Raw genomic sequence first — 55,430 nt, forward strand, 5'->3', positions numbered from 1 at the left:
GACAGCAGAATGTTTTCACAGCTCTTATACGGAAAAGGATACTTCCCCTCAATGCTTGGTTATGCCGTCGGATTCAATATAGTAAAAAAATATTTAACCGATCATCAAAAAACAGTAAAAGAAGCATTGGCCATCCCTTCAAAAACCTTTCTGGAAGCAACGCTTTAAAAGATTAAAAGAATGGTAATTATTTAATGATATTACATTTATCCTAAAAAATTCTTGCTTTTGTAATAATGATGTAATAATATACAACTATAAAATTTTTGACTATTCTATATTTTGTGATAGCGAAACGTATGTTTCCCTCTGCTGCAGCGGAATGAGAAAGGGGCGTATCATGAGCACACTATTAGAAGTGAATAATTTAAAGACCTATTTTTTCAGAAAGAAACAGCCGATTCCCGCAGTCGACGGGGTGGATTTTCACATTAACAAGGGCGAAACCGTCGCCCTTGTAGGAGAATCCGGCTCGGGCAAAAGCATCACCTCGCTTTCTATTATGGGACTTGTCCAAGGCTCGGGCGGGAAAATTGTGGACGGCTCGATTAAGCTGGAAGGCAGGGACCTGGCCTCCTTCACCGAAAACGAATATTGCAAAATCCGCGGAAATGACGTCTCTATGATCTTTCAGGAACCTATGACTTCTCTAAACCCGGTGCTGACCATCGGCGAACAAATTACCGAAGTGCTTGAATACCATAAAAAAATGAGTAAAAAAGAAGCCGCGAATAAAGCCGTTGAGCTTCTCAAGCTCGTCGGATTCTCAAGAGCGGAACAAGTAATGAAAGAATATCCGCACCGCCTTTCCGGGGGGATGAGACAGCGGGTGATGATCGCCATTGCGCTCAGCTGCAACCCGAAGCTCCTGATAGCCGATGAACCGACGACAGCGCTTGATGTGACGATACAAGCCCAAGTATTGGAGCTGATGAAAGACCTCTGCAAAAAATTCGATACTTCCATTCTGCTGATCACTCACGATTTAGGCGTCGTTTCCGAAGCCGCCGACAGGGTGATCGTGATGTACTGCGGACAAGTCGTTGAGAGCGCGAGCGTGGAAGACTTATTTTTAAACCCCCTTCATCCGTACACGGAAGGGCTGTTAAACTCCATACCGGTGATAGACGGAGAGATTGATACATTAAAAGCGATCAAAGGCAGTGTCCCGACACCGGATCATCTTCCGGAAGGCTGCCGATTCGCTCCGAGGTGTGCAAAGGCGATGGACAAATGCAAAACGGGGCAGCCTGAGCTGATAACACATGAAAGCGGCCGTTCTGTAAGGTGTTTTTTATATGAGGAAGAGGGTGCCCAATCAAAATGACAGCTGTGAGCCAAGAAACGATATTAGAGCTGAAAGACGTAAAAAAATATTTCCCGATCCGTTCCGGTTTTTTTCAAAGAAAAGTCGGAGACATAAAGGCTGTCGACGGTGTTTCTTTTTCACTGAAGCGCGGCGAGACGCTCGGCATCGTCGGTGAATCAGGATGCGGCAAATCAACGGCGGGAAGGACGATGATCCGTTTATACAAACCGACAGACGGCCGGATTCTTTTTAAGGGTCAGGATATTTCCGGCTTATCAGAAGAAAAGCTGAGAAAAAGCGTCCGCAAAAACATCCAGATGGTCTTCCAGGACCCCTTCGCATCGCTTAATCCGAGAAAAACACTGCGCTCCATTATTAAAGAACCGTTCCAGACTCACCATATGTACAGCATTCGCGAGCGTAACGAGAGAGTAGAGGAGCTGCTGGCGAAAGTCGGTCTCCATCCGAGCTTTGCGAACCGCTATCCGCATGAATTTTCCGGAGGGCAGCGTCAGCGGATCGGGATTGCGCGGGCTTTAACATTGAATCCCGAGCTGATTATTGCGGATGAACCCGTATCCGCGCTTGATGTCTCCATTCAGGCTCAGGTCATCAATCTGATGGAAGAACTGCAGGAAGAATTCAACCTGACCTATTTGTTTATATCCCATGATTTAAGTGTTGTCCGCCATATCAGTGACAGAGTCGGCGTTATGTATCTGGGAAAAATGATGGAGCTGACCGATAAACATGAGCTGTACGACAATCCGCTTCACCCCTATACGCAAGCGCTGTTATCTTCAGTGCCCGTCACGAGAAAAAAAGACGCCGTCAAGCGGGAACGAATCATCCTGAAAGGAGAACTGCCGAGCCCGGCAAACCCGCCGAAAGGCTGCGTGTTCCACACGCGGTGCCCGATGGCCAAACCGATCTGTAAGGAACAAATCCCGGCATTTGAAGAAGCCGCTCCCGGCCATTACGTCGCCTGCCATTTATACACCTGAAATGACAAGCATCGAGAGGGGGTATGCCGGATTACATAACCTGTTTGCTGCATATATATCACAAAGGGGGAATTGATATGAAATTACGTAAAACCGCACTGATGATGCTAAGTGTTTTTATGGCGCTCGCCATCTTCCTGTCAGCCTGCTCCGGCTCAAAATCCACAAACACCGAATCCAAACCGGCCGGAAAACCGCAAAAAGGCGGAGATTTGGTTGTTGGGTCAATCGGGGAACCCACACTTTTTAACTCTCTGTATTCTACGGATGATGCAAGTACGGATATTGAAAATATGCTGTACAGCTATTTAACGAAAACTGATGAAAAACTGAATGTGAAATTATCACTCGCTGAAAATATTAAAGAATTAGACGGCGGCCTAGCATATGATGTGAAAATTAAAAAAGGCGTTAAGTTTCATGACGGAAAAGAACTGACTGCAGACGACGTCGTATTTACGTACAGTATTCCTTTAAGCAAAGATTACAAGGGAGAACGCGGCTCAACATATGAAATGCTGAAATCGGTAGAGAAAAAAGGCGATTACGAAGTATTGTTTAAGCTGAAATATAAAGACGGTAATTTTTACAACAATGCGTTAGACAGCACAGCCATTCTGCCGAAGCACATTCTCGGTAATGTTCCGATTGCTGATTTAGAAGAAAATGAGTTTAACAGAAAGAAACCAATCGGTTCAGGACCATTTAAGTTTAAAGAATGGAAGCAGGGCCAATATATTAAACTTGAAGCGAATAATGATTATTTTGAAGGAAGACCGTATTTAGATACTGTTACGTATAAAGTCATTCCCGACGCAAATGCTGCCGTTGCTCAGCTGCAGGCAGGCGATATTAATTTCTTTAATGTGCCCGCCACTGACTACAAAACGGCTGAAAAATTTAATAATCTGAAAATCGTTACTGATTTGGCATTAAGTTATGTGTACATCGGGTGGAATGAAAAAAATGAATTATTTAAAGATAAAAAGGTCCGTCAGGCGCTGACAACCGCTCTTGACCGCGAGTCAATCGTCAGCCAAGTATTAGACGGAGACGGAAAAGTAGCCTACATTCCGGAATCCCCTTTATCTTGGAACTATCCTAAAGATATAGAAGTTCCGAAATTTGCGTACAATGAGAAAAAAGCGAAGCAGATGCTTGCAGAAGCCGGCTGGAAAGATACGAACGGTGACGGCATTTTGGATAAAGACGGAAAGAAATTCTCGTTTACGCTTAAAACGAACCAAGGTAACAAAGTTCGTGAAGACATCGCTGTCGTCGTTCAAGAACAGCTGAAAAAAATCGGAATTGAAGTGAAGACCCAAATCGTTGAATGGAGTGCTCTCGTTGAACAAATGAACCCTCCGAATTGGGATTTTGATGCAATGGTCATGGGATGGAGTTTATCCACATTCCCGGATCAATATGACATCTTCCATTCAAACCAGATTAAAAAAGGATTAAACTATGTTTGGTATAAAAATGCCGAAGCTGATAAACTCATGAAAGATGCAAAATCAATCAGTGACAGAAAGCAATATTCAAAAGAATATGAGCAGATCTATCAAAAAATTGCGGAAGATCAACCGTATACGTTCTTGTATTATCCTAACAACCATATGGCAATGCCGGAAAATCTTGAAGGATACAAATACCATCCGAAACGTGATTTATATAATATCGAAAAATGGTGGCTTGCAAAATAATTTTCCCTTAAAGGGGAGGGAGAGCGTTTTCTCCCTCTTCTGTTTTTAATAAGGAAAGTAAAGGGGGACAAGTATATGGCTGCATATATTATCAGAAGAACCTTAATGTCTATTCCTATTTTATTGGGAATTACGATTCTATCATTTGTTATCATGAAAGCCGCGCCAGGAGACCCGATGACGTTAATGATGGACCCGAAAATCAGCCAGGCTGACAGAGAGCAGTTTATTGAGAAATACGGTCTGAATGATCCTCAGTACGTTCAATATTTAAAGTGGCTAGGCAACATGGTGCAGGGTGATTTCGGAACGTCTATTGTCAGAAAAGGAACGCCTGTTTCAGAACTGATTATGGCAAGGATGCCCAATACGCTCCTGCTGATGCTCGTTTCAACGATTTTAGCTCTTATGATTTCTATTCCATTCGGTGTTCTGTCGGCAAAGCGGCCGTATTCAAAGCTCGACTATGGCATTACATTTACCTCGTTTATAGGTCTGGCTATTCCAAACTTTTGGTTTGGATTAATTTTGATTATGGTGTTATCAGTAAATCTCGGCTGGTTTCCAACCGGTGGTGTCGAGACGCTGAATACCGAATTCAATATATTTGACCGGATTCATCATTTAATTCTGCCTGCATTCGTATTAGCTACAGCTGACATGGCCGGACTGACGAGATACACGAGATCCAATATGCTTGATGTATTAAATCAGGATTATATCCGTACGGCGAGAGCGAAAGGGTTTAAAGAGAACCGCGTGTTATTTAAACATGGATTGAGGAATGCATTATTACCCGTCATTACAATTTTCGGTTTGATGATTCCCTCATTTATCGGAGGATCTGTCGTTGTCGAACAAATTTTTACCTGGCCGGGGTTAGGGAAGCTGTTTGTTGATTCAGCGTTTCAGCGTGATTATCCCGTCATTATGGCGATGACCGTCATTTCAGCTGTCCTTGTGGTCATCGGCAACCTTGTCGCTGATATTTTATATGCAGTGGTTGATCCGAGAATTGAATATTAAAAGGGGGGACATCGATGGCTGAGCTGAACACATCTTCGGCACCGGAGATCGGGCTGAAAGAAAATATTGCTGAAAAACCGGAAACCATGACAAAAATCTTTTGGGAAAAGTTTTCGAAAAATAAACTGGCTGTTGCAGGTGCTGTTATTCTGTTTGTCATTATTATGTCAGCGATTTTTGCACCGGTGATTGCTCCTTATTCGCAAGAGCAGCAAAGCCTGCTTGATAAATTTAAAGCACCGGGTCTTGAACATTTGATGGGAACGGATAAATTCGGGCGTGACATCTTCAGCCGGGTTCTGTACGGCGCGCGAATCTCTTTACTAGTCGGATTTGCCTCTGTTGTCGGCTCTATTTTTATCGGGACGATTTTAGGAGCGATAGCGGGCTATTTTAAAGGTTTCGCAGATGCTGTTATTATGCGGCTAGTGGACATCGTCCTCTCCATTCCTGATATTTTCTTATTGATTACGCTTGTTACAATCTTTAAGCCAGGCGTGGATAAATTAATTTTAATTTTCTGTCTGACGGGCTGGACGACAACCGCTCGTTTGGTCAGGGGAGAATTTTTATCCTTGCGATCGAGAGAATATGTATTAGCCGCTAAAACAATCGGAACAAAAACACATAAAATTATTTTTTCACATATCCTGCCTAATGCGCTGGGACCGATTATTGTGTCAGCCACTTTAAAAGTCGGATCGGTTATTCTGGCCGAATCGGCACTGAGTTATCTCGGTTTCGGGATTCAGCCGCCGATCGCAAGCTGGGGCAATATGCTCCAGGATGCACAGAACTTTACGATAATGATTCAGGCTTGGTGGTACCCGTTATTCCCGGGTTTGTTGATTCTTCTTACTGTATTGTGCTTCAACTTTGTCGGAGACGGTCTGCGTGACGCGCTTGATCCGAAAAATGTGAAATGATCTCCCGGACGGAACGGGAGATTTTTTTGTTGCGATGCAGTCAGAAATCCAGCCCCCTATTGCGGAAATCTCATATCGAAATGGAATAATTTATCTATCCCTTGCCTATACTGTGGACAACAGTTTTTATAAAGTGAGGGGTCGAATATGTTATTTCTTCATGATGTGTGGGTCAATTGGTTTGAAGGGGAAGAGAATGGCTACAATGTATGCCATTTTCACGAATGGCGGAAGGAAGACACGGTTGAGCTTTTGGATCAGACGCCGCTGCTCAGAGTGCCGTCGGTATTATTTCATTACATAGAAAACGACTTATCAGAGCTTCCGAAAGAGCTGCTGGAACAAGTGCATCAAAAGTCATATGTGCGAAAAAATCATGAGCGGACGAAGCTTGAGTACTGTTTTGTCGTGACTGACGGAATCGGCATCATTGCCGTGGATACGATCGGGTATACCATTCCGGTCAGAAAGAGCCGCCTGATTCCGAGGCAGGAGCAGCTTGTTTATGAAATGGTAAAGGATGTAGAGCCGGAATCGTTTCAATTTGAGCCTGCACAATTGGAGTCTTCAAAGGAATATCACATTTTATCATTGGCGCCGGAGCATGTCAGAGGGCTGACGAGAAAAGAACGGCAGATCAAGCAGCTGATGTTTATGGCGCTTGACCAGCTTAAAGGGCTGAAAAACCGCGCGGAAATAGTGTATTGGTACACGGAATGGAATCCGCATATGTACGAGCAGATCAAACGGATGAGCTTCGAAGAGATTTGGGACATGCTTTATAATGAAACAATCGAAGGCTGGTCAGACAAGCATCTTGCATTCTGTGAAAATTTGATTAAAGGGCAGCCGTTTTTCGAAAAGCTTTGGGAAATGGAACAGGAATCAAAAGTGAACTAAAAAAGAGGCGGGGATTATCCCGCCTCTTTTCTTTATCTTCTTTTCCGTCCGAGACCCATGGCGTTTTCCATTTTTTTCACCATTTTGCCGGCGGTTTTGTTTGCGCGTGCTGCCCCTTCGTCGAGAATGCGGTCAAGCTCGTCGCTTTCAATTAATTCACGATAGCGCTCTTGGATCGGTGACAAAGCGCCGATAACAACTTCGGCTAAATCGCTTTTGAATTCACCGTAGCCTTTGCCTTCATATTTTGCCTCTAATTCTTCAATTGATGTGTTTCCTAAAATAGAATAGATCGTCAAAAGGTTAGAAACACCCGGTTTATTTTCTTTATCATACTTTACAATGCCTTCCGAATCAGTCACGGCGCTCTTGATTTTCTTTTCGAGCTGTTTCGGCTCATCAAGCAGCGTGATGTATGCCTTTTGGTTCGGGTCTGATTTGCTCATTTTTTTGAGCGGATCAGCCAGTGACATGATGCGCGCGCCCGTTTCAGGGATTTTCACCTCAGGAATCGTGAAGATGTCATTGTATTTCTTATTGAAGCGCTCCGCCAGATTGCGGGTCAGTTCAAGGTGCTGTTTTTGGTCTTCTCCGACCGGAACAAGGTCCGTGCCGTACAGTAAAATATCACCGGCCATCAGCGGCGGATATGTTAACAGCCCTGAGACGACGGCTTCTTTGCCTTTTGACTTATCTTTAAATTGCGTCATCCGCTCAAGCTCGCCGATATATGCGACACATTGGAGCATCCACCCCGCCTGGGCATGAGCGGGAACCTCTGACTGGATAAAGAGGGTCGCTTTCTCGGGGTCAAGTCCGACGGCCAGGTAAAGAGCCGCCAGATTGCGGATGTTCTTCCGCAGCTCAAGCCGATCCTGCGGAACCGTAATTGCATGCTGATCGACGATGCAGAAATATCCGTTGTAATCATACTGCAAATCGACAAATTGTTTCATGGCGCCGATGTAGTTGCCGAGGGTAACGGAGCCGCTCGGCTGAATGCCTGAAAAAATCGTTTTCTTCATAGTTCTTACCTCATTTCTTAAAACATAATAAAAAAAGCCCATTCTTCCCGTAGAAAAAAGGGACGAATGAACCGTGGTGCCACCCTGATTATTCCATTACAATGGAATCGCTCGAGACGTTGGTAACGGAGGCTGCTCCGGCTGGGCCTACTTTACGTTCGGTCAGCTGCTCAGAAGTCCATTCCACAGGGCCCATTACCTGCTCCCAGCACCGCAGGCTCTCTTCAAACGGGTTGATATGTGTACTACTCTTCATCATAGCAATCACAACAAAATGTTCTTTGATTGATCTATTATAAATCAATTATAGCCAAATGTCATCAGAAGAATACAAGCTTATTTCCAATTTGCTTAAAGGCTGAAAATCCGCAAAAAGAACTGAAAATGCCTAAAAGATAACGGATATCAACATTTCGTATAACGAATATTATATGTAAAAAGCAATATGAACTGGAAATTACAATAAAAATATTTAGTTAGGTCATGCTTTAAACTATAGAAGTGTATCACCTTTTTGGCAGAAAAACTGACCAAATTTAAATATTTTAAATTGAGAAAATAGTATTGCAATAAATTATTCATTTCATTATAATGAACTTGTTCACTCTATTGTTACAGCTTCTTTACATAAAATAATCAGAAAAGACGGAACACAATTAAAGTTTAGAAAAATATTACGTTATTTTGTCTGATATTTCTGAGTATTTAGTAGTAAAGGCTGAAAATTTGATTAGGGGGTTAGTGCATGAAAAAGCGTTGGTCTATTGTAGGTTTGATGCTTATCTTCTCGCTTGTGTTAAGTGCGTGCGGCGGATTCAGCGGCGGATCAGGCGACGGTAAAAAAGACACCAAAGGACAGACTACACTTAATATCAATATTAAAACTGAGCCGTTTTCAATGCATCCGGGATTAGCGAATGATTCCGTTTCAGGAGGCGTAATCCGCCAGATTTATGAAGGATTGACACGCGTAAACTCCAAAGGTGAGCCTGAAGAAGGAATGGCATCTAAAATTGAAACAAGCAAAGACGGAAAGACCTATACATTTACGATTCGTGACGGTGCGAAATGGTCTAACGGCGATCCCGTGACTGCGCAGGATTTTGAATATGCATGGAAATGGGTGCTTGACCCGAACAACGAATCACAATACGCTTATCAGCTCTACTACATCAAAGGCGCTGAAGCCGCCAATACAGGAAAAGGCAAGCTTGATGACGTAGGCGTAAAAGCCGTAAATGACAAAACATTAAAGGTAGAACTGAACAACCCGACACCTTACTTCCTGCAATTAACTTCATTCTATACGTATATGCCGATCAACAAGAAAATTGCTGAAAAACATAAAAACTGGAACACAAACGCAGGTGAAAATTACGTGTCAAACGGCCCGTTCAAAATGACAGCCTGGAAACACAGCGGTTCCATCACACTTGAAAAGAACGATCAATATTGGGATAAAGACGCTGTGAAATTGAAGAAAATCAACATGGTGATGATTAACAATGACAACACCGAACTGAAAAAATTCCAGGCGGGTGAGCTTGACTGGGCAGGAATGCCGCTCGGCCAGCTTCCGACCGAATCTCTGCCGACTTTGAAAAAGGATGGATCGCTCCATGTTGAACCGATCGCAGGTGTGTATTGGTACAAATTCAACACAGAAGCGAAACCGCTGAACAATGTGAACATCCGTAAAGCCCTTGCTTATGCGATCGACCGCTCATCTATCGTGAAAAATGTGACGCAGGGGGAACAAATCCCGGCCATGGCTGCAGTGCCGCCGTCAATGAAGGGATTCGAGGATAACAAAAAAGGCTATTTCAAAGACAATGACGTCAAAACAGCTAAAGAATACTTAAATAAAGGACTGAAAGAATTAGGTATCAAGAGCGTCTCTGACCTTCCGGCAATCAAATTGTCCTACAATACGAATGATGCGCATGCGAAAATAGCGCAGGCCGTACAGGAAATGTGGAAAAAGAACTTAGGTGTCAAGGCTGAGCTTGATAATTCCGAATGGAATGTGTACATCGATAAGCTGCACAGCCAAGATTATCAGGTCGGGCGTATGGCCTGGTTAGGCGACTTTAATGATGCAATTAACTTCCTTGAAGCATATCGCGATAAAGATGGGGGAAACAATGATACAGGATGGGAAGACCCTGAGTTTAAAAAGCTGCTGAACCAATCTCAGCTTGAAACGGATCCGGATAAACGTATCGAAGAGCTGAAAAAAGCAGAAAAAATCTTTATGGACGCAATGCCGGTCGCGCCAGTTTACTTCTATACAGATACTTGGGTGCAGGATAAAAACCTCAAAAATGTAATCTTGACCGGAACAGGTGACGTTTTCTTCAGAAACGCTTCTTTTGAATAACAGGCGGTTCTGAAAACAAAAGACCCAAGGTATATGGGGAGGATGTCCCCGTATACCTTTCTTGCTTATTAAGTTTAAAATGGTAAAAAATATGGAGGTGTTCACCTTGCTGAAATACATCGGTAAACGATTCATTTACATGATCATCACGCTGTTTGTGATTGTCACCGCCACTTTCTTCTTAATGCAGGCAGCCCCGGGCGGACCATTTTCCGGCGAAAGAAAGCTGACGCCTGAAATTGAAGCAAACTTAAACGAACACTATGGTCTGGACAAGCCTCTTTTCGTTCAATATGTCAGCTACTTAAAATCTGTAGCGATGTGGGACTTTGGGCCTTCTTTTAAATATAAAGGCCAAAGTGTTAATGATTTAATCAATTCCGGCTTCCCCGTCTCATTCACTCTCGGTGCAGAAGCCATTCTCCTCGCATTAGCGTTTGGTGTGCTTTTCGGGGTGCTGGCTGCCCTGTACCATAATAAATGGCAGGATTATACCATTGCGATTTTAACGATCTTTGGTATCTCAGTTCCGAGTTTTATATTGGCAACGATTTTGCAATATATTTTCTCCATTAAATTAGAACTGTTCCCGGTCGCGGGGTGGGAATCCTGGGCATACACCTTTCTGCCCTCCATTGCGCTCGCTTCCATGCCGATGGCATTTATCGCCAGACTCTCCCGTTCAAGCATGATTGAAGTGTTAAACAGCGATTACATACGGACTGCAAAAGCAAAAGGCCTTTCCCGGCCGTCAGTCACCGTGCGCCATGCGCTTCGAAACGCACTTTTGCCCGTCGTGACATATATGGGGCCGATGGCGGCATCCATTTTAACGGGAAGTTTCATCATTGAATCGATTTTCGGAATCCCCGGTTTAGGCGCGCATTTTGTAAACAGCATTACAAACCGTGATTATACGGTCATTATGGGAGTTACCGTGTTCTTCAGCGTGATCCTGCTTTTATGCGTATTGATTGTAGATGTGCTGTACGGATTGATCGATCCGAGAATCAAGCTTTCTAAAGCAAAGAAAGGAGCCTAGACCATGCAGAACATTCCTAAAAATATGTTTGAACCAGCTTCAGCTAATGCCGGCGATGCCGAAAAAATAAGTAAAAAAAGCCTTTCCCTCTGGAAAGACGCCATGCTCCGCTTCCGCAGCAATAAGCTTGCGATGGTCGGGTTGGTACTGATCGTTCTTATTATTCTTATGGCGATTTTTGCACCTATTTTTTCAAAATATGATTATGCGACTACCAATCTATTAAATGCTGATAAAGCCCCGTCGAAAGATCATTGGTTCGGCACCGATGACCTTGGAAGGGACATATTTGTCCGGACATGGGTGGGCGCGCGGATTTCGATCTTTATCGGAGTCGCAGCTGCCGTGCTGGATTTATTAATCGGCGTAATCTGGGGCAGTATTTCCGGATTCCGCGGCGGACGCACAGATGAAGTGATGATGCGCATCGCCGACATTCTGTGGGCTGTTCCTTCATTATTAATGGTGATTTTGCTGATGGTTGTTCTGCCGAAAGGGTTGCTGACCATTATCGTCGCCATGACGATCACGGGCTGGATCAATATGGCGAGAATCGTCCGCGGACAGGTGCTGCAATTAAAGAATCAGGAGTATGTGCTTGCTTCGCAGACACTCGGTGCCAAAACCGGCCGGCTTTTGTTTAAGCATATCGTCCCGAATGCGATGGGATCTATACTTGTAACGATGACGCTCACGGTTCCGACGGCAATTTTTACAGAAGCGTTTTTAAGTTATTTGGGGCTTGGCGTACCTGCGCCGCTTGCGAGCTGGGGGACGATGGCCTCAGACGGATTGCCTGCATTAACCTATTACCCTTGGCGTCTGTTCTTCCCTGCAGGATTTATCTGCCTGGCGATGTTCGGCTTTAATGTTGTCGGCGACGGGTTAAGAGACGCGCTGGATCCTAAGTTACGCAAATAAGGAGTGATATGAGTGACACGCTTGCTAGAAGTAAAAGACTTAGCCATTTCATTTAAAACATACGGCGGAGAGGTACAGGCAATCCGCGGCGTGAATTTCCATTTGAATAAAGGAGAGACGCTGGCGATCGTAGGGGAGTCAGGTTCCGGAAAAAGTGTGACATCTCAGGCGATTATGAAGCTGATTCCGATGCCTCCGGGCTATTTCAAAAGAGGACAGATTCTTTTTGACGGGCGCGATATCGTGCCGATGTCCGAAAAAGAAATGCAGGCCATCAGGGGAAAGGACATCGGAATGATTTTCCAAGATCCGATGACCTCTTTGAACCCGACGATGAAAGTCGGCAAACAAATTATGGAAGTGCTTTTCAAACATGAAAAAATCTCAAAAGAAGCTGCGAAAAAACGCGCCATAGAGCTGCTTGATCTCGTCGGAATCCCGATGCCTGAAAAACGGATCGGCCAATTCCCGCATGAATTTTCAGGCGGTATGAGACAGCGCGTCGTCATCGCGATGGCGCTCGCGGCAAATCCGAAGCTGTTAATTGCCGATGAACCGACAACAGCGCTTGATGTAACGATTCAGGCGCAAATCCTTGAGCTGATGAAAGATCTGCAAAAGAAAATTGATACGTCTATCATTTTCATCACGCACGATCTCGGCGTTGTCGCCAATGTCGCCGATCGGGTCGCCGTCATGTACGCGGGTCAGGTGGTTGAATCGGGCACGGTGGATGAAATCTTTTATGATCCGCGCCATCCGTATACGTGGGGGCTGCTTGCCTCAATGCCGAGTCTGGACAGCACAGATCAGGAAAAACTGACGGCCATTCCGGGCACGCCGCCTGATCTCACAAACCCTCCGATAGGGGACGCATTTGCGCTCCGCAGCTCGTATGCGATGAAAATTGACTTTGAACAGGAACCGCCGATGTATAAAGTGTCCGACACGCATTTTGTGAAATCATGGCTTCTGCATCCTGATGCGCCTAAGGTCGAGCCGCCAGAAGCGGTGAAGGCTAAAATCCGTCAGCTGCCGAATACGTATCAGCAGCCTGTTTTAATGAAGGAAGGTGAAAAAAATGACTGAGAAACTGCTTGAAATCAAACATTTACAACAGCATTTTTTTACGCCGAAAGGAACGGTAAAAGCCGTAGATGATTTATCATTTGATATTTATAAAGGCGAAACGCTCGGCCTTGTCGGAGAATCGGGCTGCGGTAAATCAACGACGGGCCGCAGTATTATCCGGCTGTATGAGGCAACCGGCGGGGAAGTTCTCTTTAACGGGGAAAATGTCCACGGGAAAAAATCCCGCAAGAAGCTGCTGGAGTTTAACCGGAAAATGCAGATGATTTTTCAGGATCCGTACGCTTCGTTAAATCCGAGAATGACAGTCGCCGACATTATTGCCGAGGGAATAGATATTCATCGCTTGGCCAAAACGAAAAAAGAGCGGATGCAGCGGGTTCACGAACTGCTGGAAACGGTCGGTTTAAATAAAGAGCATGCCAACCGCTATCCGCATGAATTTTCGGGCGGGCAGCGTCAGCGTATCGGAATCGCCAGAGCATTGGCGGTTGATCCGGAGTTTATCATTGCGGACGAACCGATTTCGGCGCTTGACGTTTCCATTCAGGCGCAGGTCGTCAATTTAATGAAAGAATTGCAGCAAGAAAAAGGGCTCACTTATCTGTTTATCGCCCATGATTTATCAATGGTCAAATACATCAGCGACCGCATCGGCGTCATGTATTTCGGGAAGCTGGTGGAGCTTGCGCCGGCGGATGAGCTTTACGAAAATCCGCTTCACCCTTACACGAAATCATTGCTGTCCGCTATCCCGCTTCCTGATCCGGACTATGAACGAAATCGCGTGCGAAAGAAATATGATCCGTCAATTCATCAGCTCCAAGACGGAGAAAAGATGGAATTTCGCGAAGTGAAACCGGGACATTTTGTCATGTGCACAGAAGCTGAATTTAAAACCTATCTATAAAAGCCGCATCCTTCAAGACTTAGTCTTGGAGGATTTTTTTTCGCGCACATCCAAGTTTATTCAGCCTGCTCCCGTTTTCCTATAATGGAAAAAAAGGGGGAGATCAGTATGAAAACCATTTTATGCGCCTTTGCGGCGGGACTGTTTTTCAGTGCAGCCGCTTATCCGGCACAGGCGGCTGTAAAAGAAGAGCAGCCGCTTGTAAAAATAGCGCTGACTGAAAAAGAGCTGCCAAAAGCAAATGAGAGGTTTGCTTATCCGTCCGGACTGCATTTTACACGTCCTGATAAGGTCCGGGGCATTTACGTCACAGGACATTCAGCGGGAGGGAGCAAATTCGGGGAGCTGACAGACTTTGTGGACAAATCGAAGCTCAACACAATGGTGATTGATGTGAAGGACGACAACGGAAATCTTACCTTTAAACCGGACGGTCATTCTGAGTATGACAAAATCGCCAAACCGTACATCAAAGATCCAAAAAAGATGATGAAAAAGCTGGAGGAAAAAAAGATCTATCCGATCGCGCGTATTGTCGTATTTAAAGACAGCGAACTCGCGAACGAAAAGCCGGAGTGGTCCTTTAAAGAAAAAAACGGAAGCGTCTGGAAAAACGGCCGCGGAGAATCGTTCGTCAATCCGTTTATGAAAGAAGTATGGGATTATAATGTAAAGATTGCAAAACAAGCTGCGAAGATGGGCTTTCAGGAAATTCAGTTTGATTATGTCCGTTTTCCTGAAGGATTTGAAAAACGTGATGGCGAACTGACATACGGACACGGCGATTACGGAAAAACAGCAGACAGCAATGTGCAAAAACGTGTTCATGCCGTCACCGATTTTGTAAGATATGCGAAGAGAAAACTCAAGCCGTATGGCGCAAATGTGTCGGTTGATATTTTCGGCTATTCTGCCACACTGCCGGAAGCGCCTGGGATCGGCCAGAATTTCAGCAAAATTTCAGAACAGGTCGATGTCATTTCATCTATGATTTATCCGAGCCATTGGACAAGCTATTTCGGCATTGATAAACCGGATCTTGAGCCTTACAATGTCGTCAAAGAATACGCGAAGGTAGAAAATAACAAACTGTCTAAACTGAAACACCCGCCTGTGTCGCGCCCGTGGCTTCAGGACTTCACGGCTTCTTATCTTGGCAGCGGAAATTATCAAAAGTACGGGAAAAGCCAGGTGGAAGACCAGATTAAAGCGCTGCATGATGAAGGAATTGACGAATTTTTATTATGGGATGCGGCAAACCGTTATACAAAAAATGTCGATTACACACCATTTAAAAAAAATTGAAACCATGTCAAAGGGTCACACGTCTTAATAGATGTAAGGTTGTTTAAACAATCGGAAATGGGGTATATCTAAAAGTGTGAAGACAACGAACCCATAAGGAGCAAATGAATGAACTGGTACGAAAAGCTGAGTGAATATTTTCCGATTGAAGAAATGAAATCAAAAGCGCATATGGAAGCTCTGTTAAAGGAGCGAAGCGATGTTTATCATAAAGAAGAAGGGCAGTACCACGTGCTGATGTATGAGGAATTTGACTCTTTCATCTTTATTGATTACCTGTTTGTGTCGAAGAAATCCAGAGGACAAGGTCTCGGAAGCAAGCTGATCGGCAGGCTGAAAAAGAAAAACAAACCGATTCTTCTTGAAGTGGAGCCTGTTGACGAGGATGATACGGACACACAGAAGCGCTTGCGTTTTTATCAAAGAGAGCATTTCAAGCACGCGCAGTCAATCGGGTATCGGCGCCGGTCATTGGCTACGAATGAAGTGAACAAAATGGAGATTCTGTACTGGTCGCCTAAGACGGAGTCAGAAGAAGAAATGTTTGAAGCGATGAAACAGACATATGAAAACATTCACACTTATAAAGATGAAAAATGGTACGGAGAATCATACGAAAAAACGGATGAAGTTCTCAAAGTCATTGAGGAGAACAAACGAAAAAACATTTTCGATCAGCTGAGCTAATTGAGAATGGGAAATAATCCGCAAAACGTAAATTTGCCGGATTGACACATTTTTTTCTCAGGAGACTGTTCATACTTACTTTTTTATAGTATAATACCTATAAAGATTCCTTTTTTAAAGTCATTTCAATTTGAGAATACAAACATGTTCATCCTACTAATTAGAGGAGTGAAGATTAATGGTTACATTATACACATCACCTAGCTGTACGTCATGCAGAAAAGCAAGAGCTTGGCTTGAGGAGCACGAGATTCCGTTTGAAGAAAGAAACATTTTCTCTGAGCCGTTATCAATTGATGAGATCAAGCAGATTCTGCGTATGACTGAAGACGGTACGGATGAAATTATCTCTACCCGTTCTAAAGTATTCCAGAAACTGAACGTAAATGTTGAATCAATGCCGCTTCAAGATTTGTACACTTTGATCAATGAGCATCCGGGACTGCTCCGCCGTCCGATCATCATTGATGAAAAACGTCTGCAAGTCGGCTATAACGAAGATGAAATCAGACGATTCCTACCTAGAAAAGTACGTTCTTTCCAATTAAGAGAAGCACAGCGTCTGGCTAACTGATATAAGCTTACGATAAGCATGGAAAAAGCCCAAAACCGTCGGCGGTTTGGGCTTTTTATTATTTTTCAGTCTGCTGATAAATCATACTGGCGAGGATGACAAAAGCGACGGTCAAAATCGGCAGCATCATCTGTAAAGTGCCGTGTTCTGCCATGAAGAAAGACAGCTTGCTGTCCCCGGCAATCATTTCACCGCCGGTAAATGCGAGAAGGCCGCTTCCGGCGTACATCAGTAAAGGCATTTTCTCCATAGCGGCATGAACGAGCTTGCTGCCCCAAATGATAATCGGCACCGAGATGAAAAGCCCTATCACTACAAGCGTCAGCTCACCGTGAGAAGCGCCGGCTACTGCGATGACATTGTCAAGAGACATAAAGATATCAGCCAAAACAATTGTGCGGATGGCTTTCCAAAGGGAAGAACTGCTTTTCACATGCTGCGCATCTTTCTTCTCAATCAGAAGCTGATAGCCGAGATACAATAAAAACACCCCGCCTGCGCATTGTAAAAATGGAACATTCAATAAATAGACCGCGGCGCTCGTCAGCACGATTCTCAAGACGACTGCGATAAACGTTCCGAAGAGGATCGCTTGCTGTCTTTGTTTATGCACCAGATTCCGGCTGGCCATCGCGATGACGACGGCATTGTCACCGCCGAGAATGAGATCAATTCCGATAATGAGCAGAAGGGACAGCAGGTAATCGTGCGGCATGGTAACACCTCGCTTATAGTTCGGTTGCTTGTACAGCTAATATATGAAGCAGTGTGCCATTTATGATGGGAACCGGGAGAAAGCCTGTTTTTCGGCGTGAAAATGCATTTTTATTTCTTTTATAACTGTTTTATCATAAAATAGAAATATACAGAATTTGTGCTGTCTTCTATAAGGTTAAGATGTGGACGGAATGGGTAAAGTGTAGTAAAGTACTATTCATCGGGAGCTTAGATGTCCCTTCAACATCTTATAAAGAAGGGAAGGTTGGCAAAATGGAAATAGAAAGAATTAACGAGCATACTGTAAAATTTTATATGTCTTATGGTGATATTGAAGATCGCGGTTTTGACAGAGAAGAAATCTGGTACAATCGCGAGCGCAGTGAAGAACTGTTCTGGGAAGTCATGGATGAAGTTCATGATGAAGAGGAATTCGCTGTCGAGGGTCCTCTTTGGATTCAGGTTCAGGCATTGGACAAAGGACTGGAAATAATCGTAACAAAAGCCCAGCTTTCCAAGGACGGACAAAAACTCGAACTGCCGATCCCGGAAGATAAAAAACAAGAGCCGGCAGATGAAAATCTCGATGCTTTACTTGATGATTTCCAGAAAGAAGAGCAGGCCGAGAGCCGGGAAGATAAGGAGCAAAAGCTTCAGTTCACTTTGCGGTTCGATGATTTTGAGGATCTCATCTCGCTTTCAAAATTGAATCTTAACGGAATTAAAACGACCCTGTATTCGTTTGAAAACCGATATTATTTATATGCAGATTTTTATGAGCAAACTGATGAAGAGGTTGAAAATCAGCTAAGCATCCTGTTGGAGTACGCGCACGAATCGTCAGTCAGCATTCACCGTCTTGAAGAATACGGTAAATTGGTGATCGCTGATCATGCGTTATATACGATAAAAAAACACTTTGCATCATAACAAACCGATTTCTCTCAGCAGAAATCGGTTTTTTTTGTTCTGAATGACATGATAAACGGCTGAAAACCCCATAACAGCGCTCACCCGCAAACAGGATTATGCCTTCTTTCTGCTGAATACAACAAGATTCAGGAAAGGAGAAGATGCAATATGTTCAGTGCTGTGAATGCCGACGGCCGGCTCATTCAGCTGGCTGGAAGCTATTCAAAGGAAAAGGCGGCGGAGCTGAGAAATAAGCGCTGGTTCTGCCCCGTGTGTAAAAGTGAGCTTGATATTAAACTTGGACGGGAGAAACTGCCGCACTTCGCCCATAAAAAAAGCAGGCTGTGTCCGGGAGAATCCGAGCCTGAAAGTGAATACCATCTGGAAGGAAAAAGACAGCTTTTTCTCTGGCTTAAGGCACAAGGGTGCACCGTCAGTCTGGAGCCGTATCTGACTTCCGCAGGTCAGCGGCCTGACTTGACGGCTGAAAACGGAAAAGAGAGGCTGGCTATTGAATTTCAATGTGCGAACCTTTCGGCAGACTCTTTAAAGAGCCGGACGGCAGGCCTGAAAAACGCCGGATACCGGCCGGTCTGGATCATCGGGGCAAAACGCCTGAAACGGCTGGCTGCGCATTTTTTCCGGCTTTCTGCATATCACTGGCAGTTCTTTGAAGCGAATTCATTTTCATCCTTGATGTTTTACTGCCCCGACGCCCGCTCCTTTTACAAACTGCATTCCATCACCCCGTTTTACACCGGCTATTCTTATGCCGGCTTAACCACGATCCCTCTTCACAAAGCAAACCTGAAAGACATTTGTCATCCGGAAGGGCGGCACAGCGTCAAACTTTCCTCTTGGAGATGCGCCGTAGCCGGATTCCGCAAAAAAAGCGGCCGGTTTTTATCTGAGGATGCCGGTCTCATTCGGCGGCTTTTTTACGAGAGACACCAGGTTGCATTTCCTTTTCTGCCTTCTGAAGTGTTTATTCCCGTTTCAGCGGGATTTGTGTTTGCAAGTCCCGTTTTCGTATGGCAGGGCCATTTATACTTGCGGCTTGCGGAGCTTTTTGAAAAAGGAGCACCGATCCGGTTATCCGGCATGGTTCAAAATGTACGGCATAACATCCGCCGTCAGGAAATCCGGATGCGGTACGATTCTCACGAACATCTTATCGGAATGGCGGTAAAACAATATGCGGATTTCTTATGCTTGCAGGATTTTTTAAGGGAAACTGAGAATGAAGTATATATGCCCTCATCTCAACAGAAGCGCCCTCAAACGGCTGAAGAGCTGCGTCAGCGGGATCGGCTCTTTTTTGGGGAATGAGAATGCTTGATTTCGTTCACCCTAACGTCAAGGTGGTGGCTGAATGTGAAGGGCGTACGGGCATTTTGTTTTCGTTTTTTCACTGGATTATTGGTATGCTTGGTCTTATATGCCGCATATGATTTGACAAAAGGCAGTGAAAAGCCGGAAGATAATCACAACACAAGTTTTTGGAGGAACAATCGTTTTTTCAATTGGCTTGAAGTAAAGAAAACGAGGGGGATCACCATGACTGAGGAAAATAAAGCAGCACAGCTGCCTGACAGAAGTGAAGTAAAGGCAGAGCATACATGGAGACTAGAGGATATTTTTCCTAGTGATGAGGCCTGGAATAAAGAATTTCAAGCGGTTAAAGAATTAATTCCGAATTTATCTTCCTTTAAAGGCACGCTTGCTCATTCAGCCGATAATTTATACGCGGCGCTTACCGCACAGGATGAAGTGACGAGCCGTCTGGGGAAACTTTATGCATACGCGCATATGCGTTCAGACCAGGATACGGGAAATTCTTTCTACCAAGGGCTGAACGACAAAGCTGCAAGTCTGTATTCTCAGGCTGCCAGTGCGACTGCTTATATTGAACCGGAAATTCTGGCGATTCAGGAGGACAAGCTGCATCAGTTTATTCTGGAAAAAGAAGAGCTGAAGCTTTACTCCCATGCAATTGAAGAAATTACAAAACAGCGTCCGCACGTGCTGAGTGAAAGAGAAGAGGCCCTGCTTGCGGAAGCGTCAGAAGCGCTGTCTTCGCCTTCCAACACATTCAGTGTTTTAAATAACGCCGATATTACGTTTCCGTCAATTAAAGATGAAGACGGCAAGGAAACTCAAATCACACACGGCAACTTTATTAATTTTCTGGAAAGCAGCGACCGGGAAGTCCGTAAAAACGCCTTTAAAGCCGTATATAAAACATACGGACAGTATAAAAACACGATGGCGACTACACTCAGCGGCACTGTGAAAAAAGACAATTTCTACGCCCGCGTGAAAAAATACAAATCAGCACGGGAAGCGGCTTTATCCAATAACAGCATCCCTGAAGAAGTTTATGATAACCTGATCAAAACGATCAATAAACACCTTCCGTTATTACACCGCTACATTGATCTGCGGAAAAAAGTGCTCGGCCTTGATGAAGTCCATATTTATGACCTGTACACACCGCTTGTAAAAGATTCGGGAATGAAGGTCACATATGAGGAAGCAAAAGATTATATGCTCAAAGGGCTTGCTCCGTTAGGCGAGGAATACGCGTCTATTTTAAAAGAAGGACTTGAAAACCGCTGGGTCGATGTATACGAAAACAAAGGAAAACGCAGCGGTGCTTATTCGTCAGGTACATACGGCACGAATCCGTACATCTTGATGAACTGGCATGACAATGTCAACAATCTGTTTACGCTCGTTCACGAGTTCGGCCATTCCGTGCACAGCTACTATACGAGAAAATATCAGCCGTATCCGTACGGAAACTACAGCATTTTTGTCGCTGAAGTCGCTTCTACGACCAATGAAGCGCTGCTTGGTGAATACATGCTGAACAGCTTAAAAGATGAAAAACAGCGTCTGTACCTGCTCAACCACATGCTTGAAGGTTTCAGAGGCACAGTCTTCAGACAGACGATGTTCGCTGAATTTGAGCATCTGATTCATACGAAAGCGCAAGAAGGCGAGCCGCTGACGCCTGAACTGCTGAGCAAGCTTTATTATGATCTCAATAAAAAGTATTTCGGAGACAACATGGTGATTGATAAAGAAATCAGCCTGGAATGGTCAAGAATTCCGCATTTCTATTACAATTATTATGTGTATCAATATGCGACAGGCTACAGTGCGGCCCAAGCGCTGAGCAGCCAGATCTTAAAAGAAGGCAAGCCTGCGGTTGAGCGTTATACCGAATTCTTAAAAGCGGGAAGCTCAGAATACCCGATCGACATACTGAAAAAAGCGGGAGTCGATATGACATCGCCTGAACCGATCGAGGCGGCCTGCAAAATGTTTGAAGAGAAACTGAATGAAATGGAAGAACTCCTTTCGAAAGTGAACCCTTCATAATAGAAAAAGCCTGTGCAGAAGATGCGCAGGCTTTTTAAAATCCTTTAAACGTTTTTCGGTGATTCAGCCGGTACAGGGCAAACAATATCGACAGAAACAGCAGGGGAGATGTGATGTAAATCGGCAGCATGTGCATCATGGCCAGCAGATTTAAAAAGAAGAAAAACACAATCATTCCGATGGTCAATACGGTGCGAAGCATGTATGTCCCTCCTTGTTTACATTGATATATTCTATGAAAACAAGCAGTCAGTTATGTTTTGTGACAAAAATATGAACATTAAGCTTATGGGTTGTCAAAACTCGACAAGATTTGATATGATAAGGATGTGAAATTGATCACAAACAAACATTACCCCTTTGTTTGACCGTGAAAAATTTCTCCCATCCCCTTTGTTGTCGTTAAGACATATGAAACCGCGCTTATCCCGGCGCGGTTTCTTTATTTGCACAAAAAAAGCCGGCTCCGTAAGGAATCAGCTTTTTTTAATGATCGCAGCAGGTGACATCCTCTTTGGTTCCGGTTAAGGATTTCCAAAACAGACCGTGCTTTGCATCCACTCTGGCGACCTTTTTGGCGAATGCCAGTTTTTTCATTTCTTTTTCAACTTCCTCAAGGCTTAAATCATAAACAAGTGCAATTTCTTTCGATGCGACAAATCGGAAATATTCAATGAAACATTCCAAAGGCGGCGTTTCAGAAGGCTTCGGTTCATCGCCGAGCATTTCGAATAAGATGTCTTCGTATACTTCATAAGAATAGTTGCCGGGCACTTTCAGCCCTTCGTCATCATGCAGGCTGTTAAAGAACGTCAATGTCGGATTAACGGTGACATCCATTTCCGCGGCGATTTTCATATCGCACTGCAGTGCTTTTACCGCGCTTTGTGAATGGAGATCGCGTTTAAATTCTTCGACATCCAATTTCGTCTTTTTGGCAATCTCTAAAAGAACGTCTTCATCTGTAATATTCTGCTTTGAGACAAACAGGCTTTCCTGCATGTTGCGGAGAAACAGGATGCCGGCCTTTCTTCCCTGCAGTTCGGCCGCTTTTAAAGCGAGTGCCGCCAGATAAGGTGATGAAAGGGGCTGATCCTGCTCAAGCCAAAGGCTTCCGTCACACGGCATCCCGGAACGGTTCGCGATTTTTTCCCAAGCTTCGGCAAGAAGGTGTTTTTTACGCTTTTGCTTATTCAGTGATGTGATGCTCGCGGAAACAATGATCCGCAGCGTAAAAAAACGTCCGTATCGGATTTTTAATTTTTTTATGGCGGGCTCCAGCGACCAGCATTCAGGACATAAAGGGTCGACAAACATGTAAATTTCCAGCGGTTTTTTTGGATGTCCGTGGCAATGGGCGAAGTATTGCTCATGCTGATAATTCGTCAATATGATCGATCCTCCGCTTCCGACTGGTTTACCATATGTCTGGCCGTTAATTCCAGACGCCCGTACAGAAATTCACGAATATCGCCCTCTAGCCCGACATGATCCATCGCTCTGCTCATACAGCTCAGCCACGCATCAGCCCTTTCTGCCGTAATCGGAAAGGGAAGATGCCTTGCTCTGAGCATGGGATGGCCATGTTCTTCAGTATAGAGGGGAGGCCCGCCTAAATACTGGGTTAAAAATTGCTTTTGTTTTCTGGCCGTTTCAGTCAAATCACTTGGGAATATCGGCTTCAGCAAGGGATGAGACGAGACACGCTCATAAAAAGTATCAACAAGTTGCGATAGAAGTTCCTCTCCAATCGCTTCATATGGTGCGTTAAACGATTGTCCCATGTTGACTACTCCTTTTATATGGCTAATAGGAATCATAATTCCTATTGCGAAATTATCTTTCAGTTTTACTATCTTCAGTTACTGTATATTTTAGCAATAACATTTTATTTCTACAAACAAAGTGCCTTTCTGTCAGGCGCTTGTATTTCATATCATATCACATCGACTTCATTCATGTGTAAGATTTACTCCGCAAAAAAACCAGAGAAGGAAGCCTCTCTGGTTTACGCGTAATACTGCCGGGTGATGTTTTTGACATATTGCTGTGTTTCTTTAAACGGCGGAATGCCTCCGTACTGATCTACGTTGCCGGGGCCTGCGTTGTAGGCGGCTAACGCCAGAGACACATTTCCGTCGTATTTTGTGAGCATCTGCTTTAAGTATTTCGTCCCGCCGTCAGCGTTCTGGACGGGATCAAGCGGGTTTGACACCCCGAGTGATTCAGCCGTGGAAGGCATGAGCTGCATCAGTCCCATCGCCCCCGCACCGCTGACCGCTTTCGGATTAAAGCCTGATTCCTGTTTAATAACCGCACGGATCAGCTTTTCGTCGACCCCGTATTTTTCGGCCGCTTTTTGAATGGCGCTGTCTATTGAAAAGTTTCCGGTGCTGATGTCAGAACCTGTATGCGCAGGTTTTATGCCGGAAGAAGCGGTCTGTGAAGCGGCCGCGGGACTGACTGAAACCGGTATTCTCGGTGAATATGAAGTATGATCGGTCCGCACCCCGTTTAAAATACCCGCTTCCGGCTGCTGCCGGACGGCTGTGCCCGTATATTGGCTGAGCAGCGCGCTGAAATTTGCAAGCGGGCTTTCTGCAGATTGTCCGCTTGAAGCGGTGCTTGTATTAGACATTGATTGCAGCGCCATTGATTGAAGCTGGAGAAGGGCCGCCCAATTCGTTATATTCACTGTGTCATTCCACCTTTTTTTGTTTCTGTTCATAAAAACGCTGGATTTTATTTTTAGTGACCCGCTGAGGGATGCCGAATTGCTTGAGCAATTGTTCAAACGCCCGTTTTCCTTCGTCCCAGTCAGCAGCCTCGAATTCCAATTCAAAGTCTTCTTTCTCTAAATATCGGCTGTGATCTAAAATGATTAAGCCTTTTTCTGATTCTTTTTCCGCGCGTTCAGTCGACAGCGTTCCGAAGTAACAAATGGCTTCTGAATGGATGCCGAGACCGTCCAGCTGCCGTTTTACGGGGCCTTCGGGGATCTTAAAGCTGTCAAGGTCAGGCTGTTTTGCAAGCTCTTGGTGCGTTTCCAGCAGACCGACCGCGGCAGGCTCTTTTAAAGTCAGGACGAACGCGCCGTTTTTTTCACGGATGCGGAGGGCTGATTTTTTTTGTTTCAGAGAAAAATCTTTTGTATCGAAATAATGATTGATTTGCTGCTTAAAATCATGTTTTTTCATGCCGAGTGCTTCACTCAGCTTCTGAAATTCTGATTTTGTCAGCAGATTTTTGAATTCAATTTCTATTTCTTGGGTCATGACAGTCTTCCTTTCAGGACGAAAAATTGTATAATTCCCATTATCTCTTTAGAGGTTACGTTTATCAATATCGACCTTGATATGATAAAATAAATGCTGTACTTTGTTAAAAAAGGAGAACATTATGCAAAAGAGAATTGAAATTCAAAATGCATCATTAACAGAAGACGTGCTCCGCCTGAAGTGCGGAGAGGACTTAAGCGGAGCGGAACGCAAAGCCTCAGGTCAAATGCTTGTTGATTCCGATCACTTTGCTTTTGTATACATACTTGAAACAGCTGACTCTTTTGAATATGTCATTATAAAAGAACATGTATGGCCGGATCTGAAAGAGGCCTTTGACAAAAGAAAACCGGCGGTGCTGGAGGCCGGCGGCAAAACGGTTGAACTTTCAGGGCTGCATGAAGAACTCGATTATCTTATTGAAAATATTAAAGATAATGCAAACTACGGAGATATGGAAGAAAAAGTGAAAAGCGTATTTCTTTAGAACAGGTTCGGAATTGGGGGATGTACGATGGATGACAAACAATGGGAGCAATTTCTAGCGCCATACCGCCAGGCTGTTGAGGAATTAAAGGTGAAGCTGAAAGGCGTCAGAACCCTTTATGAGTATGAAGATGACCACTCACCGATTGAGTTTGTGACAGGCCGCGTGAAGCCGGTGGTAAGCATACTTGAAAAAGCGAGACGGAAAAGCATACCGCTTCATCAGATTGAAACGATGCAGGATATCGCAGGACTGCGTATTATGTGCCAATTTGTCGATGATATCCAGATCGTCAAAAATATGCTGTTTGCCAGAAAAGATTTTACCGTTGTCGACAAGCGGGATTACATAGCAGAGCATAAAGAGAGCGGATACCGGTCTTACCACCTTGTCGTTTTATATCCTTTACAAACTGCGTCCGGAGAAAAGCATGTTCTTGTGGAGATACAGATTCGGACGCTTGCCATGAACTTTTGGGCCACCATTGAGCATTCACTGAATTACAAATACAGCGGGAACATTCCCGAAAAAGTAAAGCTGAGGCTGCAGCGGGCCTCGGAAGCCGCATCCCGGCTCGATGAAGAAATGTCTGAAATCCGCGGAGAGATTCAGGAAGCCCAAGCCGCGTTTTCACGAAAGAAAAAAGCGGGAGGCCACCAGTAGAAAGGAGGGGAATGGCATGAAATTTGCCGTTTCTTCAAAAGGAGACGAAGTTTCAGATACACTGAAAAGCAAAATACAGGCGTATTTACTTGATTTTGATATGACCTTGGATGAAAAAGAGCCGGAAATCGTTATTTCCGTCGGCGGTGACGGAACGCTTCTCTACGCATTCCACAGATACAGCGACCGTCTGGATAAAACGGCTTTTGTCGGGGTTCACACGGGGCATTTGGGTTTTTATGCCGATTGGGTTCCGCAGGAGATAGAAAAGCTTGTTCTTGCCATCGCCAAAACGCCGTATCATACCGTGGAATATCCCCTTCTTGAAGTGGTTGTCACTTATCATGATGAAGAGCGTGAGGAACGGTATCTGGCTTTGAATGAATGTACGATCAAAAGCATTGAAGGCAGTCTCGTCGCTGACGTTGAAATTAAAGGCCAGCTGTTTGAAACGTTCAGGGGAGACGGTTTATGTCTGTCAACGCCTTCCGGAAGCACGGCTTATAATAAAGCGTTAGGCGGCGCGATCATCCATCCTTCCATCAGAGCGATTCAGCTTGCGGAAATGGCATCCATCAACAACAGAGTGTTCAGGACTGTCGGTTCGCCGCTTTTGCTTCCCGATCATCATAACTGTGTCATCAAACCGAGAAACGACGTCGACTTCCAAGTCACAATTGATCATTTGACCTTGCTGCATAAGGATGTCAAATCTATTCTATGCCGGGTGGCAAATGAAAAAGTCAGATTTGCAAGATTCCGCCCTTTTCCGTTTTGGAAAAGAGTGCAGGACTCCTTTATCGGAAAAGGCGAATAGAAAGAGGAAACGGATTGAACAACTTTTTTATCCAAAAGAATATTTCAGCCCGGGAAGCCGGCATGACGGTAAAAGAATATACGGCACAGCTTGGCATTTCGAAACGGCTTCTCGCCGACATCAAATTCGGCGGGGGAGATCTTCTTGTCAATGGAGAGCATGTAACCGTCCGCGCCGTATTAGCGGCAGGGGATGTGCTTAAGATTGAATTCCCAAAGGAGCATGTGAGTGAAACGCTTTTGCCTGAGCCGGTTCCGCTTGACATTCTTTATGAAGATGACCATGTGCTGGTGGTCAATAAACAGCCGTATGTTTCCTCAATTCCATCACGGGAACACCCGTCGGAAAGCATCGCTAACGGAGTGATCAGCCATTACTTAAAAAGCGGCGTACAGTCGACGGTTCATCTCGTCACCCGTCTTGACAGGGATACGTCGGGAGCGATGCTGATCGCCAAGCATCGGCTTGCTCATTCTCTTTTGTCGGCAGCGCAGAAGAAGGGGCTTGTCAGCAGGCGGTATCTCGCTGTCGTACACGGCGTCATGCAGCAGAAAGAAGGAACGGTGGACGCGCCAATCGGCAGAAAACCCAGCAGCATTATTGAGCGGATGGTAACGCCGGAGGGACAAGAAGCGGTAACGCATTTTCAAACGGAAAAAACCGGACGTGTGTTTACGCTTGTGCAGTTGCGGCTTGAGACGGGGCGGACGCATCAAATCCGGGTGCACTTGAGTTACCTCGGCCATCCGTTAGTCGGTGATACGCTGTACGGCGGAAAAAACGAGGGAATTGCACGGCAGGCGCTTCACAGTGAGCGGCTTTCATTCGTACACCCCATAACAGGAAAAACGCTCGTTTTTCATGCCCCCGTTCCTGACGATATGAAAACATTGATTGAACATATGTAAAGCCCGAACCGTTTACCGGTTTCGGGCTTTTTTTCATGTCTGACTGCCTTGATCTTCGCGAAAGCGTGAAGCATCATAGGGCATTGAGCTTTCAACAGAGACGGTTTCATGCTCCGGAAAGCGAAAGCCTGTCAGCTGATTCCCGAAGACGCATCCTGTATCAATGTTGATTGTACGGTTGACGATCCGGGGGCGTTTTACTGGGGTATGGCCGTAAACAATCCATGCCTTCCCTTCATAGGCGGCGGCCCAGTCTCTTCTGACGGGTCTGCCGTCGGGATACGTTTCACCCGTGATATCGCCGTACAACACAAATTCTTTTACCTTACGCGAGTATTTACCGATATCGTCAGCTTTTATGCCGGCGTGGGCGACAACGAGATCGCCATTATGTAAAATGTCATAAAGCGGCGCTGACTCATATAATCGGATAAATTGTCTGGAGACTTCCGTTCTGTCGGCGGGAGACAGCTCTTTCAGTTCGGCTGCCGTCGTTTCCAGTCCGTGCATCACTTTTACGGGGTTTCCTTTTAAGTAACGATATAGTTTGTTGCAATGATTTCCCGGGACATAACGGACGATGCCTTTTTCATATGCTTTTGCCACGAAACGCATCACATCTACGGATTTGGGGCCTCTGTCTGTTAAATCTCCCGCAAAGACTAGCGTTCTGTCTTCAGAATGGACGGGCATTCCGTCTTTCAATTCATATCCGAGCTTTTGCATTAACGCGATCATTTCGTCATAACATCCGTGTATATCGCTGATGATGTCATAAGCCATTCTGTCAGCCTCCCTTTTCCGGTTTTTTATTTATTATGGGACTAATTCCTTTACCTAATTACGCTGTTTTGGTACAAATTAAAAAAAGAATTTGAAGAAATAATGCCTTATCACTTTTTTTTCGCCGCCAGCCTTGTTAGAATATGCGTTATGTTTTTAAAAAAAGTAAGGTATTGCCCGCTTTAAGCGGGCTTTTATAACCCTTGTTTTAAGGAGGTATTTACAAATGGAACACACATCAGTCGCTTCTTTAGTCGTCGTTCTGATCGTCGCTTTTTTGACGCCGCTCCTTTTACATCGGTTTAAGCTCAGCATTCCGGTCGTTGTCGCGGAAATCATCATGGGGCTTATTATCGGAAAAAGCGGCCTGAATCTCGTCGTTCAGGGAGACACGTGGCTGGAGACGCTGTCTGTTCTCGGCTTTATCTTTTTAATGTTTTTAAGCGGATTGGAAATTGACTTTTCGTCATTTGAGAAAGGGAAGAAAAAACAATTCCTTCCGAACGGCAAGGAAGCACCCAATACGTTTTCTGCCGCACTGATCATATTTTTCGGCATCTTTATTTTATCATTGCTGCTGTCCTATGCCTTTGTATTAGCCGGTTTTATTCAAAACGCGTTTTTAATGACGCTTATTATTTCGACAATATCACTCGGTGTGGTCGTTCCGACTTTAAAGGAAGAACGGATCATGAATTCCAATATCGGCCAGATCATTCTGCTTGTCGCCGTTATTGCGGACTTGGCTACGATGATTCTGCTCGCTTTCTTCTCTTCTCTTTACGGGGAAGACAGCGGAAATATGTGGCTTCTTCTGATTCTCTTTGCCGCGGGGGTGGTGCTGTATTTCTTCGGCAGGATCTTTAAACACCGCTCGTTTGTGCAGTCGATGTCTAAAGGCACCGTCCAGATCGGCACGCGAGCCATTTTTACACTGATTATCGTGCTTGTCGCTTTATCGGAATCTCTCGGGGCGGAAAATATTCTCGGTGCATTTTTAGCAGGCGTTTTAGTATCGCTTCTGTCGCCGAATAAAGAAATGGTGGAGCAGCTGGATTCATTCGGCTACGGGTTTTTAATTCCGATCTTTTTCGTCATGGTCGGGGTGAAGCTGGACATATGGACGCTCTTCCAAGATCCGAAAACATTGACGATGATTCCGCTGCTTCTGCTTGCGCTGTTTATCAGCAAAATATTCCCGGTGTTTTATTTAAAGAAATGGTATGACAAAAGAACCGTGTTTGCTTCGGGGTTTTTGCTGACTTCTACGCTGTCGCTTGTTATCGCGGCGGCTACGATCGGAGAAAGGCTTCACATTATCAGCGCCAATATGTCCGGCGCGCTGACTTTGGTTGCGGTTATCGCCAGCATCATCACACCGGTCGGCTTTAAAAAATTATTCAAACGGCAAAGTGCGCCGCAGGAAAAAAAGCGCATTACATTTATCGGCGCCAACCAAATGACGCTTCCGGTGACGCTGGAGCTGCCTGATGAGGAATATGATGTGCGGGTCGTCCATGTGTATCAGGAAAATGCCGGGGAAAAGCTTGCGGAATCCGTTTTTTCTGTTGAAACGATTTCTGATTACGAGCCCGGCACGCTTGAGTCGCACGGTATTTTTAAAACGGATATTCTGGTCGTGGCGACGGGAAATGAAGATGTGAACGCTGAAATCGCCTTAATGGCGAAAGAGAAAGGGACTGAGCGCATCATCGCAAGCGTCGGCTCGGTTGAACATGAAACAAAACTGAAGGAAGAGGGCATCAGTATTTTTTCTATCCTTCTGTCTACAAAGACGCTCTTGCGCGCATTAATTGAGGCGCCGGGCGTGATGAACCTTCTGACGAATGAAGAGTCTTCGCTTTATCAGATCAATCTGGAAAATACGGCGTATAACGGCATTATTCTGCGCGAATTTCCGCTGATGGGCGATGTGATTTTCGTCCGGATTTTCAGAGGTGTGGACAGCATCGTTCCGCATGGGGACACGAGGCTGAAAACAGGAGACCGTCTCATCGTTACGGGCTCGCGCAACTACGTGTCGGAGCTGAGAAAAATCCTTGAAGCTTGACCAAATTGCATTTCGTGATAAGATAGAAGACATAACAAGTAAATGATAATCGTATGACCACTAGGGGTGTCCTTCATAAGGGCTGAGATAAAAGTGAGACTTTTAGACCCTCATAACTTGAACAGGTTCAGACCTGCGTAGGGAAGTGGAGCGGTATTTTTCGGGTTCCTTTTATCCAGATAAATTCCAAACCACTTTTCCGATGCGGGAAAGTGGTTTTTTTATTTTATCAGGGGGGAAAACTTTATGACATTTTCTGAAGAATGCAGACTGGCGGCAGCCGAATGGTGGGATGGAAGCTTTGTTCATCCGTTTGTAACAGGGATCGGTGACGGAAGCCTGCCGTTAGACCGTTTCAGTTATTACGTGCTGCAAGATTCCTACTACTTGACGCATTTTGCAAAAGTTCAGGCGTTTGCAGCCGCATATGCCGAAGACTTGTTTACGACGGGAAGGATGGCGGGCCACGCTCAAGGCACATATGAAGCGGAAATGGCGCTGCACCGCGAATTTACGGAGCTTTTAGGGATTACAGAAGAAGAGCGTGCGGCATTTAAGCCGGCGCCGACAGCCTATTCTTATACGTCTCATATGTACAGATCGGTGATGAGCGGCAATTTTGGAGAAATATTAGCTGCACTTCTGCCCTGTTATTGGCTTTATTATGAAGTCGGCGAACGCTTAAAGGAATGTAAACCGGAACATCCGATTTACGAAAAATGGATCGGTACATACGGCGGAGACTGGTTCAGACAGCAGGTCGAAGAACAGATCAGCCGTTTTGACGAGATTGCTGAAAACAGCACAGAGGAAATCCGCGCGAAAATGAAAGAGAATTTTGTGATTTCAAGCTATTATGAATATCAATTTTGGGGAATGGCTTATCAAAAAGAAGGCTGGTCGGAGAAGGGCGGAAAAGAGGTGGAGTCCTTTGGAGCTGCACGCCGTAACTGATAATCGCAAACCCGTTGCCGAGCTGGCCGAGGATATTCTATCGATTCAGCGCGAAGTAAGCTTTATCCATATCAGGGAGCGGGACAAAACAGCGGGAGAGATCATGCAGCTTTTGTCCCTTTTGAAAAAGGGAGGTGCGGATAAGGACAAATTGATCATCAATGATCGGGCGGATATCGCGTTTTTTGCCAATATACACCGTGTTCAGCTCCCGTCCAGCAGCTTTTCCGTAAAGCAGGTGCGAAGCAGATTTCCCCATCTTCATATCGGACGTTCGGTACATTCACTGCAAGAAGCTGTCCAAGCTGAAAAGGAAGATGCGGATTACGTGGTATTCGGCCACGTGTTTGAAACGGAATGTAAACAAGGACTTGAGGCAAGAGGCATCGGCCTGCTTTCAGATATCAAACGCACGCTTTCCATCCCCGTCATTGCAATCGGCGGAATGACACTGCAGACGATCCAGCTCACAAAGCAGGCGAAACCGGACGGAATTGCTGTCATGTCAGGCATTTTCTCAGCTGAAAATCCTGAGGAGGCGGCAAAACGGTATGCACGCGCGGTGAGGGAGGCTGATTATGAAGAAGCACTATGATACGGCGGTTATCGGGGGCGGAATTATCGGATGCGCCATTTCTTATGAGCTGGCGAAGACGCAGCAGAACGTTGTCTTGTTTGAAGCTGGGGAAGTCGGCCGAAAAACGACAAGCGCTGCGGCGGGAATGCTTGGCGCTCACGCGGAATGTGAAAACCGGGATGCGTTTTTTGATTTTGCTATGCACAGCCAAAGACTGTATGAAGCGGCGGGGCAAGAGCTTGAGGAAGCCAGCGGCATTGACATCAGGCGCCATAACGGCGGAATGCTTAAACTGGCGTATACCGAAGAAGATATCGCCCGTTTACGGAAGATGGATGATCTGCCTTCCGTCACTTGGCTTTCAGCGGAAGATGCCCTTGAAAAAGAGCCTTACGCTTCAAAAGACATTCTCGGCGCAAGTTTTATAAAAGACGATGTCCATGTCGAACCTTACTATGTTTGCAAAGCGTATGCAAAAGGAGCGCGGCGCTATGGCGCTGACATATATGAGCATACACAAGTCACTTCCGTAAAACGGGTGAACGGGGAATACTGCATCACAACGTCCGGCGGGGATGTTTATGCTGACAAAGTCGCAGTTGCCAGCGGTGTATGGAGCGGCCGGTTTTTCAGCCAGCTCGGCTTGGGACAGCCTTTTTTCCCTGTGAAAGGAGAATGCCTCTCTGTGTGGAATGACGAAATCCCGCTGACCAAAACCCTTTACCATGATCATTGTTATGTCGTTCCGAGAAAAAGCGGGCGGCTTGTCATCGGCGCCACGATGAAACAGGGCGACTGGAGCGACACGCCTGACATCGGCGGGATTGAGGCTGTCATTGCGAAAGCGAAAACCATGCTTCCCGCCATCGAACATATGAAAATAGACCGGTTTTGGGCGGGGCTCAGGCCGGGGACAAAAGACGGAAAGCCGTTTATCGGGCGGCATCCTGATAACAGCGGCATCATATTCGCCGCCGGCCATTTTCGAAACGGCATCCTGCTAGCTCCGGCAACGGCTGAAATGGTGCGGGATATGATCCTGGGAAGACAGGTTAAACATGAATGGGAAGAAGCGTTTCGAATTGATCGCAAGGAGGCTGTTCAAATATGATCCTTCAGCTGAACGGAAAACAAATTGATTGGAATCGAAAAGAGGGGACGGTTCAGGATTTGCTTGAATCGTATCAGCTTGATCAAAGAATCGTAGTTGTAGAAAGAAATAAAGAAATCATCGAAAAAAAGAATTATGAAAACACAAGTTTATGTGATCGCGACGTCATAGAAATTGTCCATTTTGTAGGAGGCGGATGAGGATGTTAACAATAGGCGGGAAACAGTTTCAGTCAAGATTGCTGTTAGGAACGGGAAAATATCCGAGTTTTGAGATTCAGAAAGAGGCGGTGGCCGTCTCGGAATCAGATATTTTAACCTTTGCGGTGCGGCGGATGAACATCTTTGAACAGTCTCAGCCAAACTTTCTCGAACAGCTTGATTTGTCTAAGTACACGCTTCTCCCGAATACAGCCGGCGCCGCAACGGCTGAAGAGGCGGTCAGAATCGCAAGGCTTGCTAAAGCTTCAGGACTTTGTGACATGATAAAAGTGGAAGTCATCGGTTGCAGCCGGTCACTTTTGCCTGATCCGGTTGAAACGCTGAAAGCATCAGAGCAGCTGCTTGAAGAGGGATTTATCGTTCTTCCGTATACGTCAGATGATGTCGTGCTCGCAAGGCGTCTTGAGGAGCTCGGAGTCCATGCTATTATGCCGGGCGCTTCACCGATCGGTTCAGGCCAGGGAATTTTAAATCCGCTGAATCTGTCCTTCATCATTGAACAGGCGAAAGTTCCGGTCATTGTCGATGCCGGCATCGGTTCTTCAAAAGACGCTGCCTGCGCGATGGAGCTCGGAGCTGACGGTGTGTTATTAAATACCGCTGTGTCAGGCGCTGATGATCCGGTCAAAATGGCCCGGGCGATGAAGCTTGCCGTAGAAGCGGGCCGCCTTTCTTATGAAGCCGGGCGGATTCCGGTGAAAGATTACGGAACTGCTAGCAGTCCGCGGGACGGTCTTCCGGTATGACGGACAGATATTCCAGACAGGAGCTGTATCAGCCGATCGGTCCCTCCGGACAGGAGAAGCTCCGGTCGTCTCATGCCGTGATTATCGGCGCGGGTGCGCTTGGTGCGGCAAATGCAGAGATGCTTGTCAGAGCAGGGGTCGGGAAGGTAACGATCGCTGACAGAGATTATGTGGAGTGGAGTAATCTCCAGCGCCAGCAGCTTTATACCGAAGATGATGTCAGACAGGAAATGCCGAAAGCCGCGGCAGCTGAAAAACGGCTTAAATCCATAAACAGCGATGTAGATGTGAAAGGATTTGTCATGGATGTCACTGCGGAAAACGCACCCGGACTGATTTGTGACGCATCTCTTATCATTGACGCGACTGACAACTTTGAAACGAGGCTGATTGTGAACGATGCGGCTGTACAGAAAGGAATTCCCTTTCTGTACGGCGCCTGTGTCGGCAGCTATGGACTCTCCTTTACCGTCATTCCCGGTGTCACGCCGTGCCTTCACTGTCTGCTTGAGACATTGCCTTTAGGCGGTATGACATGTGATACGGCGGGAATTATCAGTCCGGCTGTATTACAGACGGCTGTTTTTCAGACTGCAGACGCGCTGAAGCTGTTAACAGGCGGACCTGTTGAGCATGTTCTCCGCTCGTTTGATTTGTGGAAAAATGAACGGTCCGAAATAAATGTTGCCCGTCTCAAGAAAGCTGATTGTCCAAGCTGCGGCACGAACGCTTTTCCGTTTTTATCTTACGAGAATCAGTCAAAAGCGGCTGTTCTGTGCGGGAGAAACACGGTACAGATCAGAACGGGAATCTCAGAGCCGTTTGACCTGCAAAGGCTTTCGGGACAGCTCAGACGGGCCGGGCTTGACGTTTCGGCCAATCCGTATTTAATTTCTTTCACGACAGACAGTTTCAAGATGGTTCTGTTTCGTGACGGCAGAGCATTAATTCACGGTACAAGCGACATCAGCAGAGCGAAATCCTTTTATCATAAATGGATCGGATAATGCGAAAGGAGAGAAAAACAGCATGAGCATTTGCAAAGCATTGACGATTGCCGGGTCAGATTCAGGAGGAGGGGCCGGTATACAGGCGGACCTGAAAACTTTTCAGGAGCTCGGCGTCTTCGGGATGTCAGCCATTACAGCGGTAACCGCCCAGAATACATTGGGGGTTCACGGCATCTACCCGCTCACCCGGGAAGCGCTTGGCAGCCAGATCGACGCGGTGGCGGAAGATCTGCGGCCTGACGCGATAAAAACGGGAATGCTGTGGAGCGCGGAGATGATTGCGGAAATTGCGGAAAAAATGGATCAGTACAGACTGGAGCATCTCATCACCGATCCCGTCATGATTGCCAAAGGAGGCGCATCCCTGCTGCGTGAGGAAGCACAGGCCGCGTTAAAAGAGCTGTTAATTCCGCGCAGTTATGCGATTACGCCGAATGTTCCGGAAGCTGAGGCATTGACCGGAATGGAAATCCGTACGTTTGAAGACCGGAAAAAAGCGGCCGAACGCCTTTGCCAGCTTGGCGCAAAGAACGTCATCATAAAAGGCGGACACCAGCCTGAACAGGGGAAAATCGTTGATTTATTATTTGACGGTTCATCATTTACCGGAATCAGTCACGCCTATATTGATACGAAACACACCCACGGAACGGGCTGTACATTTGCGGCTGCGCTGACGGCGGAAACTGCAAAAGGAAAACATATTCAAGCCGCGTTTGAGACAGCTGCCAACTTTGTGCGTGAAGCCGTGGAACATACGCTCGGCATCGGAGCTGGACACGGGCCGACAAATCATTTTGCCTATAAAAGAAACAGCCTGCAGACGAGATAAAAAGAGACCGCTTCAACACCCCGCGGTCTTTTTCCCATGCTTTTAATCTGGACAAGGTTATGATATGATAAAAATTAAGATCAGGTACTAAATTATGTCTTTAAGACGATTACAGGAGGCTTTATACATATGAATTTCTCACTAGAAGGCCGCAACATCGTTGTGATGGGCGTTGCCAATAAACGCAGTATCGCCTGGGGAATCGCCCGCTCGCTTCATGAAGCCGGAGCGCGCCTCATTTTCACTTACGCAGGGGAGCGATTGGAAAAATCAGTTCATGACCTTGCGGCTACATTAGAAAGAAATGATTCTCTCATCCTTCCGTGTGATGTGACAAATGACGCTGAGATCGAAACTTGCTTTGCGAGCATTAAAGAGCAGGTCGGCGTGATTCACGGCATTGCGCACTGCATCGCATTTGCAAACAAAGAGGAGCTTGTCGGTGAATATTTAAATACGAACCGTGAGGGATTCCTGCTTGCGCATAACATCAGTTCTTACTCTCTGACAGCGGTCGCAAAAGCGGCTCGTCCGATCATGACTGAAGGCGGCAGCATCGTCACACTCACTTACCTCGGCGGCGAGCGCGTCGTTTCAAACTATAACGTAATGGGTGTTGCAAAAGCGTCTCTTGATGCAAGTGTCAGATATTTAGCGGCTGACTTAGGAAAAGAAAACATCCGCGTCAACAGCATTTCAGCAGGACCGATCCGCACGCTTTCTGCAAAAGGAATCAGTGATTTTAATTCTATCCTGAAAGAAATCGAAGAGCGCGCGCCGCTGCGCCGCACGACAACACCTGAAGAAGTGGGTGACACGGCCGCATTCTTGTTCAGTGATCTGTCAAGAGGCATCACGGGCGAAAATCTTCACGTTGATTCCGGTTTCCATATTACCGCACGTTAATTGACAAGCAGTCCCTTTTTAGGGATTGCTTTTTCTTTCTTCTGATTTTAATCATTCCGTCATATAGATAAAACATGACAGAATCGGAGGGATGAAGATGTCAAAACAAAACAGAAACGCGGACAAAAAACCGCTCATGTATATTGTGCAGCCGGATTATTCAGACACGCAATCATCAATGCAGGATATATTAATCAAAAGGAAAACACCTCAGCCGCCTATAGAAGAGCCCGCGCACGGAAAGCAGGAGGAAAAAAGTAAGACTCAGCCTGTCGAAGCAGCGCCTGCCGAACCAGAAAAGCAGACACCTGAACAGCACAGTCGAACAGAGGAAGCCGCACAAGAAATTCCGGCGCAAGTGCAGGATGCTGCTGAGCCCGAGGCCGCAGAAAAAGAGCCTGAAGCGGTTCACAATGACGCCTCGGAGGAGAGGGTCCCGCCAAAGCGCGTGAAAAAGCCGATGAGCAGAATGTCCATTCTTGAAAAAATTGATTTCTTAACGAAACTGCCGCATAATATGCCCCGGGCGCTTTGTTTGATAGAAGCCAACGGGAAAACTTACAGAGGCGTAATCGTCGGCAGAAAAAATGATGCCATCTATTTGAGGACGACGAGCAACGGTGCGCCTGCTGAGCTTGCCATCAGCGATATCACCTCGCTGCATCCGCTCGGTTTTTAACCATACAAAAAGCTGCCTGAATTCTTTACTCCGGCAGCTTATTTTTATGCTTTTCGGTTAAGAATGTGTGCGGTTCAGCAATCTCGGGCTAAGGCAATTGATGGCGCAGAAGCTGTGAAGATCGACTTCAACGCAATAGTTTGTTTTTTCTAAACGGAATACATCACAGACAGAATCTTTATCTGTAAAATCAAGGATGTGCTTATGTTCGTCAAAGGCAATAAGCAGGCTTAATGTGGCACAGCCGTCACAGACTCTTTCAACTCTGAAAAAAAGAGTATTAAAGCACGGACCGTTATCCAGCTCGCCGACATTTCCGAAAGCGATAAACGGCGATGATTTAGAAGTGAAAAGCACAAACGGCACTGTATCGCCTAATGAAAAACCCGGCGATAAAAGGTTGGAATAGCATCCGGCCGGGCAATCTTCCTCAACCGCATTTTGCAGGTCCTCAATATTTTCCACCGCTTCACGCACACAGTATGTTGTATTCTTGCTCATAATTTCCCTCCTGACTTCACGTTTTAAATGGCACCGGATTAAACGATATCGGAGAGTCAGCCGCCCGGGCGTCCGGGCGGGCTGATGATTGCATCTGTAATAGAAAGTTGGAAGGGGATTCCTCTTTAGAAAAGATGCGAATCAATGACTATCCGTGATGCTTTTTCTCTTTGTGCGGCTCAGGCCGGTCGACAAGTTCGGGTGAAAGGCATTGAATGGCGCTGAAGCAGCTCAGATCAACTTCAATGCAAAAATCTGTTTTTTCTAAACCGAAGAAATCCGGATCACAAGGATGGCAGACGCTGAGGGTGTCGCCGTGCACATCTACGGGGCGCAGTATTGAAAGCGTCGCGCAGCAATCGCAAACTCTTTCTGCCCGGAAGAAAATAGACTCGAAACACTGGCTGTCATCCGCAAATCCTCCGACGTTCCCGAATGTGGAGAACAAACCGCCTTTTTTATCAAACAAGAGAAACGGGATGGTATCTTTACCGGTAACCGTCGGGCTTAACAGATTGGTATAGCATCCAGTCGGGCATTGTTCTTCAACAGCCTCTTGTTCTGCTAAAATCTTCTCGACTGCATCGCATACACAATTTTCATCTCGGCCATGGTGTTTTCCGCAGCTCATGGATTTCAGCTCCTTCTTTTAGGGTATTTGACTTTTGTCTTTAACAACATATGTACGCGAGCCTCACTTGGTGTGGGTGAACGTCTATATATTCATCATATGCGGAGAAAATAAGAAAAAGCAGAGCGTTTTTTAGCTCTGCTTTTCTTTTTAGAGGACGAGAGTGATGACTAAGACAGCAATCAGTAAATTTGTCGCTGTTGAGATCAACACTGCGATATCGGCATCTACTGTTGTCACGTTTACGCCGCGGGAGTTTTCGATGAGCAGTTTTTGGCGGTTGATTTGTTTGTTGGCTGTCAGCTGCAGTAAGTCTTGTGCGACCAATTCAGCGATCACTCCGTCAGCGATTGAAGTGAGAGTAGCTGTTACGACTGCTGCATTAATTGCTGTCATGACTGAAGCGACTGCTTGAACGTCTGTTGATGTCACATTAATATCACAAGAGTCTCTGATAATGATCGCTTCTTCAGAAACTTGTTTGTTGATGTTCGCCTGAGCCAGGTCTTGGTCAAGGAAGGCATTATCTTCGCCGAATCCGTTTCCGTTACAGCAAACACTGCATCTTCTGCCTTCTTTTTCTTCTTTCTCTTCTCGCGGATGTTCGCATTCAGGATCAAGTGCAACCCAAGAGTATGGTCTGCTTTCCATATCTATTCCTCCTTTTCTTTTACTATTATTAAATGAGCTGGCCCCTTACTTTGACTCAGGCATATATCCTGATAAAAATCACTATTTTTTAGTTATTGACCGGGATTTTGGCGTCTTTGCCGGAGCTGTTCGATTAATTGTTCTCTGCGGGTTTGCGGATTTGTCTGCTGCTCTTGTGCTTTTTCCTGCTCTTTTTTCTGTTTCTGGCTTTCAAGAAAAGCTTCTGTTTTTGCCTGCATGTCTTTGACTAATGCGATCAGCATTTCTTTTTCTTCATCAGGTATTTCTCGCATTTTATCCTTTGTCACGCCGTGTTTTTTGAAGACATTGCTGACAAGCACTTTTAAAAGCGGATCCACTTCTGGTAGATTTTCGAGTTCTTTTTTTAATTTTTCGTTATCTGCCATTTGTTCTCACCTCTATTTTTAAAAATTTGAATAGAAAGAGTTAAAGGATGTCTAGTTCAGCAAAAAGTATATTTAATAATTGAAACAAAATTTGTACAAAGGCCATGATATCGTCTGCTGTCAGTGTGATTTTGACATTGCGGCTGTTCAGAACTTGAATGACGGTCCTCTTTTTTATTTGGCAATCATCCAGGATCAGCAGTTCGGTTACCATTTGGTCGGCTGTGTCTTCATCTGCGATCACGAGCTGTGTCGCGAGGATAATCGCCGCAGTAACTGAGGCTTGTATAGAAAGAGCGGCCGTTATATGTGTTGTATCTACTGTGACATTTTCGCAATCAATCACTTCGATCTTCTGCTCGAATTCGTTGGATAATTGTTCGAATATTTGTGGTTGCAGTGTTTCAACATTTTCTTCAAACGACATAACCTTCACTCCTTTCTCATTCATACTTTATATAATGCAAATGAAACGCCGAGCGGAATAAGAAAAACAACTAAACCGCACCTATTTTTTTCCCGGACAAGGTGCGATTCATGAAGAACAGGGTTTTCGCATATATATTATGAGGTCAAGTTTTAAAAAGGAGTGAACAGGTGGTTATCAATTGGCTTTCATTTATTCTGTTATCGTTTGCCGTTTTTCGGCTGGCCAGGCTTTTCGTATTTGACACCATAATGGCGCCGCTTCGGAGCCTTTTTCACGAGGAAAAAACAGAAACCGCACCAGACGGCACGACAGAAACCTACATTGTCATAAAAGGCAAAGGCATCAGGGCTTTTATCGGTGAACTGCTCAGCTGTTACTGGTGTACGGGCGTATGGTGCGCCGCCTTTTTAATTGCGGCGCAGATTGTGATTCCCGAGGCTGCGCAATGGCTGATTTTACTTTTAGCCATAGCCGGGGCGGCGGGGATCATTGAAGCTGCGGTTTCGCGTCTTCTTCAGGAATAAGGCGGTTCCATCAGCAACTTACCATTATTTTCTGCATAAAATGGTATATATGACATAAGGAAAGGAAGGATCAACATGAATCAATCAAGCAAACCTTCCCAAAAAACTCCATACAAATCCACTGAGTACCAGCCTTACGAAAAAAAAATTAAAAAGAAAGGCTGCGGCTGCGGCCAAAAGAAAAAACCGAGATAGCCGTTTTCTAAAAAAACCGGGGATTCCGGTTTTTTTGTTTTTTGCCGAACACCGGTCCCTGTTCCGCATAGATCATAGGAGGAGGGGATGTTATGAATATATTTGAAGCATTGATCAATGGAAAATACCGCAGACACAATCAAAATCAGCGGGAGTATAACAAACATATCTTATCTATTGAAAAGCAGCTGTCAGAGTTTGATGAAGCCGGTTTGCGCTTCGAGGAATGGATAGATGTGTTTGCCGCTGAAACCGAAGCCAAACTGAAGAAAAATGAGCATTCTCAATAAAATGAAATGAAATCCGCACCGGCCCTATGCATTTATCCAAGCCAAACAAGTCTCATCACATAGAGTATAGAGAGTAAAGGAGGTGCTTAAGTATGGGATTCGGATATGGCGGATTCGGAGGCGGCTACGGCTGCGGCGGATACGGTGGCGGCTATGTCGGAGGCGGTTACGGCTCAACATTTGTTCTTGTTGTCGTATTGTTCATCCTCTTGATCATTGTCGGTGCATCCTTTTTCGGCTAAACCTTAGCTAGACCCAGGATAAGCGCGGGATCGTTCCCGTGCTTGCCTGATGTATGAAAACGGGGTATGCGGAATTTCCCGTTGTCTTACGGGCACATGTTCCGCCCTTTGTTCATACAATATCGTATTACTCCACAAAAAGGAGGCACAACATGGATAATCAATTTTTTAAAAATATTGAGAAGAAAACAGGCGTCAGCATGAAGGATGTCATGAACCTCGCGGGATCATTGCAAAATGCAAATTTCAAAGATGAAAACACGGTGAGAGGTGTCATTCAGAAGGTATCCCAGCTGGCTAACAAACGTGTACCGAAAGAATTGGAAGACAAAATCGTTCAATCAATTACAAGCGGTAAAGAGAAACTTGATTTTGGCACCATTTCTAAAATGATGGACAAAAAATAGGCGTCAGCCGGCCTTATTGAAGGCCTTTTTATGTGAGAAGAACCCGGCAGTGATCTGCCGGGCTCTTTATATTCTGAGTGCGCTCCGTCTGTCCGTCCGAAGAAGGGGCTCGAGAAATCTTGAACTGCGCGCTGTTTTCCCCCGTCTGTTCGCGGGACATGATACATATAAATGCTGCATGGCCCTCGTCATTGCGACGTACAGAAGCCGTCTTTCTTCTTCGAGCGGAGCGGGATCGCCCTGTCTCGCCGTCTCAAGCGCGAAGTCATGGGGGATCGAGCCGTCAGCCGCGCCTAAAATATAGACCGTATTGAATTCAAGACCTTTTGAGCGGTGAATGGTCATCAGTTCGACGCCGTTTTCATCGGTTTTCAAATTCTCGGCGGCGCGCATATGATCGACATGCGCCAGAAAATCCGGAATGGTTTTAAATTTTTTGGCGGCCACTTTGACATCCCGAAGATCATCAGAGCCTTTTTCCAGCTTGTTTCCTTCATTGCCCCGTTTTTTTAAATACTCGGAAAAGCCCATTTTGCTTTCGGCGAAGGTGATGGCTTCAACAGGCTTCATTGTCCGGATGCTGGCGAAAAACGGAACGATCTGCTTGATCTTCCCTATTTGAAACGGCTTCAGGTCAGGCAGTTTCGTCAGCGCCTTAATCATCGTGCAATCTTCTGTGATTGACAGCGCCTTTAGCGTTTGCAGGGCGGATTGCTTTAAAAATAAGGCCGGAAGCAGATCTTTCACTGCATCCGTATCATCCTCGTTCTGGCTCGCGTATAAGTAGGCGAGGATCTGCCGGACGATTCTGCGGCTGTAAAACGTCTGCACACCCCTGTCGGCATGGTAAGGGATTGATGATTGATGCAGTCTTTCATAAATGGCCCGCCCGGCGCTGTTTGTCCGGTAGAGCACGGCAAAATCGCCAGGGCTCGCTCCGTTTTGAATTTTCTCTTTTATATCCGAAACGATCATGGTTGCTTCTTCTTCCTCATCGTAAGGATAAAACATCACGGGATCGTGAGCGCTGTCTTTGACGGCAGAAAGTGTTTTTTCATACCGTTTTTTATTTTTCTTTACAACGGTATGAGCACTTGAGACGATCGGATGCGGCGAGCGGTAATTTGCCGTTAAGTAAATGGTTGTTGCTGCCGGATAGTCTTTCTGAAAATCAAGGATGAAAGACGGGCTGCTGCCGCGGAACGCATAAATGGATTGGTCGTCATCCCCCACGCAGCACAGGTTATTCTCTGGGCTTGCGATCAGCTGCATAATTTTATATTGTACAGGATTAATATCTTGAAACTCATCAATCAAAATATGAGAAAATCTGTTTTGATACTGTGCGAGAATATCAGGCCGGCTTTTTAACAGCTCATAACAGCCTTGGGCCATGTCATCAAAATCAAACTGCCGATTTTCCCGCTTTTGCCGTTCATAATGTTCATAGAGCCTGTATACTTTTTTCTCCCAGTCATCCGCAAGCGGAATTGTCTCATGGGGGAGGTACGTGTTTTTCCAGCAGCCGATAAGCTGAAGCGCCTGGTCGACGGGAAACTCTTTTTCATCCAAATGTTCTTCATAGAGCGCCTTTTTTACATATTGCTCTCTCTGCCATTCCATTTTTAGAAGCTGGCTGCCGTTCCATTTTGAAGAATCAAAATGATAGAGTATTTTATAGAAAAAGCTGTGGAATGTTCCCGTCACAAGACGGGAGACTTTGCCGGCTGCCAGCCCGTATTCAGTCGCCATCCGCTCTTTCATTTCGGCGACGGCTTTTGTCGTAAAGGTCACAAGCAGCATGTTCTCAGGTGAAATGCCGAGATGTTCAATCATATGGGCGGCGCGGGCTGTCAGCACCCTCGTTTTTCCGCTTCCCGCTCCGGCGAGCACCAGCAGGGGCCCGTCGGTTTCTGTGACTGCCCGCATCTGTTCACGGTTCAGTCCGATACCGGGAAACAAAGATGTATCAGCTGCTTCAGATATTGGTGAAAACGGCTCGGCTGCAGGCACTTTTTTCGGGCTTTTCCATTCTGAGACGATCGGTTTCGGATTCTCTGAAATCGCTTTTCCTTTCGGCAGACGGAACATGCCGGCTTCCTTATACTCTTCCTTTTCCTTCTCCGCTTTTGGCTCCTTGGCCGCGCATGCTTTTTCACAGGCGGTAAAGTCTCCCTTTTGCCGGTGATAAAATGCCGGCTGCTCTAAAATCGAAAGCCGCATGAAGACGGGCTGGTCACAATGTGCGCAAAAAATATTTCCTTTCTGAGCTTCTTCAAAAAGGAATTGGTAATGTTCTCTAGAATATGTATGTAAATGTATCGTTCGGTTATTCAGTCGGGCGCATTTCAAAAAGGGGTCCTCCCATTAAAAGGTGTTCATCCATTTGATAGACAAAGAATATCATAACAAAAGAACCGCGTTTCAAAAAGTAAGATTAAGGGAAATGAAAAGCGAAGGGGAGGGGTACATATGATTTATGCAGGACGGATTCAAAACCAGCAGTATACTCAATACGCAAACCGGATAGCGGGTTATAGGCCTGATTACGCCGGCATTACGAAAGCGGCCGCCCTCGCCAATGACAGGATGTACAGAGAGGTGGAGCGCCGCCAGGAAAACACCGCAGCCGCAGAAAAGAACGTACATGAGGAAAAACGTAAGCGCTCTCTTTCCCGTCTGCCGCAAATTATGGGAAAAGGCCGATTGATTAATCAATACGTGTGAAAAACCCGGAAAATATCCGGGTTTTTTTGAGTCGTATATATAAAAGGTGAAGAAGGAGATGATTTTTTTTGAGAAGGTATACATTATTCATCGCGGGGTTATTTTTATTCGGCCTCTTTATTGCCGGAATGAAACCGGCGCACGCATCGGCGGGCTCCGCAGCAAAAGATGTCACTCTCACACAGCTGGCGCCGCATGTTTGGATGCATACAAGCACCGGCATGGCAGACGGAAGTCCCGTCCCTGCGAACGGATTGCTCCTTGAGACGTCCAAAGGAATCGTACTGATTGATACGCCATGGAATGACAGTCTCACAGAGCAATTAATGACAAAAATAAAACAGCAGTTTCCCGGTAAAAAGATGACCGATGCCATTGTGACACACGCCCATGACGATCGCATCGGCGGGCTGAACACCCTGTATACATACGGCGTAAAGGTCCACAGCACGAAGCTGACAGCCGACTTCGCCCGGCAGCAGGGATATGACCGCCCGCTCGGAGATTTGAAAAACGTGACCAAGCTGCAGTTTGGCGATATGAAAGTTGAAACGTTTTATCCGGGGAAAGGGCACACGGAAGACAATATGACTGTCTGGCTGCCTCAGGATAAGCTCTTATTCGGCGGATGTTTAATCAAGTCTTTAGAAACAAAGGAAATCGAGCCTACTCCTGGGTTTTACCCGGACCACTGGCCGAGAGCCGTCCGCAAAGTGATGAAAAGATATCAAGACATCAGCATTGTCGTTCCGGGCCATGGCAGTCCGGGGGATGACCGTCTGCTGCCGCATACGATAAGCCTCCTGAAAGAAAAGCAATAAAGAAGACCGGCGCTCCCATTACGGAGTGCCGGCTTTTTTTATCTCTTTCTGATTTTCATAAAACAAAGGAAAGCAAGTGCAAGCGCCAAAACGGCATATCCCGCTATCGGCCAAACATGCTGATGAAATGAAGAATAATCTCCGGAGATGACTTCCTGAGCCAGCTCGATCGAGTGGATAAACGGCAAGGCATAAGCGATATGTTTGAACGTCTCACCGAGCAGATTGACATCCATCCAAGCTCCGCCCAGAAATTGCACGAGTGTTATATAAATCGTTCCGATACCCGAAATTTGTTTGTCCGTAAACACAGCACCTAAACATAAACCGAAGAAAACTGACATCATCGCAATCGGCAGCAGTACAGCGATACCGGCGAGAAGATTGATCCATTCGGCTGACAAACCGGCAGCCGCTGCTGCGGTAAAACAAATGACAATTTGTAAAACGGCCAGCGGCAGCATCGGCAGCGTATAACCGACAACATAATCTGCTGTTTTTAAAGGAGAAGCAAACAAACGGGTCAGAAGGGCGGTCTGTTTGTCTTTTGCGATCAGCAATGCAGAGAACATCGTAAGAAAAGCAAAGCCGAAAACAATGAGTCCGGGTGCTAAATGCTGGACTTTAAAGGTGTCAAGCGGCGCATTTTTCTCAATCGCCGTAAACAGAAACAATAGAATAACAGGCAGTGCGATTCCAAGGATGATAGATAGGGGATCACGAAAAATCTCTTTGCGGTTGCGTATGGCGAAATCAAGCATAAAGACCCGCCTCCCCGTCACAAATCGCTAAAAAGGCATCTTCAAATGTGGCTGAATGAGTTTGCTTTTTCAGAGCCTCCGCCGTACCCAGTGCTTTTAATGTCCCATTTTCTAAAATGCAAATACGGTCTGCCAGGGCTTCGGCCTCTTCTAAATAGTGTGTCGTTAAAATAATCGTCATGTCTCCCTTTAATGCCTCAAGATTTTTCCACAGCTCGCGGCGTGAACGGACGTCCAGCCCTAATGTCGGCTCATCTAAGAAATAAATATCCGGCTTTGTAATCATGCCCATGGCGATGCTGAGCCGGCGCTGCATTCCGCCTGATAATGTTTTTGTTTTTGCTCTTTCTTTCTCTTTCAATTGAAACAATTCGAGCATCTCATCCGTTCTTTTTTTTCCTTCTTTTTTTGGAATTCCGTAGACTCCGGCTATAAACTCTAAGTTTTCCCGCACGGTTAAATGAGGGGCAATGGCTGTCTCCTGCGGAGATATATTCATTTTCGGTTTAATTTTATCCAAATCAGTCAAAATGCTGAAGCCGAGCACTGATGCATCACCTTCATCCGGAGAAAGGAGGCCGCAAAGCATGCTGATTAATGTCGTTTTTCCGGCTCCGTTCTCACCGAGTAAAGCGAAAAATTCTCCTTTTTCAACTGAAAAATCAAGACGGTCAACGGCGGCGGTTTCTTTATAATGTTTCGTTAATTGCTTCAGCTCAATCGCGTGCATTTACTCATCCTCGCCATCTGCGTCAATTTGCTTTGCGTTTAAAATATCTTTTGCAAATTCGAAAAAGAGTTCTTGTTTAACAAGTGCGATACCCTGCTGGTCATCCCCGAGCATAAGCAGTGAGTCCCCGGGATTTATATCAAAAACATCTCTTGCTTCTTTAGGAATGACAATCTGGCCTTTTGTGCCAACTTTAACGGTCCCGAATATATGCTTTCCTTTAGGTGCTGTCATGTGTATCCCTCCGTTGTGTGAATTGTATTTTTTGTATGAATTGTAATACTTCGTATACTAAACATACATCAACCTTCCATAAAATTCAATAAAATTCATGAAAAAGTAATATTTTCATAAAAAAAGCACTCCTGCCATATCAACAGGAGTGCTTTTGATTTTATAATTTGTGTTCCTTTATCATTTCCAGGTGGGGGATGCCGGCATCAAGAAATTCTTCGCCGGATGTGACGCGGTACCCTTGTTTTTCATAAAACGGAACCGCCTGCGTCTGCGCATGTAAGATAAAGCTGCCGGCGCCCTGGGCGGCCGCCGCTTTTTCAAGCGCCTGCATAATGATTGCTCCGACACCGAGAGAGCGGTGGCTTTTCATCACGCAGATACGCTCTAATTTTCCGCGCCCGTCTTTCAAGCGCCATCTGCCGGCTCCGACCGGCTGACCGCCGTCATAAATGACAATATGCTCTGACGCGTCTTCGAATTGATCAATTTCCTCTTCTTCCGGAACGTGCTGCTCTTTAACAAAGACCTCTTTTCTGACGAAAAAAGCGTCGTTCAGATGTTTTTCAGTTTTTGCAACGATGGCTTCCAAACAGTTATTCTCCTCCGCCTAATAAAAATGTTTCGTACACAGTCCATGAGCCGTTATCCAGCTGATACAGCAGGTGAAAACGGTCGATGACTTCTTCGTGGGAAATGTCCTGCATTTTCAGCTGTCCGAGTACGTCGGAATGTTCATCTGACGACAGCTTCTGGCCGACCGTGACATGCGGAACGAAGCTGTATTCCGGCTTACCGGACAATGCTCCTGAATAGCATTTCTCACTCAGGGTTTTTAATTCCTCCGTCGGCTCCGCTTTCATATATATCACATTATTCACAGGAGAAAACGAGCTGTATTTTGTGATCTTCAGAACGAGCGGATGCGACTCTTTCGCCGTCTGTCTCAGCTGTGATACGATCTGCTCGATTTCCTGTTCTGTCGCTTCAAACGGATCTCTTACCGTCAGATGCGGCGGTATGAGCGCGTAGCTCGGGTCGTAGCGTTTCCGGTACGAATTTGCGAGATCCTGTAATTTTTTTGATGGAAATAAAACAATACCGTATTTCATGAAAGTTCCCTCCTTAATGAATGGTTACAGCATTTTTTTCAGCGCCGGCGTGATGAGCGGCTGCCAGTATGTCCATTTATGATCCCCGTCAAAGGTTTCATACGTGTATTCAGACTGTTTGCTTTCCAGCAGCTGTTTGAGCTCTTCGTTCGGCGCGGTGAAATCAAGCACCTGGCCGTCCGTCGTGTGGACATCGGTTTCTTTTTCTCCGATTTGATGATAAACGGATATCTGTTTGAGATCCTCCGACTGCCGGACGGCATCCAGCACGTGCCCGTCAACATATGGAGACTGCATGATGACGTTTCCAAACATGTTCGGATAGTCAATCGCCGTCATGAGCGAGACGGTTCCGCCGAGGGAATCCCCGATCATGGTGCGGCCGTATCCGACTTGATAAGTCGGGTATTCTTTGTCGATAAAAGGAACGAGCTCATTTGCGATAAACCGTTTATATGAGGCGAACTTAGAGCCTTCGGGATGGTATGTGTTTCTTCGTTCCCGCACATTTTTATATGGGACGCCGATAATGATGCAGCGGTCAATTTCCCCTTTTGACATGAGCTCTTCCGCCTGCCGCCCGATCCTCCCTAATCTGAAATAATCATGGCCGTCCTGGGCGATGACCGTATGATATTTATACAGGGGAGAGTAAGTGTTGGGCAGGTAGACCAAAACGGTCATTTCTTCTTCAAGCTCATGAGAGAAAAGGTTTTTCTCATGAATGATTCCGGTTTTCGGTGCCACTTCGCATTCCTCCAGGCCGCTTCTTGTCTTGATGGTTTTTCCCTATTGTACCATGAATTATTAGAAATTTCTTTCTTCAGATGCACTTCTTGCGAGAGTTCAGAAAATTAAAAAGTTGTTGAAATCCATTTTATAGTGCGTTAATATAGAACAATCAGAAAATACAAAACAATATTCTTATCACGAGAGGTGGAGGGACTGGCCCTTTGAAACCTCAGCAACCGGTTTGCTTTGCCGCGGGAAGGCAAAGTGCCAAGGTGCTAAATCCAGCAAGCGATTCACATGCTTGGAAGATAAGAGGAAGAGAAAAGCTCCTTCTTCTTATGAAGAGGGAGCTTTTTTATTTTTGAAAAGGATGGTGCTTACTGATGACGCAGCATGTTGAAACAAAATTAGCCCAAATTGGAAATAGAAGCGAAGAAGCAACAGGAACGGTCAGTCCGCCGATTTATCTGTCCACCGCTTACCGACATAGAGGAATAGGGGAATCTACAGGTTTTGATTACGTGCGCACGAAAAACCCGACACGCCAGCTCGTTGAAGACGCTATCGCCGTGTTGGAAAACGGTGCGAGAGGCTTTGCTTTCAGCTCGGGAATGGCAGCCATTCAAACGATTATGGCTTTATTTAAAAGCGGGGATGAATTGATTGTATCCTCCGATTTATACGGAGGCACATACCGTTTGTTTGAAAATGAATGGAGAAAATACGGCTTAAGCTTTATTTACGATGATTTCAGCGATGAAGACTGTTTACGCTCCAAATTAACGGAAAACACGAAAGCGGTATTTGTTGAAACGCCTACAAACCCGTTAATGCAGGAGGCGGACATTGAAAAAATCGCCCGGATTACGAAAGAAGCCGGCCTGCTCTTGATTGTCGATAATACGTTTTATACCCCGGTCATCCAGCGCCCGCTTGAACTGGGAGCCGATATCGTCATTCACAGCGCCACAAAATATTTAGGCGGGCACAATGATCTCCTTGCCGGTCTTGTTGTCGTAAAGGATGAAGAGCTCGGCGACATCATGTTTAATCACCAAAATGCGATCGGGGCCGTTCTCCCGCCGTTTGATTCGTGGCTTTTAATGAGAGGGATGAAAACACTCGGGCTCAGAATGCGGCGTCATGAAGAAAACGCCCGTGAACTTGCAGAATTTTTAGAACAGGAAGAAGAAATCGCCGACGTGTTATATCCCGGAAAAGGCGGAATGCTGTCTTTCCGGCTGCAAAAAGAGGAATGGGTCAATCCATTTTTAAAAGCGCTTAAAACGATCTGTTTCGCAGAAAGTCTCGGCGGGGTGGAAAGCTTTATTACATACCCCGCGACACAGACGCACATGGACATTCCGGAAGATATCCGAATCGCAAACGGCGTCTGCAACCGCCTGCTCAGATTTTCAGTGGGAATTGAACATGCAGAAGACTTGAAGCGGGATGTAAAGCAGGCATTACAGCAAGTAAAAGAGGGGGCCGTGTCGTATGAGTAATCAAAATTGGACGCTGGAAACCCAGCTCGTGCACAATCCATTTAAAACTGACGGAGCTACCGGAGCCGTCAGCGTGCCGATTCAGCATGCTTCCACATTTCATCAGTCTTCCTTTGAAGAATTCGGGACATATGATTACAGCCGATCCGGCACACCGACAAGAACAGCGCTTGAAGAAACGATCGCAGGTCTTGAAGGCGGAACGAGAGGCTTTGCTTTCAGCTCCGGAATGGCGGCGATTTCGACGGCGTTTCTGCTCTTATCCCAAGGCGACCATGTTCTTGTCACGGAGGATGTGTACGGCGGAACATTCCGCATGGTGACAGAAGTGCTGTCCCGTTTCGGAATCGAACACACTTTTGTCGATATGACGGACATAGAAGCGGCCGCCCGCGCCATCAGGCCGAATACGAAAGCCATCTATATGGAAACACCGTCAAACCCGACGCTCGGCATCACGGACATTAAAGCCGTCGTCGAACTGGCAAAAGAACACGGCTGTCTGACATACCTTGACAACACTTTCATGACGCCTGCACTGCAGCGGCCGCTTGATCTTGGCGTAGATATCGTGCTTCACAGCGCGACGAAATTTTTAAGCGGCCACAGCGATGTGCTGTCAGGCCTTGCCGCCGTCAAGGATGAAGAGCTCGGCAATCAGCTGTATAAGCTGCAAAACTCATTTGGAGCGGTGCTCGGCGTACAGGACTGCTGGCTCGTATTGAGAGGCTTAAAAACATTGCAGGTCAGACTGGAAAAAGCGAGCCGGACGGCTGAACGGCTGGCTGCCTTTTTTGACGGGCACCCCGCCGTCAAAAACGTTTACTATCCCGGCCTTGCCGGACACCCGGGGGCCGATACCCATAAACGGCAAGCAAGCGGAGCGGGCGCCGTCCTGTCCTTTGAACTGGAAAGCAAAGAAGCCGTCAAAAAGCTGGTCGAAAATGTATCGCTTCCGGTATTTGCGGTCAGCCTCGGCGCTGTCGAATCCATTCTCTCATACCCTGCAACTATGTCGCATGCCGCCATGCCGCAAGCGGAAAGGGAAAAACGCGGCATCACAGACGGCCTTCTGCGCCTGAGCGTCGGAGTCGAAAACGCCGAAGATTTAGAACGCGACTTCGAACAGGCATTGAAAAAAATAACTCCCGCCAAAGTCAGATCATAAACGAAAAGGGCGCCGCCAATTGAGCGCCGCCCCTTTTTTTATTTTTGATAAAAAAAGTGTTGACGAACGGCTGAGCAGGATATATAATTATAAATGTCAGAGAGACAACAACATACCCAGCAACACATACATATCATGATTCCGTAGCTCAGCTGGGAGAGCGCTACCTTGACAGGGTAGAGGTCGCTGGTTCGAGCCCAGTCGGAATCATAGCCAAAACCCTTGCGTAGCAAGGGTTTTTTACTTTTTATTGAAACGGCTCTAGAGGCTTACATTATTCCAGTAAGAAGGGCAAGGAAATGGCATTGATAGCTATTATGCACTGAAAACCAAAAATTCGTCAGACCGTTCCTTATGAGTTCTCCAGATAGTAACTGCGGATCGAAAACAAAGTGAAACTTGAAGCGGTATTAAGGTAATAAAAAGGTCCCTTGAATTTCAAGGGACCTAAAGTTTTAATCATCACTCTTATACCTTTGGGGGATCTTGTCTCTCCAGTCGAGTATAAGTTTTTTGAATTTTTCTGTCTCCATGGAGCTTCTATCGTTTTCATTTTCTGTATAAAGGTGTTCTATGACTGTTTGATCTTCTTTTATATATGCAATGGTTGTATTTAGTTGAATCTCATATTCTTCAGAAGAACCATCCAATACGTCTTGAATCATTTTCAAGTATTCATCAGCTTCATCTATCGAAACAATGTCTTCAATGAAATCAGAAAAGTATTCTAACTCTGCGGGGAGAACTACTCGTAAGTATCCTAAATGGTCTCTTTTACATTCAAATGAATATTCCATAATAAATTCAATCATTCCCTTGGTTTTTTATATAAAGGATATGCAGTAGCTATTGAGCCATCTTTATTAATATACATCTCTACATCAATCCCTGATGATGTTTTGCCGATATACTTATTATCTCGTACTTGTTTTTTGTTTTTGTAAGCTTCGGAAATTGTATTGTAAACTTTTATTCTATCCCATTCTTTTGGAAAGAAAGTTGACCTTGCTACTTTTTTTATTCCTTTTACTTCTACTTTAGCTCTATATACCCCATTTATATCAGGTACTTCTTCTGTTCCAGGTATTATATTGCCACCCATCATACTCTCATGATGATAACCTACAGCTTTCATTGCAGCGAGTATAAACAGAGTATATGCCAGTATACGTTCATTTTGTATTTATATTGAACAGTATGAAGATTTAAAGATATTCGTATCACTAAGACGCAGCACATCTCAGAATTGGCTCCTAAATCAGTTGATGTTAATTACATTGAATCCATACTTCATTCTCTGTTTGGTGAGTTTTTCACATATGTTTTCTTTTCTTGCAAGACAGGTTAGATTATCTGCATTATTATTGAATGAATTTATATGGTAAACATCAAGATTGTTTTCTTTTAAAAACGAGAGGGGCTTCTTTTCTTTAGCACTCCAAATAACCTTGTGTAAGGCTATGTTAACAATTTTCCCATTGTCATCTATTAAATTTACATAAACATAGCTATATTAAAGAAACTTTGAAGTGGCTAGCATCCGCAATGGACGGAAGAGGGAAAGGAGCAAAGGACATTAAGTTCTGAATAAAACAGCAGTTTTAATTAGATAAGATCTCACTGTATAATAAAGGAAACGGCAAGGTGGGGGAGTGTCATGAAAATCTTAAATTTTAAATTTGATAATTCTTTCTTTGAATTACATGCAGCGTTTACTACTAATTTGGATCTTCTAACTGATTATGATATCCAGATGGATATGCTCCTGATGAGTAAAGCGATACTCAAAACAGCTGGCTTTACAAATTTCTTAATCCAGAATACATATTTTATTGATGAAGATAGCAACTCAGTTTATTGTTCTTATCACTTTGAAGGTTAGAGAGGATAAAGTCCCCTAGCATTGGAAGATTTTTAATGAAACTTAATTGGAGCGAAAAAATGAGTAGTTTATTTATTATAGGCAATGGTTTCGACTTAGTACATGGTTTACCGACAAGGTATAAAGATTTCTACAATTATTTAATGAAAATCCCCCGTAAAGGGGGATTTATTACAAGGAACCCCAGATGGATCGTCCACCGGTGTGCCCAGTCTTTTTATGAATGTTCTTATCTACTAGCTGAAGCCTTCCTCTGTTTTCATGATGATGCCATAAGTAGCCTCTAGGGGTCTTTCCATTTTTAATATCTTGTATTTGGTATTTGTTAAACTTTTTTGCGTGTTCCCAAGTGTTAATTGCTTGTTTCAAAGCATAATTTGCATTCTTAAACTGAACAGCGTTTGATGATTTAATTTGCCCTAATGTCAAATTATAATTATATTTTGCCGCAAAAACAGGAAAACCTTTAGAATTAAATTTCACTCCGGTTTTTGGATGCTTTTTGCCGGCCAACTTACCATTTCTTACAGCTATCTTCTTTGTTGTGGATTTGAGTGTCTGTTTAACTAATAATTTACCCCCAATACGGCTAACAATGGCAATTGCCGGAGGAAGTAACCAACCGAATTGAGCATGAAGTTCTTCATCAGTTCCGGTTGCATCCACTTTGGGAGCAGTCGTTTCTTCTGTTCCGTTAACAATGTTTTCATCAAAAACTTTGTCAGATACATCCTGGGCTTCTTCAGATATAGAATCATCTTCTAAATCATCTTCTAAATCACCCTCATAGACGGGGGCATTAGCTAAATCCGAATAATAAGGATCTTCTATTACATCTGAATAGTCTTCATAGTTTTTTTCTTCATAGCCAGCCTCATCATCTGAAATATCATCAGTGGAGGTATGTACCATGTCTGGACTATGATTTTCTTTTCTGTTTGTTGTGTGTGCTTCTGCAAAGTTAGGAAGGACAAATGAGGTAAATAGAAGCAGTGGCAGAACAAGACTTATAATTATTGTTAATTTTTTCATATTTCCCCTCTTTCTGTTAGTATTTTCTTCGATTAACATCTTAATATATTTTTAGGAAGAAATAAACATAAAGAGGATAAAAAGTAAAAAAATTAAAGAAAATCCTTGATTTGTGTCAAAATATTGTCGACATCTTCATTCTTTTGTTTGCTTAAGTTGGTTATAATTTCTTCAATGCGGTTTTTAAAAATTGTTGTTTTAATATGGTTATCATACGTTGTAGCTATTGTCATTAGCAAATCTGCTAGCTCAAAAGCTTGTTCTTTGTTTAAGATATATGATGACTCTTTAATCTGATTTATGACCCATTCTAGGTCATTTGTGTCTTTTATGGGGTAGTATGCCACCCTATAAATATCCAAAGGGTTCTTTTCTTTTAAAATTGTTGCAACCTCTTTACTTGTTATTGACTCAGAATTACTCAATGAGGCATTTTGAAATTCTGAGTCTTCATTGTTAGCTATTTCAGTGTCCATATCGTAATGATGCGTATACAGTTTTGACAAAAATTCATCAAACGATTTTGCTAGTTTGAAATCCTGATCAACCTCCACATCGAAGTAGTGAATTGGAGGGTTTGAGTTA

66 protein-coding genes, 1 tRNA gene, 2 riboswitches and 1 other annotated feature (2 of these 70 running past the window's edge) are annotated in these 55,430 nt (G+C 45.2%); of the genes, 43 read left to right on the top strand and 24 right to left on the bottom strand.

Annotated features, from left to right (window positions below):
- From AD710_RS13445 to AD710_RS13475, 7 genes are all read left to right on the top strand, one after another.
- A protein-coding gene (locus tag AD710_RS13445; protein ID WP_045925325.1) for a DUF2268 domain-containing putative Zn-dependent protease crosses the window boundary here: on the top strand, positions 1 to 168 show its end. 618 nt of this gene lie to the left of the window's left edge; the window shows 168 of its 786 coding nt (coding positions 619–786); its start codon lies off the left edge, out of view; it ends in the stop codon at positions 166 to 168.
- Positions 169 to 340: 172 nt separating this feature from the next.
- On the top strand, positions 341 to 1,327 hold the full coding sequence (locus AD710_RS13450; RefSeq protein WP_016938243.1) for an ABC transporter ATP-binding protein: 987 nt from the start codon (positions 341 to 343) through the stop codon (positions 1,325 to 1,327).
- Positions 1,324 to 2,313: an ABC transporter ATP-binding protein gene (locus tag AD710_RS13455; protein ID WP_016938242.1), complete on the top strand. Its 990-nt coding sequence runs from the start codon at positions 1,324 to 1,326 to the stop codon at positions 2,311 to 2,313. The genes AD710_RS13450 and AD710_RS13455 overlap by 4 nt, the downstream gene beginning before the upstream one ends.
- 77 nt (positions 2,314 to 2,390) lie before the next feature.
- Positions 2,391 to 4,019, top strand: coding sequence for a peptide-binding protein (locus AD710_RS13460; protein WP_049628253.1), 1,629 nt, complete (start codon positions 2,391 to 2,393; stop codon positions 4,017 to 4,019).
- 75 nt (positions 4,020 to 4,094) lie between these two features.
- A complete protein-coding gene (gene appB / locus AD710_RS13465; protein ID WP_049628254.1) occupies positions 4,095 to 5,045 on the top strand; it encodes an oligopeptide ABC transporter permease AppB in 951 nt (316 codons plus the stop codon).
- A 14-nt stretch (positions 5,046 to 5,059) separates the two neighbouring features.
- On the top strand, positions 5,060 to 5,971 hold the full coding sequence (gene opp4C / locus AD710_RS13470) for an oligopeptide ABC transporter permease (protein WP_049628255.1): 912 nt from the start codon (positions 5,060 to 5,062) through the stop codon (positions 5,969 to 5,971).
- A 147-nt stretch (positions 5,972 to 6,118) separates the two neighbouring features.
- Entirely contained in the window at positions 6,119 to 6,871 is a 753-nt protein-coding gene (locus AD710_RS13475; protein ID WP_016938238.1) for a YjbA family protein, read from the top strand.
- Between the two features lie 32 nt (positions 6,872 to 6,903).
- Here the strand turns inward: AD710_RS13475 and trpS are convergent, their stop codons facing one another.
- Positions 6,904 to 7,896: a tryptophan--tRNA ligase gene (gene trpS / locus AD710_RS13480; RefSeq protein ID WP_049628256.1), complete on the bottom strand. Its 993-nt coding sequence runs from the start codon at positions 7,894 to 7,896 to the stop codon at positions 6,904 to 6,906.
- Positions 7,897 to 7,951: 55 nt separating this feature from the next.
- Positions 7,952 to 8,164, bottom strand: a binding site (T-box leader).
- Positions 8,165 to 8,641: 477 nt separating this feature from the next.
- Here trpS and AD710_RS13485 point away from each other — a divergent pair.
- From AD710_RS13485 to spx, 8 genes are all read left to right on the top strand, one after another.
- Positions 8,642 to 10,276, top strand: a complete 1,635-nt coding sequence (locus AD710_RS13485; RefSeq protein WP_016938236.1) for a peptide ABC transporter substrate-binding protein — start codon at positions 8,642 to 8,644, stop codon at positions 10,274 to 10,276.
- 106 nt (positions 10,277 to 10,382) lie between these two features.
- Entirely contained in the window at positions 10,383 to 11,318 is a 936-nt protein-coding gene (locus AD710_RS13490) for an ABC transporter permease (protein WP_016938235.1), read from the top strand.
- 3 nt (positions 11,319 to 11,321) lie between these two features.
- Positions 11,322 to 12,239 (top strand): oligopeptide ABC transporter permease OppC, encoded by a 918-nt coding sequence (gene oppC / locus AD710_RS13495; RefSeq protein WP_049628257.1) that lies wholly within the window; start codon positions 11,322 to 11,324, stop codon positions 12,237 to 12,239.
- A 12-nt stretch (positions 12,240 to 12,251) separates the two neighbouring features.
- Positions 12,252 to 13,328, top strand: a complete 1,077-nt coding sequence (locus tag AD710_RS13500; RefSeq protein ID WP_049628258.1) for an ABC transporter ATP-binding protein — start codon at positions 12,252 to 12,254, stop codon at positions 13,326 to 13,328.
- Positions 13,321 to 14,238, top strand: coding sequence for an oligopeptide ABC transporter ATP-binding protein OppF (gene oppF, locus AD710_RS13505; RefSeq protein WP_016938232.1), 918 nt, complete (start codon positions 13,321 to 13,323; stop codon positions 14,236 to 14,238). Before AD710_RS13500 ends, oppF begins: the two co-directional genes overlap by 8 nt.
- A 108-nt stretch (positions 14,239 to 14,346) precedes the next feature.
- A complete protein-coding gene (locus AD710_RS13510; protein WP_049628259.1) occupies positions 14,347 to 15,543 on the top strand; it encodes a putative glycoside hydrolase in 1,197 nt (398 codons plus the stop codon).
- 108 nt (positions 15,544 to 15,651) lie between these two features.
- The gene (locus AD710_RS13515; RefSeq protein WP_049628260.1) at positions 15,652 to 16,230 is read left to right on the top strand and encodes a GNAT family N-acetyltransferase; all 579 of its coding nucleotides are present in this window, start codon (positions 15,652 to 15,654) and stop codon (positions 16,228 to 16,230) included.
- Positions 16,231 to 16,408: 178 nt separating this feature from the next.
- A complete protein-coding gene (gene spx / locus AD710_RS13520) occupies positions 16,409 to 16,804 on the top strand; it encodes a transcriptional regulator Spx (protein WP_003327578.1) in 396 nt (131 codons plus the stop codon).
- Positions 16,805 to 16,862: 58 nt separating this feature from the next.
- Here the strand turns inward: spx and AD710_RS13525 are convergent, their stop codons facing one another.
- Positions 16,863 to 17,519, bottom strand: a complete 657-nt coding sequence (locus tag AD710_RS13525; protein ID WP_049628261.1) for a TerC family protein — start codon at positions 17,517 to 17,519, stop codon at positions 16,863 to 16,865.
- A gap of 275 nt (positions 17,520 to 17,794) precedes the next feature.
- Between AD710_RS13525 and mecA the strand changes: the two genes are divergently transcribed.
- The 3 genes from mecA to pepF all read left to right on the top strand — a co-directional run bounded on the left by mecA (position 17,795) and on the right by pepF (position 21,820).
- On the top strand, positions 17,795 to 18,451 hold the full coding sequence (gene mecA / locus AD710_RS13530; RefSeq protein WP_045925332.1) for an adaptor protein MecA: 657 nt from the start codon (positions 17,795 to 17,797) through the stop codon (positions 18,449 to 18,451).
- Positions 18,452 to 18,601: 150 nt separating this feature from the next.
- Positions 18,602 to 19,762 (top strand): competence protein CoiA family protein, encoded by a 1,161-nt coding sequence (locus tag AD710_RS13535; protein WP_049628262.1) that lies wholly within the window; start codon positions 18,602 to 18,604, stop codon positions 19,760 to 19,762.
- A 228-nt stretch (positions 19,763 to 19,990) separates the two neighbouring features.
- Complete coding sequence (pepF, locus tag AD710_RS13540) at positions 19,991 to 21,820, top strand: oligoendopeptidase F (RefSeq protein WP_099745180.1); 1,830 nt, start codon at positions 19,991 to 19,993, stop codon at positions 21,818 to 21,820.
- Positions 21,821 to 21,854: 34 nt separating this feature from the next.
- Here pepF and AD710_RS19880 read toward each other — a convergent pair whose 3' ends face one another.
- From AD710_RS19880 to AD710_RS13565, 5 genes are all read right to left on the bottom strand, one after another.
- Positions 21,855 to 22,022, bottom strand: a complete 168-nt coding sequence (locus AD710_RS19880; RefSeq protein WP_016938224.1) for a hypothetical protein — start codon at positions 22,020 to 22,022, stop codon at positions 21,855 to 21,857.
- Between the two features lie 284 nt (positions 22,023 to 22,306).
- A complete protein-coding gene (gene spxH, locus AD710_RS13550) occupies positions 22,307 to 23,209 on the bottom strand; it encodes a protease adaptor protein SpxH (RefSeq protein ID WP_016938223.1) in 903 nt (300 codons plus the stop codon).
- Complete coding sequence (locus tag AD710_RS13555) at positions 23,206 to 23,604, bottom strand: globin domain-containing protein (protein WP_016938222.1); 399 nt, start codon at positions 23,602 to 23,604, stop codon at positions 23,206 to 23,208. The genes spxH and AD710_RS13555 overlap by 4 nt, the downstream gene beginning before the upstream one ends.
- A 224-nt stretch (positions 23,605 to 23,828) precedes the next feature.
- Positions 23,829 to 24,515 carry a lytic transglycosylase domain-containing protein gene (locus tag AD710_RS13560; RefSeq protein ID WP_049628263.1) on the bottom strand — a complete coding sequence of 229 codons (687 nt, stop codon included), beginning with the start codon at positions 24,513 to 24,515 and terminating at the stop codon, positions 23,829 to 23,831.
- A gap of 4 nt (positions 24,516 to 24,519) precedes the next feature.
- The gene (locus tag AD710_RS13565) at positions 24,520 to 25,095 is read right to left on the bottom strand and encodes a CYTH domain-containing protein (RefSeq protein ID WP_049628264.1); all 576 of its coding nucleotides are present in this window, start codon (positions 25,093 to 25,095) and stop codon (positions 24,520 to 24,522) included.
- A gap of 124 nt (positions 25,096 to 25,219) precedes the next feature.
- On the opposite strand from AD710_RS13565, the gene AD710_RS13570 reads away from it, so the two are divergent.
- From AD710_RS13570 to AD710_RS13585, 4 genes are read left to right on the top strand one after another with little or no spacing between them, the layout of a single operon-like run.
- Positions 25,220 to 25,585, top strand: coding sequence for a UPF0738 family protein (locus AD710_RS13570; protein WP_016938219.1), 366 nt, complete (start codon positions 25,220 to 25,222; stop codon positions 25,583 to 25,585).
- A 27-nt stretch (positions 25,586 to 25,612) separates the two neighbouring features.
- Complete coding sequence (locus AD710_RS13575) at positions 25,613 to 26,248, top strand: GTP diphosphokinase (RefSeq protein ID WP_016938218.1); 636 nt, start codon at positions 25,613 to 25,615, stop codon at positions 26,246 to 26,248.
- 16 nt (positions 26,249 to 26,264) lie between these two features.
- Positions 26,265 to 27,065: an NAD kinase gene (locus tag AD710_RS13580; protein ID WP_047477853.1), complete on the top strand. Its 801-nt coding sequence runs from the start codon at positions 26,265 to 26,267 to the stop codon at positions 27,063 to 27,065.
- A gap of 14 nt (positions 27,066 to 27,079) precedes the next feature.
- Complete coding sequence (locus AD710_RS13585) at positions 27,080 to 27,973, top strand: RluA family pseudouridine synthase (RefSeq protein WP_047477856.1); 894 nt, start codon at positions 27,080 to 27,082, stop codon at positions 27,971 to 27,973.
- Positions 27,974 to 28,006: 33 nt separating this feature from the next.
- Here the strand turns inward: AD710_RS13585 and prpE are convergent, their stop codons facing one another.
- The gene (gene prpE / locus AD710_RS13590; RefSeq protein WP_047477859.1) at positions 28,007 to 28,756 is read right to left on the bottom strand and encodes a bis(5'-nucleosyl)-tetraphosphatase PrpE; all 750 of its coding nucleotides are present in this window, start codon (positions 28,754 to 28,756) and stop codon (positions 28,007 to 28,009) included.
- Positions 28,757 to 28,982: 226 nt separating this feature from the next.
- On the opposite strand from prpE, the gene AD710_RS13595 reads away from it, so the two are divergent.
- From AD710_RS13595 to AD710_RS13640, 10 genes are all read left to right on the top strand, one after another.
- The gene (locus AD710_RS13595; protein WP_016938214.1) at positions 28,983 to 30,827 is read left to right on the top strand and encodes a monovalent cation:proton antiporter family protein; all 1,845 of its coding nucleotides are present in this window, start codon (positions 28,983 to 28,985) and stop codon (positions 30,825 to 30,827) included.
- 52 nt (positions 30,828 to 30,879) lie between these two features.
- Positions 30,880 to 30,988: riboswitch (TPP riboswitch) on the top strand.
- A gap of 85 nt (positions 30,989 to 31,073) precedes the next feature.
- On the top strand, positions 31,074 to 31,781 hold the full coding sequence (tenA, locus tag AD710_RS13600; RefSeq protein WP_016938213.1) for a thiaminase II: 708 nt from the start codon (positions 31,074 to 31,076) through the stop codon (positions 31,779 to 31,781).
- Complete coding sequence (gene tenI / locus AD710_RS13605) at positions 31,759 to 32,376, top strand: thiazole tautomerase TenI (protein WP_049628820.1); 618 nt, start codon at positions 31,759 to 31,761, stop codon at positions 32,374 to 32,376. The genes tenA and tenI overlap by 23 nt, the downstream gene beginning before the upstream one ends.
- Positions 32,360 to 33,469 (top strand): glycine oxidase ThiO, encoded by a 1,110-nt coding sequence (gene thiO, locus AD710_RS13610; RefSeq protein WP_049628265.1) that lies wholly within the window; start codon positions 32,360 to 32,362, stop codon positions 33,467 to 33,469. Before tenI ends, thiO begins: the two co-directional genes overlap by 17 nt.
- Entirely contained in the window at positions 33,466 to 33,669 is a 204-nt protein-coding gene (gene thiS, locus AD710_RS13615; protein WP_003155008.1) for a sulfur carrier protein ThiS, read from the top strand. Before thiO ends, thiS begins: the two co-directional genes overlap by 4 nt.
- A complete protein-coding gene (thiG, locus tag AD710_RS13620; RefSeq protein WP_095240937.1) occupies positions 33,666 to 34,436 on the top strand; it encodes a thiazole synthase in 771 nt (256 codons plus the stop codon). The genes thiS and thiG overlap by 4 nt, the downstream gene beginning before the upstream one ends.
- On the top strand, positions 34,433 to 35,443 hold the full coding sequence (locus tag AD710_RS13625; RefSeq protein WP_049628266.1) for a thiazole biosynthesis adenylyltransferase ThiF: 1,011 nt from the start codon (positions 34,433 to 34,435) through the stop codon (positions 35,441 to 35,443). Before thiG ends, AD710_RS13625 begins: the two co-directional genes overlap by 4 nt.
- A 22-nt stretch (positions 35,444 to 35,465) precedes the next feature.
- A complete protein-coding gene (thiD, locus tag AD710_RS13630; RefSeq protein WP_045925344.1) occupies positions 35,466 to 36,278 on the top strand; it encodes a bifunctional hydroxymethylpyrimidine kinase/phosphomethylpyrimidine kinase in 813 nt (270 codons plus the stop codon).
- Between the two features lie 129 nt (positions 36,279 to 36,407).
- The gene (fabI, locus tag AD710_RS13635; protein WP_013351851.1) at positions 36,408 to 37,184 is read left to right on the top strand and encodes an enoyl-ACP reductase FabI; all 777 of its coding nucleotides are present in this window, start codon (positions 36,408 to 36,410) and stop codon (positions 37,182 to 37,184) included.
- A gap of 97 nt (positions 37,185 to 37,281) precedes the next feature.
- Positions 37,282 to 37,863 carry a CotO family spore coat protein gene (locus tag AD710_RS13640; RefSeq protein WP_049628267.1) on the top strand — a complete coding sequence of 194 codons (582 nt, stop codon included), beginning with the start codon at positions 37,282 to 37,284 and terminating at the stop codon, positions 37,861 to 37,863.
- Between the two features lie 57 nt (positions 37,864 to 37,920).
- On the opposite strand, the gene cotZ is transcribed toward AD710_RS13640, so the two are convergent.
- The 5 genes from cotZ to AD710_RS13665 all read right to left on the bottom strand — a co-directional run bounded on the left by cotZ (position 37,921) and on the right by AD710_RS13665 (position 40,480).
- On the bottom strand, positions 37,921 to 38,364 hold the full coding sequence (gene cotZ, locus AD710_RS13645) for a spore coat protein CotZ (protein ID WP_016938206.1): 444 nt from the start codon (positions 38,362 to 38,364) through the stop codon (positions 37,921 to 37,923).
- A gap of 148 nt (positions 38,365 to 38,512) precedes the next feature.
- Positions 38,513 to 38,995, bottom strand: a complete 483-nt coding sequence (cotY, locus tag AD710_RS13650; RefSeq protein WP_016938205.1) for a spore coat protein CotY — start codon at positions 38,993 to 38,995, stop codon at positions 38,513 to 38,515.
- A 150-nt stretch (positions 38,996 to 39,145) separates the two neighbouring features.
- A complete protein-coding gene (locus tag AD710_RS13655; RefSeq protein WP_017417463.1) occupies positions 39,146 to 39,646 on the bottom strand; it encodes a spore coat protein in 501 nt (166 codons plus the stop codon).
- Positions 39,647 to 39,738: 92 nt separating this feature from the next.
- Positions 39,739 to 40,053, bottom strand: coding sequence for a hypothetical protein (locus AD710_RS13660; protein ID WP_003154993.1), 315 nt, complete (start codon positions 40,051 to 40,053; stop codon positions 39,739 to 39,741).
- A gap of 40 nt (positions 40,054 to 40,093) precedes the next feature.
- Positions 40,094 to 40,480: a spore coat protein gene (locus AD710_RS13665; RefSeq protein ID WP_049628268.1), complete on the bottom strand. Its 387-nt coding sequence runs from the start codon at positions 40,478 to 40,480 to the stop codon at positions 40,094 to 40,096.
- A gap of 170 nt (positions 40,481 to 40,650) precedes the next feature.
- Here AD710_RS13665 and AD710_RS13670 point away from each other — a divergent pair, with 170 nt between their 5' ends.
- The 4 genes from AD710_RS13670 to AD710_RS13685 all read left to right on the top strand — a co-directional run bounded on the left by AD710_RS13670 (position 40,651) and on the right by AD710_RS13685 (position 42,141).
- Positions 40,651 to 41,007 carry a DUF1360 domain-containing protein gene (locus AD710_RS13670; RefSeq protein ID WP_015388440.1) on the top strand — a complete coding sequence of 119 codons (357 nt, stop codon included), beginning with the start codon at positions 40,651 to 40,653 and terminating at the stop codon, positions 41,005 to 41,007.
- 287 nt (positions 41,008 to 41,294) lie between these two features.
- On the top strand, positions 41,295 to 41,492 hold the full coding sequence (locus AD710_RS13675; protein WP_016938200.1) for a hypothetical protein: 198 nt from the start codon (positions 41,295 to 41,297) through the stop codon (positions 41,490 to 41,492).
- Positions 41,493 to 41,584: 92 nt separating this feature from the next.
- Positions 41,585 to 41,734 carry a YjcZ family sporulation protein gene (locus AD710_RS13680; RefSeq protein WP_016938199.1) on the top strand — a complete coding sequence of 50 codons (150 nt, stop codon included), beginning with the start codon at positions 41,585 to 41,587 and terminating at the stop codon, positions 41,732 to 41,734.
- 152 nt (positions 41,735 to 41,886) lie between these two features.
- The gene (locus tag AD710_RS13685) at positions 41,887 to 42,141 is read left to right on the top strand and encodes a sporulation-specific transcription regulator SpoVIF (protein WP_016938198.1); all 255 of its coding nucleotides are present in this window, start codon (positions 41,887 to 41,889) and stop codon (positions 42,139 to 42,141) included.
- A gap of 66 nt (positions 42,142 to 42,207) precedes the next feature.
- Here AD710_RS13685 and AD710_RS13690 read toward each other — a convergent pair whose 3' ends face one another.
- Positions 42,208 to 44,493 carry an ATP-dependent helicase gene (locus AD710_RS13690; RefSeq protein WP_049628269.1) on the bottom strand — a complete coding sequence of 762 codons (2,286 nt, stop codon included), beginning with the start codon at positions 44,491 to 44,493 and terminating at the stop codon, positions 42,208 to 42,210.
- A 120-nt stretch (positions 44,494 to 44,613) separates the two neighbouring features.
- Here AD710_RS13690 and AD710_RS13695 point away from each other — a divergent pair, with 120 nt between their 5' ends.
- Both AD710_RS13695 and bla read left to right on the top strand, forming a co-directional pair.
- Positions 44,614 to 44,868 carry a hypothetical protein gene (locus tag AD710_RS13695; protein ID WP_049628270.1) on the top strand — a complete coding sequence of 85 codons (255 nt, stop codon included), beginning with the start codon at positions 44,614 to 44,616 and terminating at the stop codon, positions 44,866 to 44,868.
- A gap of 128 nt (positions 44,869 to 44,996) precedes the next feature.
- The gene (gene bla / locus AD710_RS13700) at positions 44,997 to 45,689 is read left to right on the top strand and encodes a subclass B1 metallo-beta-lactamase (RefSeq protein WP_415305519.1); all 693 of its coding nucleotides are present in this window, start codon (positions 44,997 to 44,999) and stop codon (positions 45,687 to 45,689) included.
- A gap of 38 nt (positions 45,690 to 45,727) precedes the next feature.
- Here bla and AD710_RS13705 read toward each other — a convergent pair whose 3' ends face one another.
- The 6 genes from AD710_RS13705 to AD710_RS13730 all read right to left on the bottom strand — a co-directional run bounded on the left by AD710_RS13705 (position 45,728) and on the right by AD710_RS13730 (position 49,273).
- Positions 45,728 to 46,450, bottom strand: a complete 723-nt coding sequence (locus tag AD710_RS13705; protein ID WP_049628272.1) for an ABC transporter permease — start codon at positions 46,448 to 46,450, stop codon at positions 45,728 to 45,730.
- A complete protein-coding gene (locus tag AD710_RS13710; RefSeq protein WP_016938193.1) occupies positions 46,443 to 47,180 on the bottom strand; it encodes an ABC transporter ATP-binding protein in 738 nt (245 codons plus the stop codon). The genes AD710_RS13705 and AD710_RS13710 overlap by 8 nt, the downstream gene beginning before the upstream one ends.
- Positions 47,181 to 47,414 (bottom strand): AbrB/MazE/SpoVT family DNA-binding domain-containing protein, encoded by a 234-nt coding sequence (locus AD710_RS13715; protein WP_016938192.1) that lies wholly within the window; start codon positions 47,412 to 47,414, stop codon positions 47,181 to 47,183. It lies immediately after the preceding gene.
- A 160-nt stretch (positions 47,415 to 47,574) separates the two neighbouring features.
- On the bottom strand, positions 47,575 to 48,006 hold the full coding sequence (locus AD710_RS13720) for a GNAT family N-acetyltransferase (RefSeq protein WP_045925352.1): 432 nt from the start codon (positions 48,004 to 48,006) through the stop codon (positions 47,575 to 47,577).
- A gap of 4 nt (positions 48,007 to 48,010) precedes the next feature.
- Positions 48,011 to 48,526: a YjcG family protein gene (locus tag AD710_RS13725; protein WP_016938190.1), complete on the bottom strand. Its 516-nt coding sequence runs from the start codon at positions 48,524 to 48,526 to the stop codon at positions 48,011 to 48,013.
- A gap of 24 nt (positions 48,527 to 48,550) precedes the next feature.
- A complete protein-coding gene (locus AD710_RS13730; RefSeq protein ID WP_049628273.1) occupies positions 48,551 to 49,273 on the bottom strand; it encodes an esterase family protein in 723 nt (240 codons plus the stop codon).
- A 174-nt stretch (positions 49,274 to 49,447) separates the two neighbouring features.
- A riboswitch (SAM riboswitch) is annotated at positions 49,448 to 49,573 on the top strand.
- Between the two features lie 68 nt (positions 49,574 to 49,641).
- On the opposite strand from AD710_RS13730, the gene AD710_RS13735 reads away from it, so the two are divergent.
- The 3 genes from AD710_RS13735 (at position 49,642) to AD710_RS13745 (ending at position 52,141) form a co-directional block, all read left to right on the top strand.
- On the top strand, positions 49,642 to 50,763 hold the full coding sequence (locus AD710_RS13735; RefSeq protein ID WP_049628274.1) for a methionine biosynthesis PLP-dependent protein: 1,122 nt from the start codon (positions 49,642 to 49,644) through the stop codon (positions 50,761 to 50,763).
- Positions 50,756 to 51,931, top strand: a complete 1,176-nt coding sequence (metC, locus tag AD710_RS13740) for a cystathionine beta-lyase (protein ID WP_049628275.1) — start codon at positions 50,756 to 50,758, stop codon at positions 51,929 to 51,931. Before AD710_RS13735 ends, metC begins: the two co-directional genes overlap by 8 nt.
- Before the next feature lie 137 nt (positions 51,932 to 52,068).
- Positions 52,069 to 52,141 (top strand) — tRNA-Val (locus AD710_RS13745).
- A gap of 245 nt (positions 52,142 to 52,386) precedes the next feature.
- Here the strand turns inward: AD710_RS13745 and AD710_RS13750 are convergent.
- Together AD710_RS13750 and AD710_RS13755 are read right to left on the bottom strand one after the other, a co-directional pair.
- Positions 52,387 to 52,743, bottom strand: a complete 357-nt coding sequence (locus AD710_RS13750) for a hypothetical protein (RefSeq protein ID WP_049628276.1) — start codon at positions 52,741 to 52,743, stop codon at positions 52,387 to 52,389.
- The gene (locus tag AD710_RS13755) at positions 52,740 to 53,066 is read right to left on the bottom strand and encodes an EndoU domain-containing protein (protein WP_082197885.1); all 327 of its coding nucleotides are present in this window, start codon (positions 53,064 to 53,066) and stop codon (positions 52,740 to 52,742) included. Before AD710_RS13755 ends, AD710_RS13750 begins: the two co-directional genes overlap by 4 nt.
- 522 nt (positions 53,067 to 53,588) lie before the next feature.
- Between AD710_RS13755 and AD710_RS13760 the strand changes: the two genes are divergently transcribed.
- Entirely contained in the window at positions 53,589 to 53,813 is a 225-nt protein-coding gene (locus AD710_RS13760; RefSeq protein WP_049628277.1) for a hypothetical protein, read from the top strand.
- A 35-nt stretch (positions 53,814 to 53,848) separates the two neighbouring features.
- Positions 53,849 to 54,100, top strand: coding sequence for an AbiH family protein (locus AD710_RS20285; RefSeq protein ID WP_331456762.1), 252 nt, complete (start codon positions 53,849 to 53,851; stop codon positions 54,098 to 54,100).
- Here the strand turns inward: AD710_RS20285 and AD710_RS13765 are convergent.
- Complete coding sequence (locus AD710_RS13765; RefSeq protein WP_049628278.1) at positions 53,985 to 54,845, bottom strand: HNH endonuclease; 861 nt, start codon at positions 54,843 to 54,845, stop codon at positions 53,985 to 53,987. The two genes, AD710_RS20285 and AD710_RS13765, sit on opposite strands and share 116 nt — an antisense overlap.
- A gap of 92 nt (positions 54,846 to 54,937) precedes the next feature.
- Positions 54,938 to 55,430, bottom strand: partial view of an SMI1/KNR4 family protein gene (locus tag AD710_RS13770; protein WP_049628279.1) — the 3' portion only. 347 nt of this gene lie beyond the right edge of the window; the window shows 493 of its 840 coding nt (coding positions 348–840); its start codon lies off the right edge, out of view; the stop codon is at positions 54,938 to 54,940.

This window comes from Bacillus sp. JFL15 (assembly GCF_001184225.1).
Taxonomy (GTDB): Bacteria; Bacillota; Bacilli; order Bacillales; family Bacillaceae; genus Bacillus; species Bacillus siamensis.

Coding starts and splice junctions, on each gene's coding strand:
- AD710_RS13595 (WP_016938214.1), top strand. CDS start 28,983: ATGGAACACACATCAGTCGCTTCTTTAGTCGTCGTTCTGATCGTCGCT.
- tenA (WP_016938213.1), top strand. CDS start 31,074: ATGACATTTTCTGAAGAATGCAGACTGGCGGCAGCCGAATGGTGGGAT.
- AD710_RS13580 (WP_047477853.1), top strand. CDS start 26,265: ATGAAATTTGCCGTTTCTTCAAAAGGAGACGAAGTTTCAGATACACTG.
- AD710_RS13760 (WP_049628277.1), top strand. CDS start 53,589: ATGAAAATCTTAAATTTTAAATTTGATAATTCTTTCTTTGAATTACAT.
- AD710_RS13655 (WP_017417463.1), bottom strand. CDS start 39,646: ATGGAAAGCAGACCATACTCTTGGGTTGCACTTGATCCTGAATGCGAA.
- AD710_RS13680 (WP_016938199.1), top strand. CDS start 41,585: ATGGGATTCGGATATGGCGGATTCGGAGGCGGCTACGGCTGCGGCGGA.
- spx (WP_003327578.1), top strand. CDS start 16,409: ATGGTTACATTATACACATCACCTAGCTGTACGTCATGCAGAAAAGCA.
- appB (WP_049628254.1), top strand. CDS start 4,095: ATGGCTGCATATATTATCAGAAGAACCTTAATGTCTATTCCTATTTTA.
- AD710_RS13640 (WP_049628267.1), top strand. CDS start 37,282: ATGTCAAAACAAAACAGAAACGCGGACAAAAAACCGCTCATGTATATT.
- AD710_RS13565 (WP_049628264.1), bottom strand. CDS start 25,095: ATGACCCAAGAAATAGAAATTGAATTCAAAAATCTGCTGACAAAATCA.
- AD710_RS13460 (WP_049628253.1), top strand. CDS start 2,391: ATGAAATTACGTAAAACCGCACTGATGATGCTAAGTGTTTTTATGGCG.
- AD710_RS13750 (WP_049628276.1), bottom strand. CDS start 52,743: ATGATTGAATTTATTATGGAATATTCATTTGAATGTAAAAGAGACCAT.
- AD710_RS13735 (WP_049628274.1), top strand. CDS start 49,642: ATGACGCAGCATGTTGAAACAAAATTAGCCCAAATTGGAAATAGAAGC.
- prpE (WP_047477859.1), bottom strand. CDS start 28,756: ATGGCTTATGACATCATCAGCGATATACACGGATGTTATGACGAAATG.
- AD710_RS13535 (WP_049628262.1), top strand. CDS start 18,602: ATGTTCAGTGCTGTGAATGCCGACGGCCGGCTCATTCAGCTGGCTGGA.
- AD710_RS13705 (WP_049628272.1), bottom strand. CDS start 46,450: ATGCTTGATTTCGCCATACGCAACCGCAAAGAGATTTTTCGTGATCCC.
- thiS (WP_003155008.1), top strand. CDS start 33,466: ATGATCCTTCAGCTGAACGGAAAACAAATTGATTGGAATCGAAAAGAG.
- AD710_RS13575 (WP_016938218.1), top strand. CDS start 25,613: ATGGATGACAAACAATGGGAGCAATTTCTAGCGCCATACCGCCAGGCT.
- AD710_RS13450 (WP_016938243.1), top strand. CDS start 341: ATGAGCACACTATTAGAAGTGAATAATTTAAAGACCTATTTTTTCAGA.
- AD710_RS20285 (WP_331456762.1), top strand. CDS start 53,849: ATGAAACTTAATTGGAGCGAAAAAATGAGTAGTTTATTTATTATAGGC.
- AD710_RS13570 (WP_016938219.1), top strand. CDS start 25,220: ATGCAAAAGAGAATTGAAATTCAAAATGCATCATTAACAGAAGACGTG.
- thiO (WP_049628265.1), top strand. CDS start 32,360: ATGAAGAAGCACTATGATACGGCGGTTATCGGGGGCGGAATTATCGGA.
- AD710_RS13765 (WP_049628278.1), bottom strand. CDS start 54,845: ATGAAAAAATTAACAATAATTATAAGTCTTGTTCTGCCACTGCTTCTA.
- AD710_RS13555 (WP_016938222.1), bottom strand. CDS start 23,604: ATGGGACAATCGTTTAACGCACCATATGAAGCGATTGGAGAGGAACTT.
- metC (WP_049628275.1), top strand. CDS start 50,756: ATGAGTAATCAAAATTGGACGCTGGAAACCCAGCTCGTGCACAATCCA.
- oppF (WP_016938232.1), top strand. CDS start 13,321: ATGACTGAGAAACTGCTTGAAATCAAACATTTACAACAGCATTTTTTT.
- fabI (WP_013351851.1), top strand. CDS start 36,408: ATGAATTTCTCACTAGAAGGCCGCAACATCGTTGTGATGGGCGTTGCC.
- AD710_RS13525 (WP_049628261.1), bottom strand. CDS start 17,519: ATGCCGCACGATTACCTGCTGTCCCTTCTGCTCATTATCGGAATTGAT.
- AD710_RS13475 (WP_016938238.1), top strand. CDS start 6,119: ATGTTATTTCTTCATGATGTGTGGGTCAATTGGTTTGAAGGGGAAGAG.
- opp4C (WP_049628255.1), top strand. CDS start 5,060: ATGGCTGAGCTGAACACATCTTCGGCACCGGAGATCGGGCTGAAAGAA.
- thiG (WP_095240937.1), top strand. CDS start 33,666: ATGAGGATGTTAACAATAGGCGGGAAACAGTTTCAGTCAAGATTGCTG.
- mecA (WP_045925332.1), top strand. CDS start 17,795: ATGGAAATAGAAAGAATTAACGAGCATACTGTAAAATTTTATATGTCT.
- AD710_RS13625 (WP_049628266.1), top strand. CDS start 34,433: ATGACGGACAGATATTCCAGACAGGAGCTGTATCAGCCGATCGGTCCC.
- cotZ (WP_016938206.1), bottom strand. CDS start 38,364: ATGAGCAAGAATACAACATACTGTGTGCGTGAAGCGGTGGAAAATATT.
- thiD (WP_045925344.1), top strand. CDS start 35,466: ATGAGCATTTGCAAAGCATTGACGATTGCCGGGTCAGATTCAGGAGGA.
- AD710_RS13665 (WP_049628268.1), bottom strand. CDS start 40,480: ATGTCGTTTGAAGAAAATGTTGAAACACTGCAACCACAAATATTCGAA.
- AD710_RS13485 (WP_016938236.1), top strand. CDS start 8,642: ATGAAAAAGCGTTGGTCTATTGTAGGTTTGATGCTTATCTTCTCGCTT.
- AD710_RS13715 (WP_016938192.1), bottom strand. CDS start 47,414: ATGACAGCACCTAAAGGAAAGCATATATTCGGGACCGTTAAAGTTGGC.
- AD710_RS13725 (WP_016938190.1), bottom strand. CDS start 48,526: ATGAAATACGGTATTGTTTTATTTCCATCAAAAAAATTACAGGATCTC.
- AD710_RS13675 (WP_016938200.1), top strand. CDS start 41,295: ATGAATATATTTGAAGCATTGATCAATGGAAAATACCGCAGACACAAT.
- trpS (WP_049628256.1), bottom strand. CDS start 7,896: ATGAAGAAAACGATTTTTTCAGGCATTCAGCCGAGCGGCTCCGTTACC.
- AD710_RS13710 (WP_016938193.1), bottom strand. CDS start 47,180: ATGCACGCGATTGAGCTGAAGCAATTAACGAAACATTATAAAGAAACC.
- AD710_RS13685 (WP_016938198.1), top strand. CDS start 41,887: ATGGATAATCAATTTTTTAAAAATATTGAGAAGAAAACAGGCGTCAGC.
- AD710_RS13510 (WP_049628259.1), top strand. CDS start 14,347: ATGAAAACCATTTTATGCGCCTTTGCGGCGGGACTGTTTTTCAGTGCA.
- AD710_RS19880 (WP_016938224.1), bottom strand. CDS start 22,022: ATGCTTCGCACCGTATTGACCATCGGAATGATTGTGTTTTTCTTCTTT.
- AD710_RS13515 (WP_049628260.1), top strand. CDS start 15,652: ATGAACTGGTACGAAAAGCTGAGTGAATATTTTCCGATTGAAGAAATG.
- pepF (WP_099745180.1), top strand. CDS start 19,991: ATGACTGAGGAAAATAAAGCAGCACAGCTGCCTGACAGAAGTGAAGTA.
- oppC (WP_049628257.1), top strand. CDS start 11,322: ATGCAGAACATTCCTAAAAATATGTTTGAACCAGCTTCAGCTAATGCC.
- AD710_RS13755 (WP_082197885.1), bottom strand. CDS start 53,066: ATGAAAGCTGTAGGTTATCATCATGAGAGTATGATGGGTGGCAATATA.
- AD710_RS13455 (WP_016938242.1), top strand. CDS start 1,324: ATGACAGCTGTGAGCCAAGAAACGATATTAGAGCTGAAAGACGTAAAA.
- AD710_RS13660 (WP_003154993.1), bottom strand. CDS start 40,053: ATGGCAGATAACGAAAAATTAAAAAAAGAACTCGAAAATCTACCAGAA.
- cotY (WP_016938205.1), bottom strand. CDS start 38,995: ATGAGCTGCGGAAAACACCATGGCCGAGATGAAAATTGTGTATGCGAT.
- AD710_RS13695 (WP_049628270.1), top strand. CDS start 44,614: ATGATTTATGCAGGACGGATTCAAAACCAGCAGTATACTCAATACGCA.
- bla (WP_415305519.1), top strand. CDS start 44,997: ATGAAACCGGCGCACGCATCGGCGGGCTCCGCAGCAAAAGATGTCACT.